The sequence below is a fragment of the Vicinamibacteria bacterium genome (assembly GCA_035570235.1).
In the GTDB taxonomy this organism is placed as follows: Bacteria; Acidobacteriota; Vicinamibacteria; order Fen-336; family Fen-336; genus DATMML01.
This window is the reverse complement of the sequence record DATMML010000103.1, coordinates 113,113-165,991: the sequence shown is the minus strand read 5'-3', so window position 1 is coordinate 165,991 and position 52,879 is coordinate 113,113. Positions and strand designations below refer to the sequence as shown.

Genomic DNA, 52,879 nt, shown 5'->3' with positions numbered 1-52,879 from the left:
GTAGAAGCCCGTGCGACCGCTGGCCAGGAAGCGCTTGACCATGTCCTCGCGGCCAAAACGCGCCCCGAGCTTGTAGCAGGGCATGCGGGGCTGCGTGACCGCGAACTCCGCGGAGCCTATCCGGAGGCGGTCGCCGATCCTCACACTGTCCTCGAGAAGGCCTTCGGTCGTGAAGTTCTCCCCGAGCGCGCCCCAGGGGAGGTCGATCCCCGGCAACTCCCGGGTCCAGTACCCATAATGCTCGGATGGGTAGACGTAGACCGCCTTGTCGGGGCCCCCGTGGACGGAGAGGTCGGATTGTTCGTCACCCTGGAGGTTGAGGCGGTTCACGTGCAAGCGGCCTGTCACGGGGGCCTTCCATATTGACGTGCGCACCCGGCGGCCGCCCCAGTCGACGTCTCGCGGGCGGCCCACATTCACTGAAACCAGCTTCATCGGTCACTCCGCGGGATCCACGGGACCGCTCGCGTCAGCGTCCGCACAGCCGAAGGGGGGATTGGCATTCGGGGTCCTGAGTCAGGCCCGGAGGGCCAAGTCCCAGGGTCGCCTCCCCGCCCCCTCCCCGGCTTCTTCCAACCGCCCCTCTACTCGGCGGTGGTCGGGTCGATTATGGTCTTGACCTCGGAGATGCGATTGGCGGGAAACCCTCCCTGCTTGGCGTGCTCGCGGACGATCGCCTCGTTGGGGGCGATGTAGACACAGTAGATCTTGTCCTTGGTAACATAGCTTTGCAGCCACTGGATCTGTGGACCCAAGTTGCGCAGAACGCCACAGGACGTTTGGGAAATTCCCTGCAACTGCTCGGCGGAGAGGGCCCCCGCGCCGGGCAGCTCACGCTCGATCACGTACTTCGGCATGCTCACCTCCTCATCATTCTCGACCGGCGAGGCAGCCCGACGGGTTCCGGCGCCCGCTCTTGGTGAACCGCGATCACGTCCGGCGGGCTCGGGGCGACGGCGCGGCGCCCCTGGTCAGGCCGCCATCCTGTCCCGGAAGGACACCCAGAGCAACAGGACTCTAGAACGAGGGGGCTCCCGAGGGGGAAGCATATCAGGAAAGGTCCTCGCGCTCGGGCTGGTCATTTCTTCGTGGGGCTGCGGCAGCTCGACCCCGACATCGAGCCCCCCACCGAGCCCAATCGACCTGGCCCAGCCCTGGGCCTTTGCCGCGCCGGGAGAGGTCGGCCTCGACCCTTCCTTGCTTGCCCGCGCCACCGAGAACGCGGCCTCCATTCCCCGCTTCCGCAGCCTCCTGGTGGTGAGGCACGGCAAGCTCGTGGTCGAGCGGTACTTCGGAGGCGCGACATCGGAGACACGCTTCGACGTACGGTCGGTCACCAAGAGCGTGGTGTCCCTCCTCGTGGGTCAAGCGCTTGATGCAACCCAGATCTCGGGGATGGATGCGACCGTCGGCGATTACCTGGGTCCACCCTACGTGCTGAATCCGGGCGACCGAGCGGTCACCATCAAGGAGCTACTCACCATGACCTCGGGCTACCAATGGAACGAGGAGCAGGGGGACGACTACAACCTCTGGATCGTGTCACCCGACCACGTCCAGTTCTTGCTGGATCGCGCCCAGACCGGCCCGCCGGGGCCGTTCACCTACAACTCGGCGGCGGTCCACCTCCTGGGCCTCATCGTCCAGTTGGCGACCGGAACCCCGCTCGCGACGCTTGCCGACCAGCGCCTGTTCCAGCCTATCGGCATCCGAAGCGCCGTCTGGGAGGGCCTCGAACGGGGCACGGTGAATGGGGGCTCCGGGCTGCAGCTCACGGGCCAAGACCTTGCCCGCCTGGGCCAGCTCATGGTCCAGCAGGGTCGGTCGGGAGCTCAGCAGATCGTGCCCGCCGGCTGGATCTCTACCGCGACCGCTCCCCAATTCCCTTGGCGGGACACGGATGGTGCACAGAGAAGCGTGACCTACGGTTACCTCTGGTGGGTAGCCGACCCACCCTCGGCGCCGGCGTTTTTTGCCTGGGGCTACGGAGGACAGTTTGTCTACGTGGTGCCTTCCCTCGACCTCGTGATCGTCACCACCACCGAGTGGCGGGCGCTGGGGGCCGACAATCTCACCCCGCTCGCAATCGCGGAGACGGTTCTCGGAGTGATCGTCGACGACATCCTGCCCGCCGCCCCGGCTCACTGACGAACAGGCACGGACCGCCCCGCCGTCCCTCCCCGGGAGGAGCGGCTCGTCCACGATTCACGGGCCGGGCACCTTCTCGGGAACCCCCGGCTCGACTGCGAAAGGGGACGCCGGCTTCCATGCCTCCCGCCCGGAGCCGCCGGCGGCGCCCCCCGTGGCCAGGGAGCTAGGCCTTCCGGGCGTAGTGATCGGCGCCCAGGAAATGGAGCGACACGTAGGGGCGGTCTCCGACCACCCAGCTGTCGTGGGGTACCGCGGGCACGTGAAAGAGCGAGCCCTCGCGGAGTTCGACCACGCGCCCATCGTCAAACGCAACCGTGGCCACGCCGGAAACGACCAGGCCGATGTGCTCGACGGTGCACCTTGAGGTACCGACCTCGGGGCCCACGTGCAGCGACCATTTCCAGCCGGGTTCGTAGCGGGCACGTCCCAGAACCAGGGAGCCCAGTTTGACGATCTCCAGACGCCCCTTGGCAAAGACACGTACCTCGTCGGGAGACTCGAATCGCTTCTGCACGACCTCGAACATGATTTCCCACCGCCCGATGTTGCGAGGGACCCAACCACCAGGAGCCTCCTGGGGGTCGGCGGCCGGGGGCCTAGATGCCCTCGCGCTGCTTCTGCTGCTCCCGGAGAGAGCGCAGCCCGTCCTCGATAATGCCAGCTTTGCGAGCGCCCAGGCTCTCGCGGATCAGACTCAGCTCGATCTCGAAAAGCCGGCCGAGCCCCCGCAAATAGGAGGCGACCTCGCGGCTCACGATGTTCCGGCGGAGGGCAACCGCGTCGAGCTCGCCGTTGCGGTCCACGTTCACCCCCCCGAAGAGGGCTTCGTGCTCGCCCCGCGCCCGGACGAGGGCGCTCTCGAGGAAGGCGGGGGCTTGCTCGCGAAGCTCGTAGGTGACGAGGTCAGAGAGCAGGCGGTGGAGTTGGTTGAAGAGCTCTATCTCCCGACCCACCGACGCCCCCCGCGTTTTCTCCGCGTGCGGCTTGGTGTCCTCCCGGATCTTCTCCCGGGGGGCCTCCGCGTCCTGGGGGACGCGGTCCAGGACACCCGCCGCCCACAGCCCCCAGACCGCCCGACAGACCAGGAAGTCGCTCTGGCGGGTGGAGGCGCAAATCTCCTCCAGGGTGGCCGGCCCGTCCAGGGTGGCGACCAGGTTCATCTCCAGCTTGGGAAGGGAGAGGCCGCCGACCAGGGTCGTGGCGTCGTCGCTGAGCGCGTACTTCTGCTCCAGAGCCCCCACCCCTGTACGAATCCGGCTCCAGGAGTGGATGCGGCGGATTCCCTCCAGGATCAGGTCCCCCGTGGACATGCGGAGCACGATGACCTCGCGGGAGGGCAGGCTCCCCTCCACGAACTCGCACTCGCCCTCTTCCCAGGCGAAGAGGCTGTAGATGATCTCCTGGACCTGCTCGGTGACCCCCGCGATCAGGTCCTTCGAGCGGATGGCCCCGTTCTCCACCAGGATCGTGCCCTGGCGTTTTCCCGCGCGCAGGGCCCGCACGGAGTCCTCGTAGTTGCGGTAGCTGATGAGCCCCTTGACCAGCAGCCGCTCCCCCAGCCGGTCGTCGGGGTCGGCGGAGGTGGCGAAGATGAGCCGGCCCTCCGAGAGGTAGACGGTCTTGGTGATCGCGCCCCGGGTCATGCGGAGCACCCCCGTCCGCTTCTGGCGTACGAGGGGGCGGAGGAGGGCGGGGAGGCTGACCTCCTGGAGCGAGCGGCGGAGGGGAACGGGGGCGCTCATGGACGCAGGCCGTGGTGAGCGAGATCCACGCAGCCGGCGCGGAAGCGTACGCCCTCCGCGCGCAGGCGCCGCCGCTGCTGCAGGGGCCCGAGCCCGGCCCGGAGCGAGATGCGCCCCGCCGCCCCCACCACCCGATGCCAGGGAACCCTGCGCTCGGATCGCGGGTTCAGGGCCCGCAGGGCCCAGCCCACCGCCCGGGCGCCGCGGGGACTGCCGGCCAGGAGCGCCACCTGCCCGTAGGTGGCCACCCGGCCCCGGGGGATCCGTCGGACCACCGCGTAGACGGTCTCGAAGAAGCGGCCGCCGTGGGCGCCGCGTGGAGGAGCGCTCACGGATGGGGGGGCGGAGCGGGCTTCGGCTCCTCTTCCTTCTTCTTCTCGGGGGCCTTCTCCACCGGAGGTGGGGCCACGCGCTCGGGGGCGGCCTGGGGGGAGGTGACGATCTCGCTATCGGGGCGAGCGGGCGCGGGAGGGGCCGGGGTGGCCCCGGGCGGCCCCGGCTCCGTCCCCGCCGCCCCCCCCAGGAGGGGGCCGGAGGGCACGGGGCCCGTGAGCTGGAGGGGCACCTCGCGGACCTTGACTTCGATGATCGCCTTCTTGCGCAGCCCCTCGAGGTAGGTGGTGTACTCCTGGTCCCAGCGCCCCTGGGTCAGGCGCTGCTTTATGGCGGCCTTGGCCTCCTCGAAGGAAACCACACTGGCCTCGGTTTTCTCGAGGACCTTGAGGATCCGGTACGTGTCCCCGGCGGGGATGGGGTCCGACACCTGTCCGGGGCCGAGGGCGAAGGCCGCTTTCTCGAGCTCGGGGTTCATCTCCCCCCGCACGAGCCGCCCGAGGTCGCCGCCCGCGGCGCTGCTGGGAGCGGCGGAGTTGAGCTTGGCCAGGGCCGCGAAGTCCTCTCCCCCCCGGGCCCGCGCCGCCAGGTCCTTGGCCTTGGTCAGGGCGTCGCCCCCCTCCCCGCGGACCAGGATCTCCTGCAGGCGGACGCTCGCCGGGCGGCGGTAGTCGGCCGGGTGGGCCTCATAGTCGGCGCGGGCCTCGGCGTCGGTGATGGTGGTTTTGGACTCCAGGTCCCGGGAGAGGATCTGGCGGCGGAGGATGGAGCGCTCTATGTTGCGCTTCAGGTCGTCGAGCGACATCCCCTCCCGCCGGAGCTGGGCCTGGAGCTGCTCGTCGGAGCCGATATTGTTCTCCTTCTTGATCCCGTCGATCACCTCTTTGACGTACTCGGGGCGCATGTGCAGGCCGGCGTCCCCCGCCCGCTGGACGAGGAGCATGTCGTCGATGGACTCCTGCAAGATCTTGGCGTTGTTCTCGCGCAGGAAGGCCCCCACCTTGTCCGGGTCCACGTGGGCGGCCTGGGCGGCCGCCAGCTGGCGGGACTGGAACTCCGACTGGGTGATGATCTCGCCGTTCACCTTGGCGATGATCCGCTCCAGGATCTCCGCGGGGGCGGGCGCGGCCAGGAGCAGGCTAGGAAGGGCCAGGAGGACGATCTGCCGCGGCATGATTCACCTTTGCCTGGGCCAGGAGCTCCGACACGAATTGGCGGATCTTCTGGTCCGATTTCTGGCGGGAGAGGAGGGCGCGAATGCGCCCCTGGGCCTCCTCGAGGCTCTCTTGGTGGGCCGCCTCCCGGGCCTCGACCCTCAGGACATGATACCCGAGGGTCGTCTCCACAATCTCGCTCATGCCCCCTACGGGGAGGGCGAAGGCCGGGGTCTCCAGCTCGGGGGGGAGCTGACCCCGCGCGAAGGTTCCCATGAGCCCTCCCTCGGGGGCTTCGGGGCCGCGGGACGTGGTCCGGGCCAGGGTCTCGAAGTTCTTTGGCTGCTTCAACAGGCGCCGCTGCACGTCGCGGGCTTCGTTAGGGGTGGTGACCAGGATCTGGCGCAGGGTCACCGTCTCCGGACGCTTGAACTCGGTGGCGTGCTGGCGGTAGTAGTCGGCCACCTCCCCGTCGCCCACCGGCGCCGCCGCGGCCCCCGCCTCGCTCAGGAGCCGATGGACCGCATGCTGCTCCTCGTCCGCGGTGGCCTTGGGGCCGAGGAGGCCGCGAGCCCGCGCCTCCAGGACGACCACCCGCTCCTCCAGGAAGGTCTCGAGCAGCGCGGCCCTCACCTCCGCCCCCAGGGGGTTCCCGCCCCGCTTCTCCAGCTCCGCGACGTGCTGGTCGAAGGCGCTCCGCCTCACCACCTGGTCGCCGAGGGCCAGGATCACGGGGTCACCCGCGCGGGACTTGCCGCAGCCCAGTGCGCTCAAGAGGAAGAGGATCGGAAGGTGCTGCCGCAAGACCATCATGAGTACCGTCCAGATCGCATTATAGGGGAGTCGTGCGGGGGAGGGCGGACTCCAGGCGGCCCAGGATCTCGGCCAGGCCCGCGAGGGGGGCCACGTTGGGCGCGAGCGGCGCCCGTAGGCCCTGGGGCGACGGCGTAGCCCCGGGCCGCGAGCGGACGACCTCCAGGAGGCCCTCCGGCGTCAAGAGTGTCTCGGGCGCGAAACGGACATGGACAACGCCCTCCAGAAGGTCGACCTGGGTGATGCCCAGGGCCTCCGCGCGCAGCTTCAAGCCCGCATAGGCGAGCAGGCCGTCCACCTCGCCGGGCAGCGGCCCGTAGCGGTCCCGGATCTCCTTCCGGAGGGCGTCGATCTCGGCCGCGCTTCGCACCTGGCTGATCCTCTTGTAGAGCGACATCCGCTGGTGGACCTCGGGGACGTAGGTGGGTGGGAGGCGGAGATCGGCCCGGATGTTCAGCACGGCTCGGGGCCCCTCCCGGGGGGCCTCGCCCTTCAGCTCCAGGATCGTCTGCTCCAGGAGCTTCACGTAGAGGTCGAGACCCACCGCCTGGATGTGGCCGCTCTGCTCGCCCCCCAGCAGGTTGCCCGCCCCCCGGAGCTCGAGGTCCAGGGCGGCGATGCGGAAGCCCGCCCCCAGGTCCGAGAACTCCCGGATGGCGGCCAGCCGCTTACGCGCGATCTCCGAGAGCACGGTGTCGGGGGGGACCAGAAGGTAGGCCTGAGCCAGGCGGTCGGAGCGGCCCACCCGGCCCCGAAGCTGGTAGAGCTGGGCCAGGCCGTAGCGGTCGGCTCGGTTCACGATGATGGTGTTGACGCGGGGGATGTCGAGGCCGTTCTCGATGATGGTGGTCGACACGAGCACGTCCGCCCGGCCCTCCACCAGAGCGAGCATGGACTTCTCGAGCTCCCGCTCGGGCAACTGCCCGTGGGCCACGGCCAGGCGGGCCTCCGGCACCAGGCGCTGGAGGAGGCTGGCCACGGAGTAGATGGACTCCACGCGATTGTGGACGAAGTAGACCTGGCCGTCGCGAAGGAGCTCCTGACGGATGGCGGAGGTGATCACCTCGGTCGAGAACTTGACGATGGAGGTCTGGATGGCGAGGCGATCCTTGGGCGGGGTCTCGATGACGGACATGTCCCGGATCCCGGCCAGGCCCATCTGCAGGGTCCGGGGGATGGGGGTGGCGGATAGGGTGAGACAGTCCACGCTCGTCCGGAGGTGCTTCAGCCGCTCCTTGGCCTGGACCCCGAAGCGCTGCTCCTCGTCGATGATGAGGAGCCCGAGGTCCCGGAAGACCACGTCCTTGGAGAGGAGGCGGTGGGTGCCGATCAAGATGTCCAGCCCGCCGGTGGCGAGGCGGGCGAGTACGGCCTTGATCTCCTTGGGAGACCGGAAGCGGGAGACCATCTCCACCGTGACCGGGAAGGGAGCGAAGCGCTTGCGGAAGGTCTTCCAGTGCTGGAAGGCGAGGATGGTGGTGGGGGCGAGCACCGCGACCTGCTTTCCGTCCAGCACCGCGCGCATGGAGGCCCGCATGGCCACCTCGGTCTTGCCGTAGCCGACGTCCCCGCAGATGAGCCGATCCATGGGGGTGGGGGAGGCCATGTCCGCGGCCACGTCCGTGATGGCCGCCGCCTGGTCGGGGGTGGCCTCGTATTCGAAGGCCTCCTCGAACTCGCGCTGCCAGGGGCTCTCGCCCGAAAAGGCGTGGCCGGGCCGGGCCTTGCGCTGGGCGTAGAGCCGCAGCAGTTCCGCGGCCATGTCTCGCATGGCCTTCTTGACCCGGGTCTTGACCTTCTCCCAGCTGCCGCTGCCCAGGCGGTCGATCACGGGGCGGGCCCCCTCCGCGCTCGCGTACTTCTGGATGCGGTCGAAGGCGTCCACCGGCACCTTGAGCTTGTCCCCGCCCTGGTAGACGAGGACCATGAACTCGCGGCTGGCTCCCCCCACGGCCAGGGTCTCCAGGCCCTCGAAGCGGCCGATGCCGTGGTCCTGGTGGACCACGAGGTCCCCGATCTTGAGGTCCCGGAAGTCGGAGACGAAGCTGCGCGCGCCGCGGCGGCCGCGGGGGTGGAGGTGAACCTCCTCCGGGAAGATGTCGCCGTCGGCGAGCACGGACAGGCCCGCCTCGGTGAGCTCGAAGCCGTGGGAGAGCACGCCCACCCGAACCTCCACCGCCGCGCCTTCTCCCAGGGGGACGCCCGCCTCCCGGAGGACGTCGCGCAGGCGGTCGGCCCGGCCCGTGTTGCCCAGGAAGAGGAGGGTGTGGCCGGCCCCCGCCCGCAGGTCCGAGGCCAGCCGCCTGATGTCCCCCGCGTAGGAAGCCGCCGGGCGGCACGCCAAGTGAAGCCCGCGGCCCTCGGGGTCGACCTCGCGGACCTCCACGGAAGGGCCGGCGCGGAGCCGGGTGGCCAACGCCTGGGCGCTCACCAGGGCCTCCTCCGGCTCCAGGAGAAGTCCTTCGCGCCGGGCGCGATCCTCGCGGGCGCGTTCGAGATAAGACTGGGTCTCCGCGGCCACGGCTTCGGGCTCCACCACCGCCACCGGGCCCGGGGGCAGGTGCTCCCAGGGGGGCACGGTGGCCCCGGGCACGAGCGGCAGGAGCTCCACGAGATCGTCCGGCACCAGGCCACGGTCGAGGCTCTCCAGGATGCCGGCCAGCTCGCGCCGGCCGGGAAAGCGTTCGGGGAGAAGGGAGCGCAGGGCGGCGGTGACGGACCGGGTGGCGAAGGCGTCGGAGAGGGGGAGGGCCACCAGCTCCTCCAGGGAGCCGACCGTGCGTTGGGTCTGGGGGTCGAAGCGGCGCAGGCTCTCCACGGTGTCGCCCAGGAACTCGATGCGAACCGGGTTCTCGGCATCGGAGGGGAAGACGTCCAGGATGCCGCCGCGCCGGGCGACCTGGCCGGGGGAGGTGACGGGGTCCTCCCGCACATAGCCCCCCTCCTCCAGCCCCTCGAGCAGGATCTCGGGGGTCATCTCGTCGCCCGCGCGCAGGGACAGGATGCGCGTCTCCAGGAGGGTGCGGGCGAGGGAGGGGCGGAGGAGGCCGGCCGGAGAGGCCACGAGGGCGAGGAGCCGGCCGCGGCCCCCGGCGTGGAGGGCGGCCGCCCGGCGCAGGGAGGCGTCCGCGTGGCGGGGCAGGCCCCGGAAGATGGGCGGCCCGGGCGCGGGGAAGGGCAGGACCGCGCCTTCTAGGCCCGCTTCCCCGGCCAGGGTGCGCAGGTCCGAGGCCAACTCCTCCACCTCCCGCTCGCGGGGAACGACCACGAGCAGGGGCGGGCCCGCGAGCAGGAGGGGCACGAGGCCCCGCGCGGGGCCGGTCAGGCCGGAGAGGTCAAGCCGCCCGTCGCGGGAGAGGCGGGCGCGAGCCTCGCGGAGGCCCTCCGCCGCCTCCAGGGGGCCGAGCCCGCTCACGGTCTCGGGTTCTGGATGTGCTCGACGAGCGCGGTTGTGGAGTAGCCCGACCGCAGCTGGATCCGGACCACCCGCCCCCCCGCGGCTTCCACCACGTCCCGGCCCACGATGTCCGTGAGATCCCAGTCCGCTCCCTTCACGAGCACGTCCGGGAGAAGGGCGCGAATGACCGCCGCCGGGGTGGGCTCGTCGTAGACCACCACCCGGTCCACGGGCTCCAGGGCGAGCAGGATCTCCGCGCGCTCGGCGGCGGGAGTCAGGGGTCGCCCCGGACCCTTGATCTCACGCAGGGAGCGGTCGGAGTTGATCGCGACCACGAGGACATCCCCCTCCGCCCGCGCCCCTTCCAAGAGAGCAAGGTGCCCGGGGTGGAGAAGGTCGAAGCAGCCGTTGGTGAGGACTACCGTCCGCCCCGCCGCCTTCCAGGCCCGGCGCTCGTCCAAAAGCTCGGCCAGGGAGTTCTCGCCCATCACCGCTTCAGAATACCCCGTCCCTTCCCCCGCCCGGGGGCTCGTCCTCGCGGAGCTCCAGTTCCGGGCGGGGGGCGGAGGGCGTGAGCGCGGCTCCCCCCGAAAAGACCCAGCGGTGGTGGGGGCGGTAGACCCCCACGTCCTTGACCCGGCTCTTCACCCGGAAGGAGTAGAGGCCCCGGTGGTAGTCGTAGGGGGTGCCGTCGCGCCGGTGGGCGGCCACGTCGACCAGATAGGTTCCTTCGGTGAGGCGCAGGTCCTCGAGGACGAGCGAGACCTCGGCCTCGCCCACGAGGTTTTTCGGTTCGTAGTCCTCGAGCTGGGTGTTGGTGCCGTAGACGGACACGCCGTCGGCGGTGAAGAGACCGAGGCCGAAGACGAAGTCCTGGACGGGGGCAGCCGCCCGCACACTGAGCACGACGGTGAGGCTCTCCCCCGGCACGTACACGTGGCGCTCTCGGCCGCGGGCGTCCTTGAGGCGGACGCTCGTGATCTCGACCTCCCGGCCCCCCCAGCGGCCTTGCTGATAGCGCGGGGTGGACACCGGCTCGCCCGCGGCCAGAGAGGGGGCGGGAGGCTCCGGGGAGGGGGGTGGGGCCCCCTGGCCGCCGGCCAGGAGTGCCTCCTCCCCCCCTGCCACGTAGGTGAGATAGGCATCCACCACCCGCTTGGGGTCACCGCGGTCGGCCACCTTTCCGTGGCGGAGCCAGAGCACGTCGTCGCACATCTTCTCCACCAAGCCCAGGCTGTGGGTGACGAGAAGGATGGTCTTGCCCCGCCGGCGGAACTCCCCGATCTTGTCCAGGCACTTGCGGGTGAACGCTTCATCCCCCACCGCCAGGACCTCGTCGATGAGCAGCACATCGGGGTCCACGTGGATCGCCACCGCGAAGCCCAGACGCATGTACATGCCCGAGGAGTAGGTCTTGACGGGGGCGTCGATGAACTCCTCGAGCTCGGCGAAGGCCACGATGTCGTCGAAACGCTCCTCCACCTCCCGCCGGGTGAGGCCGAGCATGATGCCGTTGATGGCCACGTTCTCCCGCCCGCTGATCTCGGGGTGGAAGCCCGCCCCCAGCTCGATGAGGGCGGACACGCGCCCGCGAACGGAGATGGTGCCCCGGGTGGGCTTGGTGATCCCGGCCATGAGCTTCAGGAGGGTGGACTTGCCGGAGCCGTTCTCTCCGATCACCCCGAAGGTGGCCCCCGGAGGGACCTCGAAGGAGACGCCGGAGAGGGCGGTGAACGTCTGGTCCGGGGTGAGATCGGAGAGGAGGCTCCCGGTGAGCAGCGCGCTCTTCAGGGTCTTGAACTGGTTGCGGTGAATGAAGCGGCGGTAGATTTTCGTGACGTCCTGCGCCACTACCGCCGGCTCGGCCCTCACACTTCCTCCGCCAGGGTGTCCCGCAGGCGGTCGAAGAGGAAGCCCCCGGCCGCGAAGCTCAGGAGCGCGACGAGGCCGGCCAGAAGCAGGCCCCGGCCATGGTCGAAGCGCCCGGAGAAGAGGATCTGCTGGTAGGAGACCAGGATGTGGGACATGGGGTTCAGGCGGAGGACGTCCCGCAGCCTCCCCTGGACATCGCCGTAGAAGTACAGGACGGGGGAGCCAAAGAACCAGAGGTGGAGGACGTGGCCGAGAATGTTCTGGAGGTCGCGGAAATGGACGGTGAGGGCGGAGACGAAGAGGGCGAGGCCGAGGGTGAAGACGAGCTGGACGAGGAGGGGCAGGGGCAGGAGGAGGGCCTCCGGCCCCAGCCGGCCCTCGAAGGCCAGGAAGGCGAGGAGGATGGGCAGCCCGAGCAGGAAGTGGACCAGGTTCGAGACCACCGTCACCACCGGCAGCACCTCCGCCGGAAAGAGCACCTTCTTGATGAGGTTCCCCCCCGCGATGAGGACGCCGGAGGACTCGAGAAGGGCGGAGCTGAAGAAGGTCCAGGGAAGGATGCCACAGAAGAAGAAGAGGTAGTAGGGCTCCATGTTGGGGGAGCGCCGCCCGGGCATGATGACGGTGAAGACGACGGTGTAGGTGAGGAGCAGGAGCAGGGGGTTGATGAAGCTCCAGAAGAACCCCAGGATGCTCCCGCGGTAGCGGGCCTTGAGGTCCCGGCTCACCAGGCTCTGGATGAGGAGGCGATAGCGGAAGAGGGTCGCGACTTGACGCAGCATTGATCCTTGCCGTCCGGGGCGCTCCCCGGGCCGCCGCCCTCAGGCCCGGCGGTTGCGGGCCACGGCCAGGCGGGTCACGGCGCGCATGTAGTCCAGGTGGGCCTCCGCGTAGCCGGCTTCGTCCTTGATGGACTTCATGCGCTCCTCCGCCCGCGACCGGGCCAGCTCGGCGCGGGCGGCGTCGATGTCCTCCGCTCGCTCCCCGACCTCGGCCAGCACGCTCACCCGGTCGGGCAGCACCTCGCAAAATCCCCAGAAACACGCGAGGTGGCCGCGCTCGCTCCCCTGCCGGTAGGTGAGCTCGCCCACCCCCAGGGTGGAGAGGAACGGGGTGTGGCCGGGGAGGACGCCGAAATAACCGAGGGTGCCGGGAGCGATGACCTCGTCGACCTCCTCGCGCAGGAGGAGGCCTTCCGGCGTCACCACCTCGAGCGTCAGCTTCGTGGGCAGGGCCATGGTCACCGCTGGAGAGTCTTGGCTTGCTCCAGCGCTTCCTCCACCGCCCCCACCATGTAGAAGGCCTGCTCCGGCACCTCGTCCATCTCCCCGCTCACGATCATCTTGAAGCTGCGGATGGTGTCCGCGAGGGGAACGTACTTGCCGGGAATGCCCGTGAACTGCTCGGCCACGTGGAAGGGCTGGGACAGGAACTTCTGGATCTTGCGCGCCCGCGCCACCGTCAGCTTGTCGTCCTCGCTGAGCTCATCGATGCCCAGGATGGCGATGATGTCCTGGAGATCCTTGTACTTCTGCAGGATCTGCTTCACCGCCCGCGCCACCTCGTAGTGTTCCTTCCCCAGGATGCGGGGGTCGAGGATTCGCGAAGAGGAAGCGAGGGGGTCCACCGCCGGGTAGATCCCGAGCTCCACGATCTGCCGGGAGAGGTTGGTGGTGGCGTCCAGGTGGGCGAAGGTGGTGGCGGGGGCGGGGTCGGTGTAGTCGTCGGCGGGGACGAAGATGGCCTGCACGGAGGTGATCGAGCCCTTCTTGGTGGAGGTGATCCGCTCCTGCAGCTCCCCCATCTCCGTCTGCAGGGTGGGCTGGTAGCCCACCGCGGAGGGCATGCGGCCGAGCAGGGCGGAGACCTCGGAGCCGGCCTGGGTGAAGCGGAAGATGTTGTCGATGAAGAGGAGGACGTCCTTGCCCTCCTCGTCGCGGAAGTACTCCGCCACCGTGAGGCCGGAGAGGGCCACCCGCAGGCGGGCCCCGGGGGGCTCCGTCATCTGGCCGTAGACGAGCGCGGCCTTGCTCTTGGCGAAGTCCTTGATGTTCACGACCCCCGACTCCTGCATCTCCAGCCAGAGGTCGTTCCCCTCGCGGGTGCGCTCCCCCACCCCCGAGAACACGCTGACCCCGCCGTGTTTCTTGGCGATGTTGTTGATGAGCTCCTGGATGATGACGGTCTTGCCCACGCCCGCCCCCCCGAAGAGGCCGATCTTGCCCCCCCGGAGGTAAGGCTCGATGAGGTCCACCACCTTGATCCCGGTCTCGAACATCTGGAGCTCGGTGGACTGCTCGACGAGGGTGGGGGCCAGGCGGTGGATGGGGTTGCGTTTGGCCGCCTTCACCGGCCCCAGGTCGTCGACCGGCTCCCCTATCACGTTCAGGACCCGGCCCAGGGTGGCCGGTCCCACGGGCATGGTGATGGGTCCCCCCGTGTCGATGGCCTTCATCCCCCGGACCATGCCGTCGGTGGCGAGCATGCTCACGCAGCGCACGCGGTTCTCTCCAAGGTGCTGCTCCACCTCCGCGATCACGTCCAGCTTCACCCCCCCCTCCTCCCCCTCGCTGGTGATGCGCACCGCGTTGTAGATGGGGGGGACGCCCTTTTCGAACTCCACGTCCACCACCGGGCCGATGATCTGGACCACCCGACCGACGTTCTCAGTTGCCATGCTCTCCTGCTCCGAGGGGGACAAAACCGGGAGCCCCGCGCCGGGGTTGGCCTGACGGTCGGGACCATCTCGCCTCCCCGAACGCGCGGGTTTCCTGGGCATGCCCGAGCCTCACGAAGCTGCGCCCGCTCCCGACACCACCTCGATGATCTCCTTGGTGATGGCGGCCTGGCGGACCTTGTTCATGTACAGGCTCAGGCGGTCGATCATCTCGCCGGCGTTGTTGGTGGCCGCGTCCATGGCCGCCATGCGGGCCCCGTGCTCGGCCGCCGCCGACTCCAGGAGGGCCCGCCAGACTTGGATCTCCACGTGCTTGGGCATGATCTCCGCGAAGATCGCGGCCGGAGCCGGCTCGTAGAGGTAGTCGAGGGCGGGCTCGGTGGGATTCAGGGCCAGCCTCTCCACGGGGAGGAGGCGCTCGACCACGATCCGCTGCTGGACCACGCTCTTGAACTCGTTGTAGAGAAGGTAGACCTGATCTACTTCGCAGCGGGTGTAGCTCCCGATCAGGTCCCCCGCGATCTCGCGGGCGGTGGCGTAGCGCAGGGCCTGGAAGATCCCCAACCGCTCGAAGCGCACCTTCAGCTTACGGCGCCGGAAGAAGTCGCGCCCCTTGCGTCCCAGCAGTCCCAAGGCCAGGTCCCGGTCCCCCCGCTCCCGGATGAAGCGGGTAGCGGTGCGGATGATGTTGGCGTTGAAACCGCCGCAGAGACCCCGGTCCGCGGTCACCACCACGAGCAGGACCTTCTCGTCCCCCCGCTCCTCAAGGAGGGGGTGGAGCTTGGGGTCGGCCCGGGAGGCCAGGCTGTTCAGGACCTCCATCATCTTCCGGGCGTAGGGACGGGCCGCGAACATGGCCTCCTGGGCCCGGCGCAGCTTGGCCGCGGAGACCATCTTCTGGGCCTTGGTGATCTGCTGCGTGCTCTTGACGCTGCGGATCCGGCGGCGGATGTCGACGAGGGCGGGCATGGGGGGAGGCCGCTCAGGCGGGCGCCGCCGCCTGGAAGACCCCCGCGAACTCCGAGAGGGCGGCTTTCAGGCGGTCGGTGAGCTCGCCCTTGATGTCCTTCTTCTCCGCGACGTCCTTGAGGAGGGTGGGCTGCCGGCCCTCGAGGAAGGAGTAGAGCTCCCTCTCATAGCGGCGGCCCTCGGAGACGGGAAAGCCGTCCAGGTAGCCGTTGGCGGCCGCGAAGATGATGGTGACCTGCTTCTCCACGGGCAGGGGGTCATACTGGTCCTGCTTCAGGATCTCGGTCAAGCGCTGGCCCCGGGCCAGCGTGGCCTGGGTGGATTTGTCGAGTTCGGAGGCGAACATGGAGAAGGCGGCCAGCTCGCGGAACTGCGCGAGGTCCAGCCGCAGCCGGCCCGCCACCGCCCTCATGGCCTTGATCTGGGCGGAGCCGCCCACGCGGGAGACGGAGTTCCCCACGTTGATGGCGGGCCGGATGCCGGAGTTGAAGAGGTCGGATTCCAGGAAGATCTGACCGTCCGTGATGGAGATGACGTTGGTGGGGATATAAGCGGAGATGTCTCCCGCCTGGGTCTCGATGATGGGCAGGGCGGTGAGGCTGCCCGAGCCCTTCGCGTTATTCAGCTTGGCCGCGCGTTCGAGCAGCCGGCTGTGCAGATAGAAGACGTCGCCGGGGTAGGCTTCGCGGCCGGGGGGTCGGCGCAAGAGGAGCGAGATCTCCCGGTAGGCGGCGGCGTGCTTGCTGAGGTCATCGTAGACGCAGAGGGCATGCTGCCCCTTGTCCCGGAAGTACTCGCCGATGGCGCAGCCGGCGTAAGGGGCGATGTAGAGGAAGGGGGCGGGCTCGGAGGCGGAGGCCGAGACCACGATGCTGTGCTCCATGGCCCCGAATTCCTCCAGGGTCCGGACCACCTGGGCGACCGTGGACTGCTTCTGCCCGATGGCCACATAGATGCAGATGACGCCCTGGCCCTTTTGATTGATGATGGTGTCCACCGCGACCGCGGTCTTGCCGGTCTGGCGGTCCCCGATGATCAGCTCCCGCTGACCGCGGCCGATGGGCACCATCCCATCGATGGCCTTGATCCCGGTCTGGAGCGGCTCGCGCACCGGCTGACGCTCCACCACCCCGGGGGCCAGCCGTTCCAGGGGGCCGAAGGTGCGGGTTGCGATGGCGCCCTTGCCGTCCAGGGGCTGTCCGAGGGCGTTGATCACCCGCCCCACCATAGCCTCCCCCACCGGGATGGACATGATCCGCTTGGTGCGCTTGACCTCGTCCCCCTCCTTGATCTCCGCGGACTCGCCCATGAGCACCGCGCCCACCGAGTCCTCCTCGAGGTTCAAGGCGATGGCCATGACGCCGTGGGGCAGCTCCAGGAGCTCCCCCGCCATGCAGTGCTCGAGACCGTGGATGCGGGCGATGCCGTCCCCCACCGAGAGCACGGTCCCCACCTCGGAGACGTCCACCGCCGCGGAGAAGCCGGCCAGCTGCTCGCGGATGATCTTGGTGATGTCTGCGGCGCGAATCTCCATGACCCTCTCGACCCCCTAGTGTGGACGCTCAGCGGCCATGGGCCAAGCTCTCCCGCAGGGCCTTGAGCTGGGACCTTACCGTCCCGTCGTAGGTGCGGCCACCCATGCGCACGAGTATCCCTCCGAGCACGTCCGGGTCCACGCGGCTCGTGAGCTCCACCTCATGTCCGCTCGCCTTCTCGAGGGCTCGGGCCAAGGCCCGGGTCTCGGTCTCCCCCAGCGGCAGGGCTCCCACCGCCTCCGCGGAAACAACGCCTCGGCGCGCGTTCCATAGCTCGCCGAAGGCGGCCTCGATTAGGGGCAAGAGCCCGATGCGTCGATGCTCCACCAGCAGCTCCACCAGCCGCCGGAGGAGGGGGGAAGCCTTGGTCTTGCCCCACACCGCCGCCGCCACCCTCTTCCTCCCCTCCGCCCCCACTCCGGGGTGGGAGAGCACGGCCATAAGCTCTTGGCTCCCGGCGAGGAGGGCCACCGCCGCCTGCAGTTCCCGACGAAGGTTCTCCGGGGAGATCCCCTCCCCTTTGGTGCCGGCCAGGGCCACGTCCAGGAGGGCGCGCGCGTAGCGCCGCGCCAGGGGGCGGCTGGCCACCCTCACGCGCGCCCCGCTTCCCGGGCGGGGGCGGGACAAGCTCTCCCTACTTCCGTGGCTGACAAGGGATCCATCCTGCTGGTGGTCCCCGGGACGGGGGGGACTCTGGAAAAACGCGGCAGGGTAACACGGGATCGGAGGGGGAGTCAAAGAACGGGAGACGCGTAGGCGCAAGGGGCGGGCGTTCCGGTCCGCCCGCCCCTTGGAGTTTACGGCTTGGGTTTCTCTTACTTCTTGGCCGGGGCTTCCTTCTTCACGGCCAGGGCTTTGGCACCTGCCGCCGCCGGTTTGGGCGTCCAGAAGTCGGGGTCGGCGGCCGCGAACTGCTCGGGGGGGCGGCTCATCCTCGGGTTCATGGCATAGAGATTGACCTGGCCCTCGGCCACGATCTCTGAAATGAGCTGCCGCCGGCGCTCCACCACGGTCGGCCCGCCCAGAGCGGCCTCGATGGCCTTCTGGTCGGCATCGGCCCGGGCGAAGCCGTCGTCCACCTCTTTGAGCGAGCGGTAGGTGGTGAAGGTCAGGAACGTCCCCGTGGGGGCTCCGCCCACGACCTGGTAGACGGCTGTGTGGACGTCCACGTTGGCCTTCTCGCGCGCGATGTTCAGGGCCTTGATGTAGTCGCTGTAGTCGGGAGCGCGACCCGGCTTGAGGCGGACGGAATTGATGCTGAAGTAGCGGGACTGGGCGGCCTCCTTCGCGGAGCGCGGCCGGTAGCTCAGGTCGGCCCGGTGGCGGGCGAGCATCGTGCGCCAGCTGTTTTGGACCTCGGCGTTCTGGCGCTCGAGCTGCTCCATCTCCGCCTTGGCGCTGGCGGTGCCCATGGCCTGCTCCCACGCGTTGTTGGTAGCTTCGAAGGCGGCGAAGGAGCCGTAGGGCGACAGGAAGAGGGACACGTTCTCATCGCCGGTCAAAGGGACGAGGCCGATCCAGCGGCTGGGCGCGGATGTGCGATTGGCGAGCGCCGCGAAGCCCGCCGCCACCTTCTCGTTGGCGGCCATGCGGCCGGCCTTGACCTCCTCGCGACTGATCGTGATCACGGGGGGCGGTCCCGACGCTTCTTGCGCGGCCGCTCCGGCCGCGCACAGCATGATGCCCAAGAGGGGAAGTGACCTCGACATGGGGCCTCCTTGTGGGTCCGTAACGTTGAGCGGCGCGGGGGCCACGGGCCAGGTCCGGGCGCCGGGGGCTTCGGCTGGGTTGCGAGGGCGGGATTGTAGTGCGCGGGAGGGGTCTCGTCAACGCTTCCCCGGGGACGCTACCGCCCACGATGGCTGGGGACGCCCCTCAACCGCAGAGTCGAGCCTTGAATCCCCGGGCCCGATCGCGCGCCACCGTGAGGTCGGTTCCCTGGACGTCTTTCAGCCGAACGTTCAGTCCTCCCCCGGGCAGGGAGGACACCTCCTTGATCCAGGAAACGTTGACGAGGGTGCTTCGGTGGATGCGGACAAATCTCTTCGGATCCAACTTTTTCTCGAGGGCGGAAATGCTGTAGTCGACGCAGTACTCTTTGCCATCGGCCATGCCGTAGGTCAGCTTGTCCTCGGCAAGAAAATGCGTCACCCGCACGAGATCGATGAACGAGATCCGGTCGCCCAGCCGCGACGCAATCCGCTCCGGATAGGTGGGGGCGGGCGGCAAGGCGGCGCTCAGGTTCTTGAGCAGCGTTTGCAGGTCCGTGGCGGGGAGAGCCCCCGAGGTCCGCAGCCGTTCCACCTTGGTCAGCGCCCGCTCCAGCTGCCCGGGATCGATGGGCTTGAGCAGGTAGTCCACCGAGTTCACGGCGAAAGCCCGCAGGGCATATTCGTCGTGAGCGGTCGTGAATATGACGACGGGCTGGACGGGCAGGCGGGCCAGCAACTCGAACCCGTTGAGCCGCGGCATCTGGATGTCGAGGAAGCAAATGTCGGCCGGGACCGAGGTGAGCGCGGCGACCGCCTCCTCGGGCTCGGTCGTGCTCCCGATCACCTCCACGCGCCGGGTCTCCTCGAGAAGGCGCGCCAAACGCTCGAGCGCCAAGGGCTCGTCATCGACCAGGTACGCACGCAGTCTCATGATCGCGGCAACACCATCTCAACCACGCAGCGCCCAGCGCGCCGGCGGACGTTCAGGTGCGCCCGCGGCCCGAACAGCGCGTCGAGGCGCCCCACCAGGTTATCGAGGCCGTGGTCGGCCGGAATCGCGCTCAAGTCGAACCCCGGGCCGGTGTCCGAGACCTCGATGCGCAAACACCCATTTTCCGAGGATCCTTGCACCAGGACCTCGCCGCCGCCCTTAAGGGCGGTGATTCCATGTTTCACCGCATTCTCGACCAGCGATTGAACGCTCAGGGGCGGCACCATGACCTCCCGCAAGTCCGGGGGAACGTCCACCGCTCCCCGCAGCTTGCCGCCGAAGCGCACCCTCTCGATCTCGATGTAGTCGTCGACCATGGCCAACTCTTGGCGCAACGGGATGAGCGGCCGGTTGCTGTGGTCCAGGGACGATCGCAGCAGTGCGGCCAGCTTCCCCACCATCTCTTCGGCGCGCGCGGGCGCGGTCTCGATGAGGGAGCTGATCGAGTTCAGAGTGTTGAACAGGAAATGCGGATGAACGCGCGATTCCAGGGAGCGCAGCCGCGCTTCCGCGGCCAGGGTTCTCGTGCGCTCCGCGGCCAATTCCTGCTCGTGCAATCGCGTCTCGACGTGCTGCAGGCGCTCCCGCATGGAGGCGTATGCGAACACGCCCAGGCCAAAGGCGACCGAGAAGAGCGTGGTCATGCGCACGGTCCGGAAGTATTCCGCCCAGAAGGCGGGAAGGGCCGCGCCCGACATCCCCCACAGGAGCGCCTGCGCGGCCAGGCAGCCGAAGGCCGTAAACACCATGCAGCTCAGGATGACCACCGGAACCAGGGGAAGCCGGCCCCGCGCCGCTCGATTGATGACCCAGGGGATGATCAATGACGCCGGAACCCCCGCCACGTTGCCGTAAACGAGCGCGTGGCCCCACGCCGTCCACAGATCCCTGGCCTCCGTCGCCTGGTTGGAGGCCATTTGAATCAGGGGCACGATCACGGTCACGGCGAGGTTGATCCAGAGCAGAGAAAAGACCCACCCGCGCTCCCCGCGTCCCCTCATCGCCCCTCTGCCGCCGCTTATTCCCGGCCCGCCGGTTCAAAAACCCCGGAGCGGAAGACGTCGATGAGCTGCTCCGCGGCCGCCCCCGGCAGCCTGAGCTCTCCCGCCACATCTTCGTAGAGGGTGGCGTACTCGATCTGCTGCCGGTCGAGCGAGACCCAGATCAGCCCCCAATAGTGGCTCCGGCCCTTCAAAGTCATACCACCATTCGCTATGTCAAGGGGGTTGAAGAAAGCGCGGTACTCGATGACCGCACACTGCTGGCCGTTTCTCGGCGAACGGCCGATGAGCGTTAGCTCGACGTCGCGGTTGTGGAAGGTACCCACTCCCGGCATGGTCACGTCATTGTTGGAGACCACGTGATAGGGTTCGTTCGGCTTCAAGTGCGACAGCTGGTCTTCGCCAAAGAGCTCGAACATCTCCGCGTCCCAGACGAGATTTCGCTCCATCACGGCGGTGGGAGGAAACCCCTTGAAGAAATCCGGCTTCATGCTGTCCGAAAAGTCCCCGCGGCGGCGGTAGCGAAAGCCCTCCATGAACTCGCGCTTCTGGGGGGCAGCCAAAGGCTCCGTGGCCCCGCTGCCCTCGGCGAAGGTAACGTTCGTCCAGACCGCGTCTCCGCCGGCAAGACCGCGCGTGTATTCGCCCCGCACGCGCTGCCGCTTGGTGATCTGGCCCTTGGTATCCGAGGACGTGTAGTCGACGGTGAAGCGATAGGCCCGAGGAGCGGTGTCCTTGGCGCCCGCTCCCACCGGTGAATTCCAGAGTGCGGCCAGCGAGCTGGCCGCGGCGCAGAGAACGATTGGCGTGATTCGCAAGAGCTCACCTCCCAGGCGTAGTCTTGCGGCTCCGGTCCCCGGCCGCACTCGCTTCTAGACGAAAGGCATCAAATCCAGACGGAACGGTGCGCCCAGGGGATGAGGGGCGGTTCAGCCGGGGAAGGGGGGGGCCACTCCTTGCCGCGCTGCTCCCCGGGGCGCGACCCGAGGCGGTGAGCCCCGGGGTGGGCTCACTCGGGCTCCCCGGAATAGGGCCCGGCGCCGACGTGTAGTCTCCGTGGGGAGGGATGGTGCGGACACGACTCGACCCGAGGGGGTATCAGATTGCGGCCCTGGCCGGGCTCTTGGCGTACGGCATGGTGGGGCTCGCGTTCGAGGTCTCGATCGCCCGCGTCAGCCTGTTGCTGGCCACGGCTCTGGCCACCCAGTACGTGGGGGGACGCCTGGCCCGCCTTCCCGGCTTCGATCCGCGGAGCGCCCTCATCTCGGGCTTGTCGCTCTGCCTGCTCCTGCGCACGAACTCGGAGGCCCTGGCCGCGGGGACGGCGGTGGTGACGATCGCGAGCAAGTTCGTGCTCCGCTGGGACGGCAAGCACCTCTTCAATCCCACGAACTTCGGCCTGGCCTTCATGATCCTGGCTACCCAAGCGGTGTGGGTCTCCCCCGGCCAGTGGGGAAGCGCGGCCTTCCTCGGCTTCCTCCTCGCCTGCCTCGGGGGGCTGGTGGTGAACCGGGCGGCGCGGAGCGACATCACCCTGGCCTTCCTGGCCAGCTACGGGGGCCTGCTCTTCCTCCGGGCGGTGTGGCTCGGGGACCCCATGAGCATCCCCCTCCACCAGCTCGAGAGCGGCGCCCTTCTCATCTTCGCTTTCTTCATGATCTCAGACCCGAAGACGACCCCGGATTCTCGGGCGGGCCGGGTTCTCTTCGCGATCCTGGTGGCGGCGGGCGCCGCTTATGTCCAGTTCCGCCTCTACCGGCCCAACGGCCTGCTGTGGTCGCTGGCCGCGCTCTCGCCCGCCGTCGCCCTCATTAATCGCCTGTTTCCGGGGTGTCGTTACGACTGGGCGGGCCGGGCTCGGATCCCGGCCCGTCCCCCGAAAGGAGTGGTCCATGCGCCGGCTCTCGATTTGCTGCCTCAGCTTCCTCTTGGCCCTACCCGCGGCTGAGCGGGCGGAAGCCTTCTGTGGCTTCTACGTCGCCAAGGCGGACACGAAGCTCTTCAACCAGGCCTCCTCGGTGGCCCTCGTCCGCGACGGCGACCAGACCGTCATGACCATGGCCAACGACTATCAGGGCGCGCTCAAGGAGTTCGCCATCGTCATTCCCGTCCCCACCTTCATCAAGCGGGAGCAGATCGAGGTGACGGACAGGGCCCTTCTCGACCACCTCGACGTCTACTCCTCCCCCCGCCTGGTCGAGTACTTCGACCCTGACCCCTGCGCGCCGATGCAAGAGAGAGGGGTGGTGGGGGGCATGATGATGATGAGGAGCGCGCCGACGCCGGCGGCCGAGAAGGGCCTGGGCGTCACCGTGGAAGCCCGCTACACCGTGGGCGAATACGACATCCTCATCCTCTCCGCCCAGGAGAGCGGCGGCCTCGAGACCTGGCTCAAGGAGAACGGCTACAAGATCCCCCCCGGCGCCTCCGCCGTGCTCGGAAGCTACATCAAGCAGCAGATGCGCTTTTTCGTGGCCCGGGTGAACCTGAAGGAGCAGGCGCAGCTCGGGTTCAGCTACCTCCGGCCCCTGCGGGTCTCCTACGAATCGCCCAAGTTCATGCTGCCCGTCCGCCTGGGCACGGTGAACGCCAAGGGCCCGCAAGAGCTCTTCGTCTACGCCCTCAGCCGGAAAGGGCGGGTGGAGACCACCAACTACCGCACCGTGAAGCTGCCCACGGGCATGGACATCCCGGTCTTCGTCAAGGACGAGTTCGGCCGCTTCTACAAGGCGCTGTTCTCGGATCAGGTTCGCCGCGAGGACATGCGGGCCGTCCTCCAGGAGTACGCCTGGGACATGAGCTGGTGCGACCCCTGTGCGGCGCAGCCGCTCTCGCGGGAGGAGCTGAAGGGCCTGGGGGTGGGGTGGATGGCGGGAGCCCAGGGCCAGGTGACGCCGTCGAGGCGGCCCTCGATGGCGGGGGGCGCGGTGGACGTGTTCCTCACCCGCCTCCACGTGCGCTACGACGCGTCCCATTTCCCCGAGGACCTCGTCTTCCAGGAGACGGCGGACCGCACGAACTTCCAGGGCCGCTTCGTGCTCCGCCACCCCTGGCTGGGCGGAGAGACCTGCGAGGCGGCGAAAGACTACCGTCGCGCCCTTGTCGACCGCCGTGAGAAGGAGGCCCAGACGCTGGCCTCGCTCACGGGCTGGGACATCAACGAAATCCGCGGCAAGACGGGGAACGTAGCCAAGATCTCGGAGACCACCGACCGACCCTCCTGGCGCAGCCTGTTCTCCCCGTTCTAGGAACGCCTAGGGTGGTCCCGCGCCTTCTCCAGCCCATCCGGCCGAAGGGGGGATTCGCCCAAACGCCGAGTCCTCAGGCGATCCGGATGGGCGTCTCGCCTGCGGGCTCGACCCGTCCGACGGCCCGGGCCGAGGGCAGCTCGGCGAGGAGGGCCGCTGTGCTCTCCTCGGGGACGAGCAGGAGCAGGCCCCCCGAGGTCTGGGGATCGAAGAGGAGGGCCTTTAGAGCCTCGTCCCGTTCCTGGGCATAGGCGAGGAGAGGCTCGAACTGCCGCCGGTTGGCCTTGAGCCCGCCGGCCTGAAACTCCAGGGCGAGGTCTTTGGCTCGCGGCAGGAGCGGGAGCGCGGCCCCCTCGATCACGATCGTGACCCGGCTCTGCCGGGCCAGGGCCAGGGCGTGGCCCACGAGCCCGAAGCCGGTCACGTCGGTGGCCGTCTTCACCCCGTGGCGGAGCGCGACCGCGGCCGCGCGCTCATTCAGGGTCGCCATGGACTCCGCGGAGGCTCGGGCCGCGTCGGCGGGGGCCTTCCCCGCCTTGAGCGCGGTGGCGATCACCCCCGTGCCCAGAGGCTTGGTGAGCACCAAGGCCTGGCCCGGCCGACCGCCCGCGTTGGTGAGGATGCGGTCGGGGTGCACGAGGCCGGTGATCGCGTAGCCGAACTTGATCTCGGGATCGCGGACGGTGTGGCCCCCGAGCAGGACGCAACCGGCCTCCTTGAGCTTCTCCGCCCCCCCCCGCACGATGGCCGCCGCCCATTCCAGGGGAAAGTCGTTCTCCGGAAAGCCGGCGATGGAGAGGGCGGTCAAGGGCCGTCCCCCCATGGCGTAGACATCGGAGAGGGCGTTGGCGGCGGCGATGGCCCCGAACACCTCCGGCTCGTCCACCACCGGGGTGAAGAAATCCACGGTCTGCACGAGAGCGGTGGCGTCGTCGAGCCGGAACACCCCCGCGTCGTCCCCCGTGCCGTGGTCCACCAGGACCCGGGGGTCGGCGGAGGGACGGAGTGCGCTCAGGACCTGAGCGAGCTCGGTGGGCCCGAGCTTGCTCGCTCAACCCGCGCAGGAGACCCGCTCGGTGAGACGGCGGATCCGCTCTCGCTCGTCGCTCATGCCCCTCCCCGCGGGGGAAAATAGAAAGTATACTAAGAACTATAGTTGGTAGGGCGGGTATTCCCTAGGCGCGGGGGGCGGGAGCGGGCGTTCCCGCGGGGAGGGCGCCCATCTCGCAGTCCCCCTGGAAGAACGCGCCGTCCTCGATCACGAGCTTGGGGGAGACAAGGGTGGCCAGCACCTTGGACCCGGCCAGGAGCTCGATCCGCTGCCGCCCGTGCACGCGCCCGGTGACCGTCCCCCGGATGGACACCACCCCGCAGTCGATCTCCGCCTCCACGTGACCCGACTCCCCCACGATCAGGGTGTTGTCGGAGACGATCTTGCCCTTCAGGCGCCCGTCGATCCGCAGCGTATCCTTGAAGCGCAGCTCGCCCAGAAACTCCGTCCCCTCGTCCATGAAGCCGTTGAGTCCCTCCGCCACGAGCCCTTTGAGCTTGATCATTCAGAACCCCCGAAGCACCAAAAGAGAACCATAGCACGCGGGACGGGCTCAGCGCCCGCGACCGGGCCGGACGAGCAGCTCGTAGAGCCGGTTGAGCTCGGCCTCGCTGGCGAACGCGATGCGCAGGCTCCCGCCCTTTCCCCGGCGGGCGATCTGCACCCCCGTGCCGAGGGCGGCCCGCAGGCGCTCCTCCGCGGCCCGGGTGTTGGCGTCCTTGCGGGCCGGGTCCCGACTCCGCGGGGTGCGCAGGAGCGCCACCCGGCGCTCCACCTCCCGCACGGACAGCCCCCGCCGCGCGGCCTCCCGGGCCAGCCGGGCCTGGTCCTCGCTGCGGTCCAGGGCCAGGAGGGCCCGGCCGTGACCCGCGTCCAGCTGACCCGCGGACAGGAGGTCCCGGATCTCGCGGGGCAGACGCAGGAGGCGCAGGGTGTTGGCCACGGTGGAGCGGTCCCGCCCCACCCGCCGCGCGACGTCCTCCTGGGTCAGGTGGAACTCCTCCTGCAGCCGATGGAAGGCCTGGGCCTCCTCCAGGGGGGAGAGCTCCTCGCGCTGGATGTTCTCGACCAGGGCCAGCTCCAGAAGGCGCTCGTCGGGAACGTCCCGGACGGCCACAGGGACGGTAGCGAGGCCGATCTGCTGGGCAGCCCGCCACCGCCTCTCTCCAGCGATGATCTGGAAGCGGATCCCCTGCCGGCGGACGAGGATGGGCTGCACCATCCCGCTCTCGCGGATGGAGGCCGCGAGCTCCTGCAGGGCGGCGGGCTCCAGCGCCGTGCGGGGCTGGAAGGGGTTGGGGTCGAGGCTGGCGGTGGGGACCTCGGCCAGGGCCTCGGTGGGGGCCCGCCGGGGCTCGGGGTCGGGCAGGAGGGCGGAGAGCCCCTTGCCGAGCGCCTTCCTCTTCACGGTCATGGCGCGATGAGGGGGAGCTGGTCACGCACCATGAGCTCCTTAGCGAGATCCAGGTAGGCCTCCGCCCCTTTCGACCGTATGTCATAGAGGAGCACCGGCTTACCGAAGCTGGGGGCCTCCGCGAGCCGCACGCTGCGCGGGATCTGGGTGCGGAAGACCTTCTCCCGGAAGTGGGTCCGGATGTCCGTGATCACCTGCTGGGTGAGGTTGGTCCGCTCGTCCACCATGGTGAGGAGCACCCCCTCGATCTCCAGCCCCGGGTTGAGCGCCCCCCGGACCCGCTTCAGGGTGGCGCTCAGCTCGGAGACCCCCTCGAGGGCGAAGTACTCGCACTGGAGGGGGATAAGCACGCTCTGGGCGGCCACGAGGGCGTTGACAGTGAGCAGGCCCAGGCTCGGGGGGCAATCGATGAACACGTAGTCGTAGCCGGGGGCCACGGAGGCCAGGGCCTGCTTCAGGCGGAACTCGCGGGCCAGGAGGGGGACGAGCTCGACCTCGGCCCCCGTGAGGTTGCGGTCGGAGGGGGCGAGGAAGAGGTGCTCGAGGTCGGTGGCGATCACGACCTCCTCCAGGGGCCGCTCCTCGATCAGCACCTCGTAGACGCTGGCCCGGGCCTCCCCTGTCTTGCGGCCGAGCCCGGAGGTGAGGTTTCCCTGGGGGTCGGCGTCCACCGCCAGCACCCGCCGCTCGGCCGCGGCCAGGCTGGCCGCCAAGTTGATGGCGGTGGTGGTCTTGCCCACCCCTCCTTTTTGGTTAGCGACCGCGATGACCCGTCCCAAGCGTCCCCCTGGAGCCGCGGAGGATAGCACAGGGGCGTTGGGGGGCGGACGTTTCACGTGGAACACCGCCGGAACGAGTGCACGGGGGGGCGGGCGAGGCTCTCCGCGACGAAGGGCGCCTCCCCCTTGGGCGCACGGCCCAGGACCACCACCCGGCCCCCCTCCGCCACGAGCCCCCCCAGTTCGCGGAGGGGCAGGGCCAGCCCCCGTAGGGACAGGGTTTGCGCGGGGGGGCCGGGGTAGGCGTCGTGGCGGAGCCGCAGGACCTCGATGTCGGGCCGTCCCGCGGCGCGGGCCGCCTCCTTCAAGAACGCCCAACGGCGTGCGCGGGGCTCCAGGAGGGTCACCGCGAGCTCGGGGCGCAGGAGGGCGAGGACGAGGCCGGGGGAGCCGTTGCCCGACCCCACATCCAGGAGACGCCCGGGGACGAGGAGGGGGAGGAGGGGAAGGACGGGGGCCACCAGGAGCCCCACCCGCTCCGCCGGACCGCGCGCCCCCGTCAGGTTCACCCGCGCGCTCCAGGCGGCCAGGAGCCCGAGGTACGCCTCGAGGGCCTCTAGGGCGGGCTCGGGGAGACCGAGGGCGCGGAGGGCCGGGCCGTGCTCGGCTACGGCTCGCCTCCCGGTGATCCGGGCGGGGCCTCCGCGGGCGCTACCGTGACCCGCCGGTCGCCCCCCTCGCCCACGCTGTAGGTCACGACCCCCTTGACCTCGGCCAGGGCGAGGTGAACGATCCGCCGCTCGTAGGCGTTCAAGGCGGGGCTGGTGCGGGCCTTTCCGTCGGCGGTCACGGCCGCCGCCAGCTCCAGGGCCGTCGCCCGCAGGGTCTCTTCGCGCTGCTCGCGGTAGCCCTCGCACTCCACGACGATCCACCGCGGGGCCACGTCCCGGGCGAACATGCGTATCAGGAGGTGCTCGGTGGCGCGCAGGACCTCGCCCTCCTCCTCGAGGAAGAATCTTTGGTCGCTGCCCCCCAGGCGGACCCGGAGGCCCTCATCCCCCTCCTCGATCTCCGCCGTCAGGTCGATCCCCGCCGCCTCCCCCAGCGCGCGGACGACGGCCCGGATCCCCGCCCGCGGATCCCCGGGTGGGCGGGGTTCGGCGGGCTTCGGGGTGGGCGGGGCGGGGGAGCCGTCCAGGAGCACGGCGATCCGGGCCGGGCTCGGGCTGACCCCGAGGCCCCCCGGACGGCCGGCTTCGAGCACGACGTAGCGCAACGTCTCCGCCGGCAAGCCGAGGGCCTGGCCGGCCGCGGCCAGCGCGTCCGCCACGTCCCGACCGGAGAACATCCGGTCCTTCACCGTCGTTTGCGCTCCCGCTTGGGGCCCGCCTCCCCCGCCCGCAGGATGGAGAGGGTGGTGGCCTGCTGGACGATCGAGCAGAGGTTGCTGGCCAGCCAGTAGAGGTTGAGGCCGGCGGGAGCCCACAGGAACATGCCCATAAGCATCAGGGGCATGATCATCATGATCTTCTGCTGGGCGGGGTCCATGGCGGTGGGCGTCATCCTCTGCATCGCGAACATGGAGATGCCCATGAGGACGGGGGTCAAGAACAGGGGGTCCTTCTGGCTGAGGTCCGGGATCCAGAGGAAGGTGGCCCCCCGGAGCTCGATGGACACGCTCAGCACGCGGTAGAACGCGATCAGGAAGGGCATGGTCAAGAGCAGGGGCAGGCAGCCCACCATCATCTGGGTCTGCATGCTCATCCCATGCCGGGCGTAAAGAGCGGCCATCTCCTCCTGCATGTCCTGGCGCTTGGGGTCCAGGAGGGGCACCTTGCGGTAGCGCTCCTGGATGACCTTCATCTCGGGGGCCAGCTTGGTCATCTTGAGGCCGTTGGCGATGCTGTAGTGCCGGAACGGGGCCATGGCCGCGTTGATGAGAAGGGTGAGGACCACGATCGACCAGCCGTAGTTGCCCACGTGGCTGTGCACCCAGCGCAGCAGGCCCATGAAGGGGACGACGATGGGGCCGATCCACTCTCCGACCGGTACCACCTGGTTCAGGCGGTGGTCGAGGCGGGAGAGCTCGTGATAGTCCTTCGGCCCCACGTAGAGCCAGGCCGGGCCCGCTCCCGGGCCGAGGTCGAGGGCGACCAGGGGCGCCTTGCGGGGCTTCCCGTCCTCACCCGTGGGAAGGCTGATGGCCCGGATCTCCGCCGTGCCCCGCTCCCCGGGGGGGATGAAGAGGGCAGCAAAGTAGTGGCTCTCCACCCCGACCCAGCGGGCGCCCGCGAGGGCGCGGCCGGGGGGGGGCAGCTTGTCGGTGGGGAGCCGCTCCACCCCGCTGTCGGTCAGAGCCACGCCGTGGGGGGCCTCGTAGCCCTGGACCTCCATCTCGGCGGCGGAGGGGTTGCCGACCCCCGGCCCCCACAGGATCTTGGTGGGCAGCTCCTGGCCTCCGCGCCGCGCGGACGCCCTCACCTTGACGAGGTAGTCCTGGCCCTCGAAGATCAGGGTCTTCTGGGCCGTGACGTCCCCCTCCGCGTAGTCGAAGCTGAGCGTGGCCGTCCCCGCCCCCGGGAGGATGACGGACTCGGCGGAGGGCCGGAAGAGGGCCTCGCGCAGCCGGAGGTCGAGGGCGGGATCCCCGGTCTCGATGTCCAGGGGGCGCGGCCCGGAAGCCAGCGCCTGTACCATCTCCTCGGGCTTGCCCCCCGGGTCCATGAACCGGGCCAGGCGCCAGGACACGACCCGGGCCCCCCGGTTGGTGAAGGCCAGCGTCATGTCGCGGCCCGTCACCTCCACCCTCCTCTCCCGTTCGTCCGCCACGGGGGCGACAGCGGCCACTTTGACCTCGGGCGGCGGGGTGGCACGGCTCGGCCCCGGGCTCGGGGTGGGTGCGGGTGGTACGGGGGGACGGGCAGAGGGGCTCGCCTCCGCCGCGGGGACCGGCCGCCGGGGCGAGGACGGGAACAGGAGGCTGTAGGCCGTGAGAACGAGCAGCGAGAGGGCCACGGCCAGCAGGAGACGGCGTTCTTCCATGCAGTTTCCTAGGGAACGGGGTCGAGGCCCCCGGGGTGGAACGGATGGCAGCGGAGCAGGCGGCGAAGGGTGAGCAGCGAGCCCCGCCGGGCTCCGTGTTTCAGGAGCGCTTCCTCGGCATACACGCTGCAGCTGGGCAGGAAGCGGCAGTAGCCGCCGATGAGGGGGGACAGGGTCACGCGGTAGGCCTCAATCAGCAGCAGCAGCGCCCGCGCCGCGGGACGGGCCCCCCGCCCGGGCCAGGAGGCGCCGGAGGCGCTCTCGGTATTCACGGTCCACCTCGGGCTGGGTTCTTACGACCATTTCCGTCCTGGGCACGAGCACGAGATCGAAGCCGCGCGCGACATCCTGGGCGCTCCGGCGAAAACTCTCGCGCAGCAGCCGCTTGACCCGGTTTCGATCCGCGGCCTTGCCCACCTTGCGGCTGACCGTAAGGCCCAGGCGGTGATGGCCGCGGTCGTTCTCCACCGCCACCATCAAGAAGAGCGGCCCTCCGAGCCGGACCCCGCGGCGCAGGACGCGGCGGAACTCGGCCCCCCGCACCAACCGCTGGCGGGGCCGGAAACTCGCCCCCCGCCGATCGGCCACGGGTGGGACTAGGCTCCGAGGCGCTTGCGCCCCTTCTGCCGGCGTCTCTTGAGGACCAGGCGTCCCCCCTTGGTCCGCATGCGGACCAGGAATCCATGCGTCCTCTTCCTTTTCCGGTTGTTCGGCTGGAACGTCCTCTTCATAAATGGCCGCCTCTGTCCCGCGGGGACGGCCCTTCACGTGGCCTTCGGACCCGAGACAAAAGCTAGATCTTAGGCAGCGCCCCTATCCTTGTCAAACCGTTCGGAGCCGCCCCGACACCTCCCGCTCCAGGCTTGTCTTCCTCCGGACGGCTATGATAGCCTTCCGAGGTTAGGGTGGCGAGGCGCGTCCCAGCCTTCTCCAGTGATCACCGCGGCTTCTTTTCCACAGATGTTGAAAACTCTGTGCAAAAGGAGTCCTCGCGCGCCCCGGCTGTGGTCCGAAAAGGATCTAATACTGTAAGTCGTTGTAGTAAAAGGTCTTATATCAACAGTGAGCTGTCATCCTTTGGATCCTGGTTCGCGTCGCAACCGGCCCGGCCAGGGTTGGGTGTGTTAGGCCGTGAGCCTCTGGGACGACGTTCTGGCCAAGGTCGAAGCCAAGGTGAACCGTCACAGCTTCGCCACCTGGTTCCGGCCCACGAGCTTCCTCTTCCAACAGGGCTCCCGCCTGATGATCGGAGTGCCCAACTCCCAATTCAAGGAATGGCTCAACAAGAACTACCAGGCCGTCATCGCGGAAGCGCTCCACGATCTTGGCCGGGCTGACGTCCAGGTCGTCTTCGAGGATGCCCCCGAGGCCGCTCCCGCGGAGGGCAGCTCGGGGGCCGCGCGCGACATCCCCTTCGCCTTAAACCCCAAGTACACCTTCGAGAGCTTCGTCGTGGGGTCCTCCAATCAGTTCGCCCACGCCGCCGCGCGCGCGGTGGCGGAGATCCCCTCAAAATCCTACAACCCGCTCTTCATCTACGGCGGGGTGGGTCTCGGCAAGACTCATCTCATGCACGCCATCGGCCACTACATCCAGGCCCGGCAGCGGCGGCTCAACCTCTGCTACATCTCTTCCGACCGCTTCATCAACGAGATGATCAACGCCATTCGCTTCGATCGCCTGCCCGCCTTCCGCCAGAAGTATCGGGCCATCGACGTGCTGCTCGTGGACGACATCCAGTTCATCGCGGGCAAGGATCGCACCCAGGAGGAGTTCTTCCACATCTTCAACGCCCTCCACGACGCCCAGAAGCAGATCGTGATCTCCTCCGACTGTCCGCCCCGCCAGATCCCCACCCTGGAGGAGCGGCTCCACAGCCGCTTCGAGTGGGGCCTCATCGCCGACATCCAAGCCCCCGACATCGAGACCAAGGTGGCGATCCTCCGCAAGAAGGCGGAGGCGGAGCGGGTGGAGATCTCGGACAACGTGGCCCTCTTCATCGCCAGCAAGGTGCGCACGAACATCCGGGAGCTGGAGGGGAGCCTCATCCGCCTCATCGCTTACGCCAGCCTGACCGGCCGCGACATCGACCTGCCCCTGACCCAGGAGGTGCTTCGCGACCTCCTGCACAGCGAGGACAAGCCGATCACGATCGAGATGATCCAGAAATTCGTGGCCGACCGCTACAACGTGAAGCTCACCGAGCTCAAGGCCAAGAACAACGCCAAGGCGGTGGCCGTGCCCCGCCAGATCGCCATGTACCTGACCAAGGCCTTGACCGACGCCTCCCTGCCCGAGATCGGGAAGGAGTTCGGGGGCAAGCACCACTCCACCGTCATTCACTCCGTGCGGAAGATCGACGGCCTCCGTAAGCGGGACCCGGAGTTCGACAGGCTTATCAACAGCTACGTGCAAGCGTTTCGATGAAGTTAACGGGGTTTTCCACGAGCCGCCTCACCGCCCGCCCCTCGGCTTCACTCCGCACGGGGCGCGATCCGCAGAGGGGAGGGGTCTCTTGCCGCTTCCTGCACAACTCCATGCACACGGCAAGTCGCGGAGCGGGAAGGTGTTGGTCCGCGATCCACGTTTTCCTCCTCTTCTCTCTAAACAATAGATATCACTGCTCTATGAGTTAAGGACGATAGGGTAAACAACATGGAGATCATCGTCGGCAAGAACGACCTCGTGAAGGAACTCCACCTGGTGCAGGGGATCGTGGAGCGCAAGAACTCGATTCCCATCCTCTCCAACGTGCTCTTCGAGGCCCGGGGGGGAGAGGTGAGGATCTCCGCCACCGACCTGGACGTCTCCCTCCGCTGCGGGTGCGCGGTCAAGGTGGTGGCGGAGGGGGCGATCACCCTGGGGGCCAAGAAGCTCTACGAGATCGCTCGCTCCCTGCCCGAGAGCGAGGTGCAGCTGAAGGTGCTGCCGGATTCCTGGGCCACCGTGGTCTGCGAGCGGGTGACCTTCAAGATGGCGGGGCTGCCCCTGGAAGACTTCCCTTCCTTGCCCGAGGCCAAGGCCGGCAAGGGGGTCTCGATCCCGGCGGAGGTCGTGCGCGCGCTCGTCGACCGCACCGCTTTCGCCATCACCGCCGAGGACGCCCGCTATTACCTGGCGGGGGCCCTCCTCGTGATGACCAAGGAGGGGGTAGGGATGGTGGCCACCGACGGCCACCGCCTCTCCTTCGCGCACCGGAAGGCCCCGCTCAAGGTGGAGGGGGAGATCCGGGTGCTGGTGCCCCGGAAGGCTATCCACGAATTGGCGCGCCTGCTGGAGGGGGAGGAGGAGGTCACCTTCCAGCAGGTGGAGAACCACCTGGTGTTCGCGGCCGGCGGCCGGACCCTGGCCTCGAAGATGATCGATGCCCAGTTTCCGGCCTACGAGAAGGTCATCGCCATCACCGGAGACAAGACGGTGCAGATCGACCGGGAGGCCCTCGCGAGCGGCATCCGCCGCGTGAGCCTGCTCTCCTCCGAGCGGAGCCGCGCGGTCAAGCTTTCCCTGAGCAAGGGCAAGCTGGAGCTGACCGCGTCCTCCCCCGAGCTGGGAGAGGCGCGGGAGTCGCTCCCCGCCGAATATACGGGGGAGACGGTAGAGATCGGTTTCAACGCCCAGTACCTCTTGGATTTCCTCGGCGTGGCGGGCACGGAGATGGTGACCCTCGAGCTCAAGGACCCGGAGAGCCAGGGCGTGTTCAAGCCGACGGGGGAGAGCGATACCGAACACCGGTACGTGGTCATGCCCATGCGTTTTTGAGCGGCGCCCGAAGAAGCTGGTGCGGGATCGCAATGGCTGGTTTGCGTCATGTCGTCTCTCGAGGGCCTGAGGTGCGGTTGTGGTCTGGGTGCGGAGCCTGGAGGTCCATGATCTGCGGAACATCACGGAGGCCCGCTTGGAGCTCGAGGTGGGCTTGAACGTGTTTCGGGGGCGCAACGCGCAGGGCAAGACCACCCTCCTGGAGGCGGTGGGTCTGCTCGCCCGCGGCCGCTCCTTCCGCACCGAGGACACCGCGAGCCTCATCCGCTGGGGAACCGCGGGGTCGCGGGCGCGCGGGGTGGCGGTGGGGGAGGGGCGAGACGCGCAGCTCGAGATCGAGCTCGAGCCAAAGTCTCGCCGGCTGCGGGTGGACGGGCAGGAGGTCGCGCCCCGGCACTACCAGGGCCGGTTGGAGGTGGTGGTCTATTCCACCGACCGCCTGCGGGTCGTGCGCGGCTCCATGCGGGATCGCCGGCAGTACCTTGACCGTGGGGGGGCCGCCCTCTGGCCGGCGTACCGGCAGGCGGCTCGGGACTACGAGCGGGTGATGCTCCAGCGGAACGCGGCCCTGGAAGCGGGAAGCCGCGACCTTCCGGCCTGGAACGAGCACTTCTTGGAGCTGGGGGCGCAGCTGCGCACCCGGCGCCGCGCCTACGTGGAGCGTCTCCAGGCGGAGCTCGGCAGGGGCTTCTCTCCGCGGGCGGAGGTCTACGGGATCGAGCTTCTCCCCGACCACCGCGGCCCCGGGGAGGAGGAGCAGCGCGCGGCTCTCGCCCGGGAGCTCCAGGAATGGCTGCCCCAGGAGCGGCGGGCGCGCCGGAGCCTGGTCGGCCCCCACCGGGACAAGGTCCGGCTCACCGTGGATGGCGAGGAGGCGGGGGCGACGGCCTCCTCCGGGCAGGCCCGGAGCCTCCTCTTGGCCCTGACCCTGGCCACCCTCGCCGTCTACCGCGCGGAGACGGGCGGCTCCGCGGTGGCCCTCCTCGACGACCTGGACTCGGAGCTGGACGAGGAGAGAGCGAGCCTCATCTGCCAAGAAGTGGCGGCGCGGGGCCAGGCCTTGATCACCACCGCCCACGCGGGCTGGGCGGAGGGGCTGGGCTCCTGGGGGCGGCTCTTCGACGTTGCCGGTGGCGAGGTCAGGAGCGCCTGAGGGCTCTTCCGGCCGGATACTCAGGGGTGACATGAGCGACGAAACCAAGACGGAGGAGGCCCAGGAAGAGGCCGCCGCGGCCTACGGGGCTGGATCCATCCGCGTCCTGGAGGGGCTGGAGGCGGTGCGGGTCCGGCCCTCGATGTACATCGGCTCCACCGGCGAGTCCGGCCTCCACCATCTGGTTTACGAGGCGGTCGACAACTCCGTGGACGAGGCCTTGGCGGGTCACTGCTCCGAGGTGGGAGTGACCATCCACATCGACAACTCGATCACGGTGGTGGACAACGGCCGGGGCATTCCGGTGGGTCCGCATCCGACCGTACCCGGAACGGACGCGGCGGAGGTGGTGTTCACCAAGCTGCACGCGGGAGGGAAGTTCGACAAGAAGGCCTACAAGGTCTCGGGCGGACTCCACGGGGTCGGCATCTCGGTCGTGAACGCGCTTTCCGAGACCCTGGAGGTTGAGATCTGGCGGGAGAAGAAGGTCTACCGGCAGTCCTATCGTCGGGGGGTGCCCCAGGGTCCGCTCGAGAATACGGGCGTGACCGATCGGCGGGGGACCAAGGTGACGTTCAAGCCCGACCCCCAGATCTTCGAGACCACGAGCTTCAGCTTCGAGACCCTCTCCCAGCGGCTGCGCGAGCTCTCATTCCTGAACCGGGGCATCCTCATCACCCTCGAGGACGAGCGCGACGGCAAGAATCACCGCTTTCAGTACCAGGGGGGCATCGCCTCCTTCGTCGAGCACCTGAACCGCAACAAGGTCACCCTGCACGAGAAGCCGATCCTGATCGAAGGGACGCGGGAAGGGGTCCAGGTCGAGGTCGCGCTGCAGTGGAACGACGGCTACGCGGAGAACATCTACTCCTTCGCCAACAACATCAACACCCACGACGGGGGCACCCACCTCGTGGGCTTCAAGAGCGCCCTCACCCGCACCATCAACAGCTACGCCACCACCGCCGGCCTCGCCAAGGACATGGCGGAGCCGATCCAGGGGGAGGACACCCGCGAGGGTCTGTGCGCGGTCATCAGCGTGAAGGTGCCGAACCCCCAGTTCGAGGGCCAGACCAAGGGCAAGCTCGGCAACTCCGAGGTGAAGGGGATCGTCGAGAGCCTCCTGAACGAGAAGCTCGGGGCCTACCTCGAGCAGCGCCCGCCCGAAGCCAAGCGCATCGTGTTCAAGGTCCTGGAGGCCTCGCGGGCGCGGGAGGCAGCGCGCAAGGCGCGCGACCTCACACGGCGCAAGGGGGCCCTGGACGGGGCGGGCCTGCCCGGCAAGCTCGCGGAGTGCCAGGAACGGAACCCGGAGAAGTGCGAACTCTACCTGGTGGAGGGCGACTCCGCAGGCGGCTCCGCCAAGCAGGGTCGGGACCGCGTCTTCCAGGCGATACTGCCCCTGCGGGGCAAGATCCTGAACGTGGAGAAGGCCCGCCTCGACAAGACGCTGGCCTCGGAGGAGATCCGCAACATCATCGCCGCCTTGGGCACGGGGGTGGGGGCGGAAGACTTCGACATTGTGAAGCTCCGCTACCACCGGATCATCATCATGTGCGACGCGGACGTGGACGGCAGCCACATCCGGACCCTGCTCCTCACCTTCTTCTACCGCCAGATGAAGGAGCTCATCGAGCGCGGGCACCTCTTCATCGCCCAGCCCCCCCTCTACAAGGCCAAGATGGGGAAGACGGAGCGCTACCTCAAGGACGACCACGAGCTGAACGCCTTCCTCATGGAGCGGGCGGTGGAGAACCGCAAAGTGCGTCTGGTGAGCGGCCAGCTGGTCGATGGCCCGCGCCTCGTGCGCCTCCTGGAGCGGATGGTCGGCCACTCCAAGGTTCTGGCCATGGTTGAGAAGAAGGGCACCCCGCGGGCGCTGGTGGAGCTCTTGCTCAAAGGCCAGATCAAGGACGCGGAGGCGTTCTCGGACAAGCGCCGGCTCCAGGAACTGATCAAGCCCCTGCGGGATGCCGGCGCCGACGTGGTCCTGGAGACGGACGAGGAGCACGGGGTATTCGAGATCGTCCTGCAGGTGGGCACCAATGGCCAGACCCGGGAGGCGCGGGTGGGCGAGGCCTTCGTCACCTCCCCCGAGTACAAGGCCCTTTATTCCGCCTACGAGGAGTTCCGCGAGCTCGACCAACCGCCCCTGGTGGTGCTCGACGGAGGCGAGACCGTGGTGGACAGCCGGGAGGCCCTGCTCAACCTCTTCCTCGCCGAAGGACAGAGGGGGGTCGGCATCCAGCGCTACAAGGGTCTGGGGGAGATGAACGCCCAGCAACTCTGGGAGTCGACCATGGACCCCGCCACCCGGCGCCTTCTGCAGGTGCGGTTGGAGGACGACGAGGTCGCGGAGAACATCTTTACCACCCTCATGGGCGACGCCGTGGAGCCGCGCCGCCAGTTCATCGAGGAGAACGCGCTCAACGTGAAGAACCTCGACATCTAACATGGAACAAGATCCGGTCGGGCAGAAGATCCCCACCAACATCGCGGACGAGATGCGGCAGTCCTACATGGACTACGCCATGTCCGTGATCATCGGCCGCGCTTTGCCCGACGTGCGCGACGGCCTCAAGCCCGCCAACCGCCGGGTGCTCTACGGTATGAACCAGATGGGCCTCCAACCCGGGCGGCCCTACCGCAAGAGCGCCAAGGTCGCGGGCGAGGTCATGGGCAACTACCACCCCCACGGGGAGGGGGCGATCTACGACACCCTCGTGCGCATGGCCCAGGAATGGAACATGCGCGCGCCGCTCGTGGACGGCCAAGGCAACTTCGGCTCCGTGGACGGGGACAACCCAGCCGCGATGCGCTACACCGAGGCCCGCCTCACCCGACTGGGCGGCTCGATGATGGCGGACATCGAGAAGGAGACGGTCGACTTCCAGCCCACCTACGACAACAGCTCGGTGGAGCCCACGGTGCTGCCCACCGTCCTTCCCAACCTGCTCGTGAACGGGGCGGAAGGGATCGCAGTGGGCATGGCCACCAAGATCCCCCCCCAGAACCTGGGGGAGGTGGTGAACGGGCTCACCTTCCTGCTCGAGAGCCCGGACCTGACGCCCGACGAGCGGCTGGAAGGCCTGATGGAGCGGATCGCGGGGCCCGACTTTCCCACCGCCGGCTTCATCCTCGGCCGCTCCGGGATCCGCCAGGCCTATCGCACGGGGCGGGGCTCCGTGATCATGCGCGCGCGCGCCGAGATCGAAGTCCGCAAGGGGAACAAGGAATCGATCGTCATCACCGAGATCCCCTACCAGGTCAACAAGGCTCGCCTCATCGAAAAGATCGCGGAGCTAGTGCGGGAGGATCGGATCAAAGGCATCGCCGACATCCGCGACGAGAGCGACCGCCAGGGGATGCGTATCGTCATCGACGTCAAGAGGGACGAGCCCTCCCAGGTCATCCTCAACAACCTGTACAAGCACACCCCCCTCCAGGACACCTTCGGGATCATCTTCCTCGCCATCGTGGACCAGCGCCCCCGGGTCTTGAACCTGCTCGAGGCCTGCGAGCTCTTCATCGACTTCCGGCGGGAGGTGGTGCGCCGGCGCACTACCTACGAGCTGCGCAAGGCGGAGGAGCGGGCCCACATCCTGGAAGGGTTCGTGATCGCCCTGGCCAGCCTGGACCAGGTCATCGCCTTGATCCGGGCGGCCAAGACCCCCCCCGAGGCCAAGGCCGGCCTTATCGCCCAGTTCGGCCTCAGCGAGCGCCAGGCGGACGCCATCCTGGAGATGCAGCTCCAGCGGCTGACCGGCCTCGAGCGGCAGAAGATCGCGGACGAGCTCAAGGAGAAGCGGGAGCTCATCGCCCGCCTCAAGGAGATCCTGGCCTCCGCCAAGCTCATCGACGGGATCGTGGCCGAGGAGCTCCTGAAGATCCAGGCCGACCACGGCGACGCCCGCCGGACCGTGATCCTGGACGCGGTGGACGAGATCACGTTCGAGGACACGATCGCGGACGAGGACGTGGCCATCTCCATCACCCACAGCGGCTACGTCAAGCGCACGTTCATCACCAGCTACCGGGCCCAGAAGCGCGGGGGGCGGGGCCGGGTGGGGATGCGCACCCGGGACGAGGACTTCGTCAACAACATCTTCATCGCCTCCACCCACTCCTACATCCTGATCTTCACGGACCGGGGCCGGGTCTATTGGCTCAAAGTCCACGAGATCCCGGACGTGGGGCCGCAGGGCAAGGGCAAGGCGGTGGTGAACCTGATCAACCTCCACGCGGGGGAGAAGATCGCCGCCTTCTGCTCGGTCAAGGACTTCGCCTCCCAGGGCCACGTGCTCCTGGCCACCCGCAACGGGGTGATCAAGAAGACGGAGCTGGCCGCCTTCTCCAACCCCCGGCCGAGCGGGATCATCGCCCTCTCCGTGGAGGAAGCGGATGCCCTCATCAACGCCGTGCCCACCTCGGGGAAGGACGAGATCCTGCTCGGGACCCGGGACGGCATGGCCATCCACTTCCACGAGGAGGATGTGCGCCCCATGGGCCGGGCCGCCTACGGGGTGAAGGGGATCGAGCTCGAGACGGGGGACCAGGTGGTGGCCCTGGAGGTGGTCCGGCCGGGGGGCACCGTCCTCACCGTGACCGAGAACGGCTACGGGAAGCGCACCCCCCTCGACGAGTACCGCGTGCAGAGCCGGGGGGGCAAGGGCCTCATCAACATCAAGACCTCGGGCCGCAACGGCCGCGTGGTGGGCGTGAAGTTCCTGGCCGGAGAAGAAGAAGGCGTGATGCTGATCACCGAAAAGGGTATGATCATCCGGCTCAACACGGCCGACATCTCGACCATCGGGCGGAATACCCAGGGCGTGCGCCTCATCCAGCTCGAGGAGGGAGACCACCTGGTCTCCGTGGCCCGGCTGGCGGAGCGAGAGGAAGGCGAGGACGCCGGTCCCCCGGAAGCGTCGTAAAAGCGCAGCCCGCCGGGGAACCGGAGAGAGAGCAGACCAACACTTTAAGGAGGACGAATGAGCGAGCGTAGGGCGGCCCTTCTGATCGTCCTGGGCACGGCGGTAGTGAGTTCTGCCTGCGGGGGCTCGGACCAGCGGGTGGTGGAGCAATACTTCAACGCCCTCAAGGCCAACGACAGCCAGACCATCACCAGCTTCGCCCTGGTCGCTTTCGAGAAGAAGGTCGACAACTGGAAGGTGACCGGAACCGAGCCCGAAACCAAGGCTCCCGCCACCCTCCCCGAGCTGTCCAAGAAGGTGCGGGACATGGAGGCGGAACTCGCTACCAACAAGAAGGCTTCCCAGAACTACGCGAACGAGGCGGAGGGGAAGCGCTTCCTGCAGATCCAGGAAGTGAAGGATATGCAGAAGAAGAACGCGAAGATCCCGGCCAATCTGGCCCCCGTCGCGGCAGCCTGGGACAAGTTCAACGAGAAAGACCGGGACCTCAAGAAGGCGGTCGCGGAGGCCAAAGACGCGGTGGAGAAGGAGAAGCGTCGGGTCACCCTGTCTCTGGGCCAGGTGGAGGACGTCGAGAACCAGCCCGCGCAGGTCACCACGCGGAGGGTGGACCTCTCCCTGACCATCGCCGGAGAGGCCAAGCCCTACGTCATGACCCTGCGCAAGTACGACCTCACCGGCGACAAGGCGCCGCGCGTGGTCAGCCGCTGGATCGTGGAGAGCGTGACCCCCCGGACCTGAGAGAGGCTCTAGACCGGCTCCAGCCCGGCGTAGCGAGCGACCAGGCGCTTGGCCCCCACGCCCGCGAAGGAGACGGTCAGCTTCAGGTCCTCCCCGTCGCCGTCCCGGCGCAGCACGGTGCCCACTCCGAAGAGGGGATGGCGGACGCGGACGCCGGGCTTGAAGTCGGCCGCGCCGGGGGGGACGGGAGGGGGAGGCGTCCAGGTGGCCGCCGGCGGGTGAAACCGCGGGCGCGCGCTTGGCTCCACCCGTCGCCCCGGACCGCTGATCTCCAGTCGGTCGTAGGGGATCTCATCCAGGAACCGGCTCGGTTCCGCTAGGCGGCGCTGGCCGAACACCTGCCGGCTCTGGGTCCGGGTGAGGTGGAGGCGCTCCATGGCCCGCGTCATCCCCACGTAGCAGAGCCGGCGTTCCTCCTCGAGGGCCTCGGGGCCGGTGAGGCTGCGCGAATGGGGAATGAGGCCCTCCTCCAGCCCCACCAGGAAGACGGAGTGGAACTCCAGGCCCTTGGCCGCGTGCAGGGTCATGAGGAGGACGGGCGCGTCGTCCTTGATCTGGTCGGCGTCGGAGAGGAGGGCGGTAGAGTCCAGGAACCCGGCCAGGGTGGGGCTCTCCCCCCGCTGCTCGTAGTCGGCGGCCGCGGAGAGGAGCTCGGCCAGGTTCTCCAGCCGGTCCTGGCTCTCCTGGGTGTCCTCCTGGGCGAGCGCGGCCGCGTAGCCCGTCCCTTGAAGCACCCGCTCCAGGAGGCCCTTCAGGGAGAGCGAGGGGGCCTCGGTCCTCAAGCCCTCGATCAAGTCCCGGAAGCGGGCCAGGGGCTGGGTGGCCCGCGCGGGGATCCGGGCCTCGTCCACCACGAGCCCGAGCGCGTCCCAGGGGGGGATGCTCTCTGCCCCCGCCACCCGCTCGATCTCCTCCACCGTGCGCTCTCCGATCCCCCGCGCGGGCACGTTCAGCACCCTGCGGAAGGCCACGGGGTCGCGGGGGTTTTGGATGAGGCGCAGATAGGAGAGGAGATCCTTCACCTCCCGGCGGGCGTAGAAGCCGACCCCCCCCACCACCAGGTAGGGCAGGCGCTCGCGCAGGAGGGCCTCTTCAAAGAGCCGGCTCTGGGCGTTCATGCGGAAGAGCACCGCCACCCGCCCCTCCCGGCCCTGGGCGGAGATCCGCTTTACCACCCAGGCCGCCTCCTCGAACTCGTCCGCTGCCTCGTGCAGGTGCACCGCTGCCCCCGCTGGCTTGACCGCGCGCAGGGTCTTGCCCTTGCGCCGCTGGTTGTGGGCCACGAGCGCGCAGGCGGTGTCGAGGATGGCCTGGCTGGAACGGTAGTTCTCCTCCAGGCGGAAGACACGGGCTCCCGGGAAGTCGCGCTCGAAGTCCAGGATGTTGTTGATGTCCGCCCCGCGCCAGGAGTAGATGGACTGGTCCTCGTCCCCCACCACGGTGAGGTTCCCTTTGGGGCCGGCCAGGTGCCGCACCAGCTCGTACTGGGCCCGGTTGGTGTCCTGGTACTCGTCCACCAGGACGTACTCGAACTTCCGCCGGTAGACCTCCTTGACCGTGGGGTTCTCCTCCAGGAGGCGGACCGCGCGCAGGAGCAGGTCGTCGAAATCGAGGGCGTGGGCCGCGGCCAGCGCCTCCTGGTAGCGGGCCTCGATGCGCGCGAAGGCCCCGGCCGCGAAGGAGTCGTCCTCCCCCTCCTCCGGCCCCCGGCCCGAGTTCTTGCGGGCGGAGATGCGGGAGAGCAGGCGCCGGGGCGGATGAAGCTTCTCGGAGAGATCCAGGCCCTTCAGGGCCTCGCGCACGGTCTGGAGCTGGTCGTCCTCGTCGTAGATCACGAAATCGGGGGCAAGGCCGGCGGCGGCGGCCTCCCGGCGCAGGAGGCGAACGCAGAAGCTGTGGAAGGTGGAGATCCAGCTCCCGAGCGCCTTCCCCCCGAGCAGGGCCTCCGCCCGCGCCTTCATCTCCCCCGCCGCCTTGTTGGTGAAAGTGACGGCCAGGATGCGGTCGGAAGCGATGCCCCGCTCCAGCACCAGGTGGGCGATGCGATGGATGATGACCCGGGTCTTGCCGCTCCCCGCCCCGGCCAGGATCAGGACCGGGCCCTCCGTGGCCAGCACCGCCGCGCGCTGCTCGGGATTGAGGCCGGTGAGGAGTTGGGGGTCCGCGGACAAAGACAAGCCGCCTCCCTACTCCACCGTGACCGATTTGGCCAGGTTGCGCGGCTGGTCCACGTCCCGCCCCGCGCGCACCGCCAGGTGGTAGGCCAGAAGCTGGAGGGGGACCACGAACAGGAAGGGCGACCACAGCTCGGCCGAGTCCGGCACCTCCAGCACTGCGTCCCGGGCGTCGAGGATGCCCCGCACCTGCTTGTCCCCCGCCGAGACCACGGCCACCACCCGCCCGCCCCGGGCCTTCACCTCCTGGATGTTGCTGAGCATCTTCTCGTAGACCCTTCCCTGCGGACAGAGGGCGACCACCGCCAGCGCGTCGTCGATCAGGGCGATGGGCCCGTGCTTCATCTCCCCCGCGGGATAGCCCTCGGCGTGGAGGTAGGAGATCTCCTTGAGCTTCAACGCGCCCTCGAGGGCGATGGGATAGTTGATGCCGCGGCCCAGGTAGAGAAAGTCGTGGGTCTGCATCAGGGACCGGCTGAGCTCCTCGATGGCCGCCTCTTTCCCGAGCGCCTCCTCCATGAGGTGGGGGACGCGGGCCAGACCCTTCAGGTGCTCGCGGCAGGCCTCCGCCCCCAGCGTGCCCCGCAACCGGCCCAGATGGAGGGCGAGCAGAGCCAGGGCCGCGATCTGGGCGGTGAAGGCCTTGGTGGAGGCGACGCCAATCTCGGGGCCGGCATGGGTGAGAAGCGTGCCCGCCGCCTCCCGCGCGAGCATGGAGCCCTCGACGTTGCAGACGGCCAGGCTGAGGGCACCCCGCCGCTTGGCCTCGCGGAAGGCGGCCAGGGTGTCCGCCGTCTCCCCGCTCTGGCTGATGGCCACGGCCAGGGTCTCCGGCCCCACTAGGGGCGTCCGGTAGCGGAACTCGCTCCCGTAGTCCACTTCCGCGGGCAGGCCCGCCACCTGCTCGAACAGGAACTTGCCCACCAGAGCGGCGTGCCAACTGGTGCCGCAGGCGATGAGGGTTGCCCTCTCCACGCGCTGCAGCCTCTCTCCGGCCGCCCCCAGCTCCTGCAGGTGGATCCCCCCCTCGTCGAGACCGATCCGCCCCAGGAGCGTGTCGCGGACGGCCCGCGGCTGCTCGTGGATCTCCTTCAGCATGAAGTGGCGGTAGCCGCCCTTCTCGGCCTGGACGGCGTCCCAGGTGATGCGTTGGGGCGCCCGCTCCACCGCCGCTCCCGCCCCGTTGACGAGCCTCGTCCCGCTGGGCTGGACCGTCACCACGTCGCCGTCGTCCAGGAACAAGAAGTCGCGGGTATACGGAAGCAGGGCCGGGATGTCGGAGGCCAGGAAGCGCTCCCCCTCTCCCAGCCCAACCACCAAAGGCGGACCCAGGCGCGCCCCCACCAGGGTCTGGGCCTCGTCCCGGTGGAGGAAGACGAGGGCGAAGATCCCCTTGAGCTCGGCCACCGTCTCGCGCACCGCCGCCTCCAGCGAGCCCCGGTAGTGGGACTCCGCGAGGTGGGCCACGACTTCGGTGTCGGTCTGGGTCTGGAAACGGTGTCCGGCGCTCTGCAGACGCTCCTTCAGCTCGAGGTAGTTTTCGATGATCCCGTTGTGGACGACCACGATGCGCCCCTGGCAATCCTGGTGCGGGTGTGCGTTCTCCTCCGTGGGACGGCCGTGGGTGGCCCAGCGGGTGTGGCCCACGCCCCAGGACCCCTGGAGGGGTTCCGTGGCCAGGCTCTCGGCAAGCCGCTGAAGCTTGCCCGCCGACCGGCGCCGGCGGAGCTCGCCGTCCTGGACCACGGCCAGCCCCGCGGAATCGTAGCCCCTATACTCCAGCCGGCGCAGCCCCTCCATGAGGACGGGCACGGCCTCGCGGGAGCCGACATAGCCGACGATCCCGCACACTACCGCCCCTCCCCGGCCCCGCGCCGCTTGCGGGTCCAGCCCGGCTTGATGACTTGGCGGGCCCGGCCGAGGGCGAGGGCCTGGGCGGGCACGTCCTCGGTGATGACGCTCCCCGCGGCGATGTAGGCGCCCTCCCCCACCGTGACCGGGGCCACCAGGGTGGCGTCGCTGCCCACGAAGGCGCCCGCTTCGATCCGCGTCGGGTGCTTGGCCGCCCCGTCGTAGTTGCAGGTAATGGTTCCCGCCCCGATGTTGACTTTGGGTCCAATGGTGGCGTCTCCGAGATAGGAGAGGTGGGGAGCCTTCGAGCCGTCCCCCAGGTGCGTCTTTTTGAGCTCCACGAAGTTCCCCACCTTCGCCCCCGCCCCGATCCGGCTCTCGGGCCGGATGTGGGTGAAGGGTCCCACCATCGCTCCCGCCTCCACCACGCACTTCCGCAGGAGGCAATGGTCCAGGATCTGGGCTCCCGGCCCCACCTCCGCGTCCTCGAGACGGGCGAAGGGGCCGATGACCGCGCCCGCGCGCACGAGGGTCCGGCCCTCGAGGAACGTGAACGCCCGCAGGGTGGCCTCGGGCTCCACCCGCACGTCGAGCCCCACCGTGGTGGAAGCCGGGTCCTCCACGAGGACCCCTCCCGCCATCAGCTCCAGGAGCCGCCGCTCGCGCCAGCGCCGGGAGGCGTCCGCCACCTCGGCCAGGGTGTTCACCCCCAGGGCTTCGCTCGCATCCTCCACCGTCACCGCCTCCACCACCCTGCCGCCGGCGGAGAGCAGCCCGACGACGTCCGTCAGATAGAGCTCGCTCTGGGCGTTGTTGGCCGTGAGCTTCCCGAGCGCTTCCAGCAGGGGCGGGACCTCGAAGGCGTAGACGCCGGCGTTGACCTCCGCCTCCTTGAGCTCCTCGGGCGAGGCGTCGCGGGCCTCCACGATTCGCTGGACCCGGCCCCGAGCGTCCCGAAGGACGCGCCCGTAGGCCGGGGGGCCGGGGAGGAGGGCGCTCAGGAGAGTGGCGGCCGCCCCCGAGGCGCGATGATGCTCGAGCAGCCGGGCCAGCGTGCGCGCACGCAGGAGGGGCAGGTCTCCGTTCACGACCAATGCCGTCCGCTCCGGGTGCTTCTGCAGGGCCGCGCGGGCGGCCTGGACGGCGTGACCGGTTCCGAGCTGCGGTTCCTGAAGGACGAAGGTGAGGCCGCGGCCGGCGAAAGCGGACTCCACGGCCTGCGCCTGATGGCCGACCACCACGACCGTGGGGTCCGCATCCACCGATTCGAGCGCACGCAGGACGTGCTCGAGGAGGGGAACCCCCAGAACGGGCAGCAGCACTTTAGCCCGCGTGCCCCCGGTTCGCGTGCCCCTTCCCGCCGCGATGACGACGGCCTGGGTCGAAGAGGCGCTCACGCCAAAGATCCTAGCACGCGGGTCGGAAGCGCCGGTTGTCGACGGGTGGGAGCCCGATCAGGAGGCCGCGGTGTGGACGAGCGCGATGAACTCCGTGTCCTCACGTATGGGGTCGAAGTCCGAGTCGCTGCGGGCCTGGGCGCGGTTGGCCGGGCCTACCGCGATGGCGGAGCGCAGGAACTTGAGGGCCCCCGCGGTGTCCCCCGACCGGGCGGAAGCGGCGGCCAGGCAGTAAAGCACGTGCTCGTTGCGGGGGTGGATCTCCGCCGCCTGCTGCAGGAACTTGATCGCCTCCTCGAACTCCCCGCGGTTGTGCAGGAAGACGCCGTAGTTCAGGAGGTCTTCGAAGCCCTTGGGGCGGAATGAGGGCCGCTTCTCCCGGGCCCGCGCGCATACCACCCGGTAGGCCCGGGCGCGCTCCAGGAGATCCCGCTCCTCGGGGTGCGACTCGAGCAGGCTGTCAAACAGCTCAAGGGCCCGGTCGTAATCCTTCCGACCCAGGGCCTTGACCGCTTTTTCGTAGATCTCGAGGGCCTGGCCGAAACGTCGGTCCGCCAAGGCCGCCTTCCTGTCGGGCATCCCACCGCCTCCCTTCGGGGCAAGGGGCTCGGGTACAAAGCCCGGAAAAATAACACGAAAAACCGCCCGGCGCAACGTGCGGTTGCCTGAGCGCGGTTGCCTGAGGGTGTCCGCCAGGGTGTGGCCGCCGCTAAGGTCCTGGCGCAAAGGGAGATCCGGGGCGGACCCCGGGGGCCGGGGCTCTCCCTGGGGGCGACGCGCTCGGCGCGGGCGCATCGCGAAGGCCCGTCGTCGGGTCCTTGCTCCGGACCGACCGAAGGCCCGGCAGCGGGATCTGTTAGAATCTCCTATTGGCCTGAGCCCAATGGAGCAGCCCAGATCGGAGTCGGCGTCCTCGACGTGCCGTTCACGCTTCCCACGGCGTCCGCGAGAGCCTTGGCGGGGGTCAGGTCGCTCCACGGGCGTTACGTCCCGCCCTCCTCGCCGTAGCGCCCGTCATGTGGGCGAGTCGGTATGCGACCGCGCTACGAACCGGCGCCGACTCAGGTCCAAGAGCGAGCCTCTGCGGGCGCAACCGGCTGCCCTGGGTCGCGATCGGTGAAGGGCTCCGAGGAGCCGATCGCAATCCGGGGCGCGCGGGTCCACAACCTGAAAGGGGTGGACTGCGACCTTCCCCGGAACAGCCTGGTCGTGATTACCGGCCCCTCGGGCTCCGGCAAGAGCAGCCTGGCCTTCGACACCCTCTACGCCGAGGGTCAAAGGCGCTATGTAGAGAGCCTTTCCGCCTACGCCCGTCAATTCCTGGAGCAGATGGAGAAGCCGGAGGTGGAGTCGGTCTCCGGCCTCTCCCCCGCCATCGCCATCGAGCAGCGCACGACGGTCAGCCATCCCCGCTCCACGGTGGGTACGGTGACGGAGGTGTACGACCACCTGCGGGTGCTCTTCTCCGCCCTCGGCAAGCCGCATTGCCCGCGCTGCGGCGAGGCCATCACCTCCCAGACCACGGAGCAGATTCTGGAGCGGCTCCTGCGCTACCCGGAGGGGACGCCGGTGGCCGTGCTCGCTCCCGTGGTGCGGGGGCGGAAAGGGGCCTTCAAGAAGGAGCTCTCCGAGCTGGGCGCCCTCGGCCACTTGCGGGCCCGCATCGACGGCCGGGCCTGCGACCTCTCCCAACCCGTGGTCCTCGAACCACGCCGAAACCACCGGATCGACGTCCTCGTGGACAAGGTCGTGGTCCGGCCCGGGATCGAGAAGCGCCTGCGGGCGAGCCTGGACCGGGCCCTCGACCTCGCCCGCGACGTGGTGCTGGTGTCCTTCGAGGGAGGCCGGGAGCGCCTCTACAGCCGTCGCATGGCTTGCGTGAGGTGCGACATCTCGGTCCCCGAGCTCTCCCCCCGCGCCTTCTCCTTCAACAGTGGCTACGGGGCCTGCCCCGCCTGCGACGGCCTTGGCCTGCGCTGGGCGGTGGACCCCGCCAAGGTCATTCCCGACGAGTCGAAGAGCCTGCTGGAGGGGGCGGTCCAACCCTGGCAGCGCCACGGCCCCCGCTTGGTCCGCGAGGCCCTGGAGGAGGTGGCGGAGCGTCACGGCTTCTCCCTCGAGGTGCCGGTGGGAGAGCTACCCCGTCGGGCGCGGGACATCCTGCTGAACGGGGATGGCCAGGGCTTTCCGGGGGCGGTGGCCTACCTGCGGCGGCGGGTGGAGTCCCTGCTGAGGGTGGATCCCACGGGGGGGGAGGAGCCCGAGGCCCGGGAAGGCAGCGAGGCCTTCGAAGACCTGCGCCCCTATTTGACGGAGGAGACGTGCCCCGCCTGCAAGGGGGCGCGCCTGCGGCCGGAGAGCCTGGCCGTGCGTCTGGGCGGCCGCTCGGTGGCGGACTATGTACGGCTGCCCGTGCAAGCCGCCCTTCCTGCCCTCGCCGCCCTCGAGTTCCCGGAGCGGGAGAGGCCGGTGGCCGACCGGCTGCTCCACGAGATAACCACCCGGCTTCAGTTCCTGGAGGCCGTGGGCCTCGGCTATCTGACCCTGGACCGCTCCACCACCACCCTTTCCGGGGGTGAGGCCCACCGCATCCGGCTGGCCACCCAGATCGGCGCCCGCATGCAGGGGATCCTCTACGTCCTGGACGAGCCCTCGGTCGGGCTCCACCAGCGCGACAACCTTCGACTCATCGAGACCCTGAAGTCCATCCGCGACCTCGGCAACACCGTAGTGGTGGTCGAGCACGACGAGGAGACGATCCGCGCCGCCGACTACGTGCTGGACCTGGGGGAGGGGGCGGGCAGCCTGGGTGGTCGGCTCATGTACGCCGGCCCTCCGGCCTCCATCGACGGGAGCCTGACCGGACGCTACCTGCGCCGGGAGCTGATGATTCCCGTCCCCGCCGTGCGCCGGACCCCGCGCGGCTGGCTCCGCATCCTGGGCGCCCGCGCCCACAACCTGCGCGACATCGACGTCGCCATCCCCCTGGGCGTCCTGACCGCGGTCAGCGGCGTGTCCGGCTCCGGCAAGTCCACCCTCGTGGACGACATCCTCTACCGCGCGCTGGCTCGGCGGCTCTACGGAGCATCCGCGGAGCCGGGCCGGCACCGCGACCTCGAAGGGGCGGAGGCCATCGACAAGGTCATCGCCATCGACCAGAGCCCGATCGGACGCACCCCCCGCAGCAACCCCGCCACCTACACCGGGGCCTTCGCTTTCATCCGCGAGCTGTTCAGCCTGGTGCCCGAGGCCCGGGCCCGCGGCTACAAGCCGGGGCGGTTCTCGTTCAACGTCCGGGGCGGACGCTGCGAGAGCTGCCAGGGGGATGGGGTGCGCACGATCGAGATGCACTTCCTGCCCGACGTCTACGTGGAGTGCGAGGCCTGCCGGGGCCGTCGCTACAACCGGGAGACCCTCGAGGTCCTCTACCGAGGCCGCAGCGTGGCCGACATCCTGGACATGACGGTGGACGAAGCCCAACCCGTGCTGGCCGCCCATCCCCGCCTCAACCGCCTGCTCGTGACCCTGATCGACGTGGGGCTCGGCTACATCCGCCTCGGCCAGAGCGCGAGCACGCTCTCGGGGGGAGAGGCCCAGCGCGTGAAGCTGGCCCGGGAGCTGGGCCGGCGGGAGACCGGGCGCACCCTCTACATCCTGGACGAACCCACGACCGGCCTGCATTTCGACGACATCCGGAAGCTCCTGCACGTGCTCGGGCGCCTCATCGAGACGGGCAACACCGTGGTCGTCATCGAGCACAACCTCGACGTGATCAAGAGCGCGGACCACGTGATCGACCTGGGCCCGGAGGCGGGGGAGGAGGGGGGGCGAGTGGTGGCGGAGGGCAGCCCGGAAGCGGTGGCGCTCTCGCGCAAGAGCCACACTGGACGCTACCTGCGGGGAATGCTCGAGACCCCGGGCCGATGACGGAGAGCCTCCCCCTCCCTTCGGCGGATCCCCTGCTGGCCTGGCGGCGCGAGTTCCCGATCCTGGAGCGATCCGTCTATCTGGTGAGCCACTCCCTGGGGGCGATGCCCCGAGGAGCGGCGGATCGGCTGGCCGCCTACGCCGACGCGTGGGCCACGCGCGGGGTGCGCGCCTGGGCGGAGGGCTGGTGGCACATGCCCTTGGAGCTTGGCGACACCCTGGGACGCCTGCTCGGCGCGCCCCCGGGCTCGGTGGTGATGCTCCCCAACGTTTCCCTGGCCCAGGCCGTCATCCTCTCCTGCTTCGATTTTCAAGGCCCCCGCAACAAGATCGTCTACGACGAGCTCAACTTCCCCTCCGTCATGTACGTCTACGAGGCCCAGCGCGCCCAGGGGGCGCGGATCGAGACCGTGAAGAGCGAGGACGGCATCACCGTCCCCCTCGACCGCCTGCTGGCCGCCATCGACGAGCACACGCTCCTCGTCCCCATCTCCCATGTGCTCTTTAAGAGCGCTTTCGTCCAGGACGTGGCCGCGATCACTCGCCGGGCCCACGAGGTGGGGGCGCTGGTGGTGGCGGACGTCTACCAGTCGGCGGGCACCGTGCCCGTGGACGTGACCGCCTGGGAAGTCGACTTCGCCACCGGGGGTTCCGTGAAGTGGCTGTGCGGCGGCCCCGGGGCGGGCTACCTGTACGTGGCCCCGCACCTGCGGTCCTCCCTGGAGCCGCGGCTTACGGGATGGGCGGCGCATGCGCGGCCCTTCGCCTTCGAGCCGGGCCCCATCGCGTACTCCGCCGACAGCAGCCGCTTCATGCAAGGAACACCGCCCGTGCCCGCGCTCTACGCGGCCGAGGCCGGCTACGAGATCGTGAGCGCGGTTGGGGTGGACTCGATTCGGAGCAAGTCCCTGCGCCAGGTCCAGCTCCTGCTCGACGTCGCGCGGGAGCGGGGACTTGCTGCCCGCACCCCCGCCCAGGCAAAGGAGCGGGGAGGCATGGTCGTCCTGGATGTGCCCGCCGCGGAGGCCGTCACGCGCGAGCTGCTCCAGAGGGAGATCCTCGTGGACTACCGACCGGGGGCGGGCATCCGGCTCTCGCCCCACTTCTATACGACCGACGACGAGATCCGCCGGGCGATCTCCGAGATCGGCGAGATCTTGGACTCGGGGGCCCACCGCGCTCACGCCGGGACGGGCGGGCCGGGCTTTTGACGAGACCTCCTGTGGTCGGCGAGCCACAACGTGGCCCGGCAACCGTGGCCCGGAGGTCACGAACGGCGGTCAATAGTGTTGATAATGAGGCACTTGGCGGTGAAATCCTCGTGGCATCGGCATTGCACCCTTTTCGTCAGATCAGCGGCTGGATCGAGGCTACGACCGAAACAACAGCATGGCCTATCGGCGAACACTGAAGCGCGACGTTGGCTGCACCGGGATCGGCCTCCACTCGGGCCGTGCCGTCCGCCTTCGTCTGCGCCCTGCCCCCGCCGAGCACGGCATCCGCTTCCACCGCACCGACGTGGATGTGGAGATTCCGGCCAGTCTCGCCTGCCTCTCCCGGCAGGACCACGCCACCACCTTGAGCCGGGACGGGGTCTCCGTCGACACCGTGGAGCACCTGCTCTCCGCCCTCTACGCCCTGGGCGTGGACGACGCGATTGTGGAAGTGGATGGTCCCGAGATCCCCATCCTGGACGGCAGCGCCGCGCCCTTCGTGATCCTCATCCATGAAGCCGGGCTCAAGCCTTTGGCCGCGCCCCGTCGCTACCTCAAGATCCTGAAGCCGGTGGAGGTGATCCGGGGAAACAAGAGAGCCCGCCTCTCCCCCTCCGCTCACTTCAACGTGAGCTATACCATCGGCTTCGACCACCCCTTGTTGCGGCACCAGGCCGTCTCCGTGAGGATCACGCCCCGGAACTTCGTGGACAGTGTGGCCCCTGCCCGGACCTTCGGCTTCCTCCGCGACGTGGAGGCCATGCGCAAGAACGGTCTGGCCCTCGGAGGGAGCCTGGAAAATGCGGTGGTGATCGGGGAGACCGGCGTTCTCAACAACAAGCTGCGCTTCGAGGACGAGTTCGTCCGGCACAAGGTGCTGGACGCGGTGGGGGACCTGGCGCTCCTCGGCCACCCCATCGTGGGGCACCTGGAGGCCGTGAAGGCCGGCCATGCGCTGCACGCGGCGGTGGCGCGAAAGCTTCTGGCCACGCCCGATGCCTTCGCGCTGGAGGCGAGCCCCGACATCGCGGCTCTTGACGCGCCGGGCGCGCCCGCCCTCTCCTTCCGGCCCTCCGAGGCCTGAGCCGGCTCCTTCCGTTGTCCCGCCCGTCTGCACTCCTCCTCTCTGCTCAGGTGTGGCCGTCCGCTAAGTATCCGACGGACGACTCGAAGCCTTGAGTCAAGCCTTCGCGGTGCTACAGTAGCCGAGGCTCGCAAGAGGGGGATCTCTCGGGACATTGCTTCCGACCCGAGCCTCGGCTGCTCGCGGGAACAGAGCTCGGTCCACCACGGACTCATGGACAGGACGGCTTAGGATTTCTTGGAGCCGGGAATGCTAAAGATGAGTGCCACCGCCGTCACCCTGGCTCTGAGCGCTCTGCTCCTCCATGCCGGGCCGGCCCGCCGTGACGTACCCGAGTTCCCGACCCTGGACCCCAAGCATTGGGTCGGAACCCCGGTGAGCATCCGCGAGTTGCGCGGCCGAGTGGTCCTGCTTGACGTCTGGACATTCGGCTGAATCAACTGCACCCGCACGATTCCCTGGGTCAGGGATGCGCTTGGTCGCTATGGGTCGCGCGGCCTTACCGTCGTGGGAATTCATTCTCCCGAGTTCCCCTACGAGCATGTCCGGGCCGCCGTCGCGGCGCACGTGAGCGAGCACAAGCTCGACTTCTCTCACCTCCTGGACAACGATCTCCGGTACTGGCGTGCGCTCGGCAACGAGTATTGGCCGGCGATCTATCTCGTGGATCGCTGCGGCACCATTCGTGGGGTGACGGTCGGGGAGGTCCACCTGGGCGAGGAGAGCGGACGCAAGATGGCCGCCCGCATCGAGGAGCTCTTGGCCGAGGGCTCCGATTGCTCGAGCTGAGGGGGCGCGCCCCCGTGCTGGTTCTGAACCGCGGGGAG

48 protein-coding genes are annotated in these 52,879 nt (G+C 69.1%); 14 read left to right on the top strand and 34 right to left on the bottom strand.

Going from position 1 to position 52,879, the window contains the following annotated elements:
• Both VN461_19715 and VN461_19710 read right to left on the bottom strand, forming a co-directional pair.
• On the bottom strand, positions 1-435 hold a 435-nt coding region (locus tag VN461_19715), incomplete at its 3' end, for an MOSC domain-containing protein (protein ID HXB57001.1).
• 149 nt (positions 436-584) lie between these two features.
• Complete coding sequence (locus tag VN461_19710) at positions 585-857, bottom strand: DUF4242 domain-containing protein (GenBank protein ID HXB57000.1); 273 nt, start codon at positions 855-857, stop codon at positions 585-587.
• Positions 858-1,197: 340 nt separating this feature from the next.
• Here VN461_19710 and VN461_19705 point away from each other — a divergent pair, with 340 nt between their 5' ends.
• Entirely contained in the window at positions 1,198-2,148 is a 951-nt protein-coding gene (locus VN461_19705) for a serine hydrolase (protein ID HXB56999.1), read from the top strand.
• A 166-nt stretch (positions 2,149-2,314) separates the two neighbouring features.
• On the opposite strand, the gene VN461_19700 is transcribed toward VN461_19705, so the two are convergent.
• The 18 genes from VN461_19700 to VN461_19615 form a co-directional block, all read right to left on the bottom strand.
• Entirely contained in the window at positions 2,315-2,677 is a 363-nt protein-coding gene (locus tag VN461_19700) for a cupin (protein HXB56998.1), read from the bottom strand.
• A 70-nt stretch (positions 2,678-2,747) separates the two neighbouring features.
• Entirely contained in the window at positions 2,748-3,893 is a 1,146-nt protein-coding gene (locus VN461_19695) for a DUF4388 domain-containing protein (GenBank protein ID HXB56997.1), read from the bottom strand.
• Complete coding sequence (locus tag VN461_19690) at positions 3,890-4,225, bottom strand: MGMT family protein (GenBank protein ID HXB56996.1); 336 nt, start codon at positions 4,223-4,225, stop codon at positions 3,890-3,892. The genes VN461_19695 and VN461_19690 overlap by 4 nt, the downstream gene beginning before the upstream one ends.
• Positions 4,222-5,400 carry a peptidyl-prolyl cis-trans isomerase gene (locus VN461_19685; protein HXB56995.1) on the bottom strand — a complete coding sequence of 393 codons (1,179 nt, stop codon included), beginning with the start codon at positions 5,398-5,400 and terminating at the stop codon, positions 4,222-4,224. Before VN461_19685 ends, VN461_19690 begins: the two co-directional genes overlap by 4 nt.
• A complete protein-coding gene (locus VN461_19680) occupies positions 5,366-6,193 on the bottom strand; it encodes a peptidyl-prolyl cis-trans isomerase (protein ID HXB56994.1) in 828 nt (275 codons plus the stop codon). The genes VN461_19685 and VN461_19680 overlap by 35 nt, the downstream gene beginning before the upstream one ends.
• A gap of 19 nt (positions 6,194-6,212) precedes the next feature.
• Positions 6,213-9,608 (bottom strand): transcription-repair coupling factor, encoded by a 3,396-nt coding sequence (gene mfd, locus VN461_19675; GenBank protein HXB56993.1) that lies wholly within the window; start codon positions 9,606-9,608, stop codon positions 6,213-6,215.
• Positions 9,605-10,078, bottom strand: a complete 474-nt coding sequence (locus VN461_19670; GenBank protein HXB56992.1) for an adenylyltransferase/cytidyltransferase family protein — start codon at positions 10,076-10,078, stop codon at positions 9,605-9,607. Before VN461_19670 ends, mfd begins: the two co-directional genes overlap by 4 nt.
• 7 nt (positions 10,079-10,085) lie before the next feature.
• Positions 10,086-11,462 carry an ABC transporter ATP-binding protein gene (locus VN461_19665; protein ID HXB56991.1) on the bottom strand — a complete coding sequence of 459 codons (1,377 nt, stop codon included), beginning with the start codon at positions 11,460-11,462 and terminating at the stop codon, positions 10,086-10,088.
• Complete coding sequence (locus VN461_19660; protein HXB56990.1) at positions 11,459-12,244, bottom strand: ABC transporter permease; 786 nt, start codon at positions 12,242-12,244, stop codon at positions 11,459-11,461. The genes VN461_19665 and VN461_19660 overlap by 4 nt, the downstream gene beginning before the upstream one ends.
• A 39-nt stretch (positions 12,245-12,283) precedes the next feature.
• Complete coding sequence (locus VN461_19655) at positions 12,284-12,694, bottom strand: F0F1 ATP synthase subunit epsilon (protein HXB56989.1); 411 nt, start codon at positions 12,692-12,694, stop codon at positions 12,284-12,286.
• A gap of 8 nt (positions 12,695-12,702) precedes the next feature.
• A complete protein-coding gene (atpD, locus tag VN461_19650; protein HXB56988.1) occupies positions 12,703-14,139 on the bottom strand; it encodes a F0F1 ATP synthase subunit beta in 1,437 nt (478 codons plus the stop codon).
• Between the two features lie 111 nt (positions 14,140-14,250).
• A complete protein-coding gene (gene atpG / locus VN461_19645) occupies positions 14,251-15,108 on the bottom strand; it encodes an ATP synthase F1 subunit gamma (protein ID HXB56987.1) in 858 nt (285 codons plus the stop codon).
• A 13-nt stretch (positions 15,109-15,121) separates the two neighbouring features.
• The gene (gene atpA / locus VN461_19640; protein HXB56986.1) at positions 15,122-16,642 is read right to left on the bottom strand and encodes a F0F1 ATP synthase subunit alpha; all 1,521 of its coding nucleotides are present in this window, start codon (positions 16,640-16,642) and stop codon (positions 15,122-15,124) included.
• A 28-nt stretch (positions 16,643-16,670) separates the two neighbouring features.
• Positions 16,671-17,270: an ATP synthase F1 subunit delta gene (atpH, locus tag VN461_19635; protein ID HXB56985.1), complete on the bottom strand. Its 600-nt coding sequence runs from the start codon at positions 17,268-17,270 to the stop codon at positions 16,671-16,673.
• Between the two features lie 188 nt (positions 17,271-17,458).
• Positions 17,459-18,352, bottom strand: a complete 894-nt coding sequence (locus VN461_19630) for a hypothetical protein (protein ID HXB56984.1) — start codon at positions 18,350-18,352, stop codon at positions 17,459-17,461.
• Positions 18,353-18,518: 166 nt separating this feature from the next.
• Positions 18,519-19,286 (bottom strand): LytTR family DNA-binding domain-containing protein, encoded by a 768-nt coding sequence (locus VN461_19625; protein ID HXB56983.1) that lies wholly within the window; start codon positions 19,284-19,286, stop codon positions 18,519-18,521.
• Entirely contained in the window at positions 19,283-20,347 is a 1,065-nt protein-coding gene (locus VN461_19620) for a histidine kinase (GenBank protein ID HXB56982.1), read from the bottom strand. The genes VN461_19625 and VN461_19620 overlap by 4 nt, the downstream gene beginning before the upstream one ends.
• A 17-nt stretch (positions 20,348-20,364) precedes the next feature.
• Positions 20,365-21,165, bottom strand: a complete 801-nt coding sequence (locus tag VN461_19615) for a hypothetical protein (GenBank protein ID HXB56981.1) — start codon at positions 21,163-21,165, stop codon at positions 20,365-20,367.
• Positions 21,166-21,413: 248 nt separating this feature from the next.
• On the opposite strand from VN461_19615, the gene VN461_19610 reads away from it, so the two are divergent.
• A complete protein-coding gene (locus VN461_19610; protein HXB56980.1) occupies positions 21,414-22,295 on the top strand; it encodes an RnfABCDGE type electron transport complex subunit D in 882 nt (293 codons plus the stop codon).
• Complete coding sequence (locus VN461_19605; protein HXB56979.1) at positions 22,240-23,595, top strand: DUF2330 domain-containing protein; 1,356 nt, start codon at positions 22,240-22,242, stop codon at positions 23,593-23,595. The genes VN461_19610 and VN461_19605 overlap by 56 nt, the downstream gene beginning before the upstream one ends.
• Positions 23,596-23,668: 73 nt before the next feature.
• Here VN461_19605 and selD read toward each other — a convergent pair whose 3' ends face one another.
• From selD to rpmH, 10 genes are all read right to left on the bottom strand, one after another.
• Positions 23,669-24,706 (bottom strand): selenide, water dikinase SelD, encoded by a 1,038-nt coding sequence (gene selD, locus VN461_19600; GenBank protein HXB56978.1) that lies wholly within the window; start codon positions 24,704-24,706, stop codon positions 23,669-23,671.
• A 64-nt stretch (positions 24,707-24,770) separates the two neighbouring features.
• Positions 24,771-25,151, bottom strand: a complete 381-nt coding sequence (locus tag VN461_19595; GenBank protein ID HXB56977.1) for a polymer-forming cytoskeletal protein — start codon at positions 25,149-25,151, stop codon at positions 24,771-24,773.
• 48 nt (positions 25,152-25,199) lie between these two features.
• On the bottom strand, positions 25,200-26,060 hold the full coding sequence (locus VN461_19590; protein HXB56976.1) for a ParB/RepB/Spo0J family partition protein: 861 nt from the start codon (positions 26,058-26,060) through the stop codon (positions 25,200-25,202).
• Positions 26,057-26,839: an AAA family ATPase gene (locus VN461_19585; GenBank protein ID HXB56975.1), complete on the bottom strand. Its 783-nt coding sequence runs from the start codon at positions 26,837-26,839 to the stop codon at positions 26,057-26,059. The genes VN461_19590 and VN461_19585 overlap by 4 nt, the downstream gene beginning before the upstream one ends.
• A 53-nt stretch (positions 26,840-26,892) precedes the next feature.
• Entirely contained in the window at positions 26,893-27,468 is a 576-nt protein-coding gene (locus VN461_19580; protein ID HXB56974.1) for an RsmG family class I SAM-dependent methyltransferase, read from the bottom strand.
• Positions 27,447-28,139, bottom strand: a complete 693-nt coding sequence (locus VN461_19575; protein ID HXB56973.1) for a R3H domain-containing nucleic acid-binding protein — start codon at positions 28,137-28,139, stop codon at positions 27,447-27,449. Before VN461_19575 ends, VN461_19580 begins: the two co-directional genes overlap by 22 nt.
• Complete coding sequence (gene yidC / locus VN461_19570) at positions 28,136-29,821, bottom strand: membrane protein insertase YidC (GenBank protein ID HXB56972.1); 1,686 nt, start codon at positions 29,819-29,821, stop codon at positions 28,136-28,138. Before yidC ends, VN461_19575 begins: the two co-directional genes overlap by 4 nt.
• Before the next feature lie 8 nt (positions 29,822-29,829).
• On the bottom strand, positions 29,830-30,000 hold the full coding sequence (gene yidD / locus VN461_19565) for a membrane protein insertion efficiency factor YidD (protein ID HXB56971.1): 171 nt from the start codon (positions 29,998-30,000) through the stop codon (positions 29,830-29,832).
• A 10-nt stretch (positions 30,001-30,010) separates the two neighbouring features.
• Positions 30,011-30,409: a ribonuclease P protein component gene (gene rnpA / locus VN461_19560; protein ID HXB56970.1), complete on the bottom strand. Its 399-nt coding sequence runs from the start codon at positions 30,407-30,409 to the stop codon at positions 30,011-30,013.
• A gap of 8 nt (positions 30,410-30,417) precedes the next feature.
• Complete coding sequence (rpmH, locus tag VN461_19555; GenBank protein ID HXB56969.1) at positions 30,418-30,552, bottom strand: 50S ribosomal protein L34; 135 nt, start codon at positions 30,550-30,552, stop codon at positions 30,418-30,420.
• Positions 30,553-30,952: 400 nt separating this feature from the next.
• Between rpmH and dnaA the strand changes: the two genes are divergently transcribed.
• The 6 genes from dnaA (at position 30,953) to VN461_19525 (ending at position 40,405) form a co-directional block, all read left to right on the top strand.
• Positions 30,953-32,248 (top strand): chromosomal replication initiator protein DnaA, encoded by a 1,296-nt coding sequence (gene dnaA / locus VN461_19550; GenBank protein HXB56968.1) that lies wholly within the window; start codon positions 30,953-30,955, stop codon positions 32,246-32,248.
• Between the two features lie 228 nt (positions 32,249-32,476).
• The gene (dnaN, locus tag VN461_19545) at positions 32,477-33,580 is read left to right on the top strand and encodes a DNA polymerase III subunit beta (GenBank protein ID HXB56967.1); all 1,104 of its coding nucleotides are present in this window, start codon (positions 32,477-32,479) and stop codon (positions 33,578-33,580) included.
• A gap of 79 nt (positions 33,581-33,659) precedes the next feature.
• Positions 33,660-34,733, top strand: coding sequence for a DNA replication and repair protein RecF (gene recF / locus VN461_19540; GenBank protein HXB56966.1), 1,074 nt, complete (start codon positions 33,660-33,662; stop codon positions 34,731-34,733).
• Between the two features lie 31 nt (positions 34,734-34,764).
• Positions 34,765-37,185, top strand: coding sequence for a DNA topoisomerase (ATP-hydrolyzing) subunit B (gene gyrB, locus VN461_19535; GenBank protein HXB56965.1), 2,421 nt, complete (start codon positions 34,765-34,767; stop codon positions 37,183-37,185).
• 1 nt (position 37,186) lies between these two features.
• On the top strand, positions 37,187-39,664 hold the full coding sequence (gene gyrA / locus VN461_19530; GenBank protein HXB56964.1) for a DNA gyrase subunit A: 2,478 nt from the start codon (positions 37,187-37,189) through the stop codon (positions 39,662-39,664).
• Between the two features lie 57 nt (positions 39,665-39,721).
• Positions 39,722-40,405 carry a hypothetical protein gene (locus VN461_19525; protein ID HXB56963.1) on the top strand — a complete coding sequence of 228 codons (684 nt, stop codon included), beginning with the start codon at positions 39,722-39,724 and terminating at the stop codon, positions 40,403-40,405.
• A gap of 8 nt (positions 40,406-40,413) precedes the next feature.
• Here the strand turns inward: VN461_19525 and VN461_19520 are convergent, their stop codons facing one another.
• Genes VN461_19520 through VN461_19505 form a run of 4 tightly spaced genes read right to left on the bottom strand, consistent with a single transcriptional unit; the run spans position 40,414 to position 46,406 of the window.
• On the bottom strand, positions 40,414-42,582 hold the full coding sequence (locus tag VN461_19520; protein ID HXB56962.1) for a UvrD-helicase domain-containing protein: 2,169 nt from the start codon (positions 42,580-42,582) through the stop codon (positions 40,414-40,416).
• A gap of 9 nt (positions 42,583-42,591) precedes the next feature.
• The gene (gene glmS / locus VN461_19515) at positions 42,592-44,430 is read right to left on the bottom strand and encodes a glutamine--fructose-6-phosphate transaminase (isomerizing) (protein ID HXB56961.1); all 1,839 of its coding nucleotides are present in this window, start codon (positions 44,428-44,430) and stop codon (positions 42,592-42,594) included.
• Positions 44,430-45,827: a bifunctional UDP-N-acetylglucosamine diphosphorylase/glucosamine-1-phosphate N-acetyltransferase GlmU gene (gene glmU / locus VN461_19510; protein ID HXB56960.1), complete on the bottom strand. Its 1,398-nt coding sequence runs from the start codon at positions 45,825-45,827 to the stop codon at positions 44,430-44,432. Before glmU ends, glmS begins: the two co-directional genes overlap by 1 nt.
• A 57-nt stretch (positions 45,828-45,884) precedes the next feature.
• Positions 45,885-46,406, bottom strand: a complete 522-nt coding sequence (locus tag VN461_19505) for a tetratricopeptide repeat protein (GenBank protein ID HXB56959.1) — start codon at positions 46,404-46,406, stop codon at positions 45,885-45,887.
• Positions 46,407-46,943: 537 nt separating this feature from the next.
• Here VN461_19505 and uvrA point away from each other — a divergent pair.
• The 5 genes from uvrA (at position 46,944) to VN461_19480 (ending at position 52,841) form a co-directional block, all read left to right on the top strand.
• A complete protein-coding gene (gene uvrA, locus VN461_19500) occupies positions 46,944-49,754 on the top strand; it encodes an excinuclease ABC subunit UvrA (GenBank protein ID HXB56958.1) in 2,811 nt (936 codons plus the stop codon).
• Entirely contained in the window at positions 49,751-50,965 is a 1,215-nt protein-coding gene (locus VN461_19495) for an aminotransferase class V-fold PLP-dependent enzyme (GenBank protein HXB56957.1), read from the top strand. Before uvrA ends, VN461_19495 begins: the two co-directional genes overlap by 4 nt.
• Positions 50,966-51,143: 178 nt before the next feature.
• On the top strand, positions 51,144-52,052 hold the full coding sequence (gene lpxC / locus VN461_19490) for a UDP-3-O-acyl-N-acetylglucosamine deacetylase (protein ID HXB56956.1): 909 nt from the start codon (positions 51,144-51,146) through the stop codon (positions 52,050-52,052).
• A 249-nt stretch (positions 52,053-52,301) separates the two neighbouring features.
• The gene (locus VN461_19485) at positions 52,302-52,487 is read left to right on the top strand and encodes a hypothetical protein (protein HXB56955.1); all 186 of its coding nucleotides are present in this window, start codon (positions 52,302-52,304) and stop codon (positions 52,485-52,487) included.
• A gap of 72 nt (positions 52,488-52,559) precedes the next feature.
• Positions 52,560-52,841, top strand: coding sequence for a hypothetical protein (locus VN461_19480; GenBank protein HXB56954.1), 282 nt, complete (start codon positions 52,560-52,562; stop codon positions 52,839-52,841).
• Positions 52,842-52,879 lie beyond the last annotated feature (38 nt).

Excerpts from the sequence above, each read along its gene's own strand:
- VN461_19710 (HXB57000.1), bottom strand. The coding sequence starts at position 857 with ATGCCGAAGTACGTGATCGAGCGTGAGCTGCCCGGCGCGGGGGCCCTC.
- VN461_19700 (HXB56998.1), bottom strand. The coding sequence starts at position 2,677 with ATGTTCGAGGTCGTGCAGAAGCGATTCGAGTCTCCCGACGAGGTACGT.
- VN461_19695 (HXB56997.1), bottom strand. The coding sequence starts at position 3,893 with ATGAGCGCCCCCGTTCCCCTCCGCCGCTCGCTCCAGGAGGTCAGCCTC.
- VN461_19685 (HXB56995.1), bottom strand. The coding sequence starts at position 5,400 with ATGCCGCGGCAGATCGTCCTCCTGGCCCTTCCTAGCCTGCTCCTGGCC.
- VN461_19680 (HXB56994.1), bottom strand. The coding sequence starts at position 6,193 with ATGATGGTCTTGCGGCAGCACCTTCCGATCCTCTTCCTCTTGAGCGCA.
- VN461_19670 (HXB56992.1), bottom strand. The coding sequence starts at position 10,078 with ATGGGCGAGAACTCCCTGGCCGAGCTTTTGGACGAGCGCCGGGCCTGG.
- VN461_19660 (HXB56990.1), bottom strand. The coding sequence starts at position 12,244 with ATGCTGCGTCAAGTCGCGACCCTCTTCCGCTATCGCCTCCTCATCCAG.
- atpD (HXB56988.1), bottom strand. The coding sequence starts at position 14,139 with ATGGCAACTGAGAACGTCGGTCGGGTGGTCCAGATCATCGGCCCGGTG.
- atpG (HXB56987.1), bottom strand. The coding sequence starts at position 15,108 with ATGCCCGCCCTCGTCGACATCCGCCGCCGGATCCGCAGCGTCAAGAGC.
- atpA (HXB56986.1), bottom strand. The coding sequence starts at position 16,642 with ATGGAGATTCGCGCCGCAGACATCACCAAGATCATCCGCGAGCAGCTG.
- VN461_19630 (HXB56984.1), bottom strand. The coding sequence starts at position 18,352 with ATGTCGAGGTCACTTCCCCTCTTGGGCATCATGCTGTGCGCGGCCGGA.
- VN461_19625 (HXB56983.1), bottom strand. The coding sequence starts at position 19,286 with ATGAGACTGCGTGCGTACCTGGTCGATGACGAGCCCTTGGCGCTCGAG.
- VN461_19620 (HXB56982.1), bottom strand. The coding sequence starts at position 20,347 with ATGAGGGGACGCGGGGAGCGCGGGTGGGTCTTTTCTCTGCTCTGGATC.
- VN461_19610 (HXB56980.1), top strand. The coding sequence starts at position 21,414 with ATGGTGCGGACACGACTCGACCCGAGGGGGTATCAGATTGCGGCCCTG.
- VN461_19605 (HXB56979.1), top strand. The coding sequence starts at position 22,240 with ATGCGCCGGCTCTCGATTTGCTGCCTCAGCTTCCTCTTGGCCCTACCC.
- VN461_19595 (HXB56977.1), bottom strand. The coding sequence starts at position 25,151 with ATGATCAAGCTCAAAGGGCTCGTGGCGGAGGGACTCAACGGCTTCATG.
- VN461_19590 (HXB56976.1), bottom strand. The coding sequence starts at position 26,060 with ATGACCGTGAAGAGGAAGGCGCTCGGCAAGGGGCTCTCCGCCCTCCTG.
- yidC (HXB56972.1), bottom strand. The coding sequence starts at position 29,821 with ATGGAAGAACGCCGTCTCCTGCTGGCCGTGGCCCTCTCGCTGCTCGTT.
- rpmH (HXB56969.1), bottom strand. The coding sequence starts at position 30,552 with ATGAAGAGGACGTTCCAGCCGAACAACCGGAAAAGGAAGAGGACGCAT.
- dnaN (HXB56967.1), top strand. The coding sequence starts at position 32,477 with ATGGAGATCATCGTCGGCAAGAACGACCTCGTGAAGGAACTCCACCTG.
- gyrB (HXB56965.1), top strand. The coding sequence starts at position 34,765 with ATGAGCGACGAAACCAAGACGGAGGAGGCCCAGGAAGAGGCCGCCGCG.
- gyrA (HXB56964.1), top strand. The coding sequence starts at position 37,187 with ATGGAACAAGATCCGGTCGGGCAGAAGATCCCCACCAACATCGCGGAC.
- VN461_19525 (HXB56963.1), top strand. The coding sequence starts at position 39,722 with ATGAGCGAGCGTAGGGCGGCCCTTCTGATCGTCCTGGGCACGGCGGTA.
- VN461_19505 (HXB56959.1), bottom strand. The coding sequence starts at position 46,406 with ATGCCCGACAGGAAGGCGGCCTTGGCGGACCGACGTTTCGGCCAGGCC.
- VN461_19495 (HXB56957.1), top strand. The coding sequence starts at position 49,751 with ATGACGGAGAGCCTCCCCCTCCCTTCGGCGGATCCCCTGCTGGCCTGG.
- lpxC (HXB56956.1), top strand. The coding sequence starts at position 51,144 with ATGGCCTATCGGCGAACACTGAAGCGCGACGTTGGCTGCACCGGGATC.
- VN461_19485 (HXB56955.1), top strand. The coding sequence starts at position 52,302 with ATGCTAAAGATGAGTGCCACCGCCGTCACCCTGGCTCTGAGCGCTCTG.